Origin of the sequence: Egibacter rhizosphaerae (genome assembly GCF_004322855.1) — a bacterium.
Lineage (GTDB): Bacteria > Actinomycetota > Nitriliruptoria > Euzebyales > Egibacteraceae > Egibacter > Egibacter rhizosphaerae.
In genome coordinates this window covers 511,709-569,379 of record NZ_CP036402.1, presented here as the reverse complement: position 1 = coordinate 569,379, position 57,671 = coordinate 511,709, and the positions used below count along the sequence as shown (strand labels likewise).

The following is a 57,671-nucleotide window of genomic DNA, read 5'->3' as shown; positions in this document are numbered from 1 at the left end:
AGGGGACTGGGAACCCGAGGGCGAAGTGACGATGATCGTGCCGTTCGCCGCGGGCGGCGGCAGCGACCTCCTCGGTCGAGCGATCGTCGAGGCCTTCGAGGAGCTCGAGCCCGACCTCGACTTCGTCGTCGAGAACCTCACCGGAGGCTCCGGGGCCGTCGGGTACGCCTCGTTCCTCGAGCAGGAGGGCGATCCGCACTACCTCCTCGCCGCGGAGGTCATGCGATCCATGTTGCCCTTCGTCGAGGAGGTGCCATTCGACTACGACACCTGGACCGATGTCGGCATGTTCGCGGAGGACGTGGGCTACATCGTCGTCGACGCGGACTCCGAGTGGGACGACATCGAGGAGTTCATCGAGGACGCCGAGGAGGCGACGGAGGCCGGCGAACCGCTCCGCGTGGGTGTCCCCGCCGCAGCGGGTGTGGACGAGCTCACGGTTTTCCAGTTGGCGCAGGAGGCCGGCGTCGAGTTCGAGCGTCCGGTTTACGACGGCACGGGCGAGACGAACCCCGCGCTGCTTGCGGGCGACATCGATGCGACCGTCGTCAACCCGAGCGACGGCCGTGACGAGCTCGAGGCCGGGGAGTTCCGCGCCCTAGTGGGCTTCGGAACCGACCGATTGGATGAGGAACTCTTCGAGGACGTTCCAGTCGCCCCTGAGCAAGACTGGGAGGTCACGGCAACGAAGTACCGGGGGCTCATCGCGCCCCCTGGCATTCCCGAGGAAGCGGAGCAGTACTGGGTCGACCTCTTCGAGCAGTTCCCGGAAACCGAGGCGTACGACAACTACATGTCGGAGGCTCTGCTCGCGGAGAACATGCAGCTCGGCGGCGACTGGCGGCAGTGGCTCGAGGACGAGTGGCACCCCGCGGTGTTCGACGACTTGGAGGAGATGACCGGTGACGACTAACGCCTGGTTGCCTTCTCCGAGAAGGACGGACGACGTGAGTCCGTGAGCGCCGAGGGGTGGGTGCCCGGGTCCCGTGACCCGGGCACTCACCCCGATCTCGTCCTAACCACGACCTCACGCGGCACACACGAGGTGGAACATGTCAGAGGCTTCGCAGCGCCCAGGGTTCGGCCAACGGCTACGCCGCTACGCGAACGTCCCGGACGCGCTCTTCGGGTCGGGCTTCGTGGCGCTGGGCACGTGGATGGCGCAGCACTCGCTCGTCCAATGGGGGGTCGTGACCGAGGACGGTCGCCTCGAACCGGGTGGAATGCCGTTCCTTGCCGGCTCCCTGCTCGCCGTTCTCGGGCTCGGCGTGATCCTGACCTCGCTGAGGCCCGGGGGGAAGCCACGGACGGATGAGGCAGCGGAGGCGAGGAACGAGCCTGCGCCCGCCGACAAGGTGGCAGTCGCCTCGGGCACCGCGCACGGGCGTGCCCTCGAGGGGCGCGATGGGGAGGCGAGCGCCGAGGAGCACGAGGTCGAAGTCGCGAGCCAGCACCTGGACAGCGGCGCCGATGCGGACACGCATACCGACCGTCCGACTCGCGCGCTCGCCGTGTTCGGGATCACCGTCGCCGCCGTCGTGGTGGCGGAGTGGATGGGTCTCCTGCCGGCGCTCGGTCTGATGATGGTCGCGATGCTCGTGTTCATGGAGCGCGTGGCCCCCTGGGTGGCGGTCGTCATCGCGGTGGTCGTGAGCATCGTCGCCCATCTCATCTTCGTGGAGTTCCTCAACGTCCCGCTGCCCGAGCCGCCGTTCCTGTGAGGCGACGCCAGCGCCCGCACCGCCGCGTCGCGTCGGCCTGCCAGCGTTGCGTGTAGCGAGGGGAGATCCGCACCGTGGACACGCTCACGCTCGTCATCGAGGGGTTTCAGACCGCCGTCTCCCCCGAGAACCTGCTCTTCTGCCTTCTCGGGGTCATGCTCGGCACGGTCATCGGCATGATGCCGGGGCTCGGCTCGGCGACCGGTGTTGCGATCCTGCTGCCCGCGACCGTCGCGCTCGAGCCCGTGACGGCGCTCATCATGCTGGCCGGGATCTACTACGGCTGCCAGTACGGCGCCACGATCAGCGCCGTCCTGATCGCGACGCCGGGCGACCCGGCGTCGGTCGTCACGATGTTCGACGGCTACCCGATGGCGCAGGCAGGGAAGGCGGCGAAGGCGCTCGCGGCCGCGGCGATCGCGTCGTTCATCGCCGGCACGATCAGCATTGTGTTGCTGATGGCGGCCGCACCGGCCTTCTTGACCATCGCGCTGCAGTTCGGCGCCCCGGAGATGACCTCGCTCATCCTGTTGGGGATGCTGAGCGTCGCCGGCTTCACGGCGAAGAATCCCTTCAAGGGATTGAGCATGGGGGCGCTCGGCTTGGCGATCGCCACGGTCGGGATCGACTCCCAGTCCGGTGTGGGGCGGTTCACCTTCGATCAGATCGAACTGTTCGGTGGGTTCGGCTTCATCGAGATCGTCATCGGCCTGTTCGCGATCGCGGAGGTGATGCGCCAGGTCGGCCGCGGGGGCGCGCGGCCGATCAAGACCCGGTTCCGCGACATGAAGCTCACCCGTCAGGAGTTCGCCGAGACCGCGAAGCCGGCGATCCGGCAGGGCTTCCTCGGGTTCTTCATCGGCGCGTTGCCGGGCGCCGGCGCGACGCTCGCGGCCTTCTTCGGCTACGAGACGGAGCGCCGTCTCTCGAAGCGCCCCGAGCGGTTCGGACGGGGGGAGATCTCGGGGGTCGCCGGGCCGGAGGGCGCGAACAACGCGGCGACGAACGGCGCCTTCGTGCCCACCCTCACCCTGGGGATCCCCGGCTCCGGGACGACCGCGATCCTGCTGGGCGCCTTCCTCATCTTCGGACTCCGGCCCGGGCCGCTGTTGATGGTCGAACAGCCCGACCTCGCCTGGGGCCTGATGGCGTCGTTCTGGATCGGGAACCTCTTCCTGCTCGCCCTCAACCTCCCGCTCGCGCCCGCCTTCGCGTCGATCCTCCGCATCCCCTACAAGTACCTGTTCCCGGTCATCGTGATGTTGGCGCTGCTGGGCGCCTTCGCGATCGAGAACCGCATGTGGGGGGTTTGGATCGCCTGCGCGTTCGGGCTGCTCGGCTATCTGATGAACCGCTACGGCTTCCCGCCGGCGCCACTGATTCTCGGCCTCGTGCTCGGCCCCGAGATGGAGAGTCAGCTCTCCCGGAGTCTGTCGATCAGCTGGGGTGACCCGATGATCTTCCTCGCGCGGCCGATCTCGGCGGTGTTGCTCGCGCTCGGCTTCGTGCTCCTGCTCGCGCCGACGGTCACGCGGGTGATCCGCAGCCGGGTCAGGTGGCGTGCCGGCGAAAACGTACCCGTGGGGCGGTGACTGAGCCCATGTCCCGAACGGGTCGATGGTTCGATCGCGTAGGAGGTCGACGGTGAATCCGGTGGTGGCCGAGGGCGGACTCTCCGCCCTCTCACTCGGAACGATGACGTTCGGCGAGCAAGTCGACGAGGCGGAAGCCGCACGCATGGTGGCCTCGGCACGGGAGGCCGGGATCACCATGTTCGACACCGCCGACGCTTACCGCGCCGGGCGTTCGGAGGAGATCCTCGGCAAGTGCCTGGTGGGCATCCGTGACGAGGTGCTCGTCGCCTCGAAGGTCGGTCTGCAGGCCTCGAACGACCCCGAGGACCGGGGCCTGCGGCCGGAGCGCATCCGGCGACGGATCCGCGCCAGTCTGGCGCGGCTCGGTACCGACTATCTCGACGTCTACTGTCTACACGCCCCGGATCGCATAGTGCCGCTCGAGGAGTCGCTCGGAGCGTTGACCGAACTCGTCGACGAGGGGCTCGTCCGCTGGGCTGGGGTCTCGAACCACGCCGCGTGGCAGATCGCGGAAATGCGCTGCCTGAGCACATGGCGCGGAGACGCCCGGATCGAGCTGTCCCAGGTCTTGTACAACGTGCTCGCCCGACGCCTCGAGGACGAGTACGCGGAGTACGCGACGACCACCGGCCTCGCGAGCGTGGTGTACAACCCGCTCGCCGGCGGCCTCCTCACGGGGAAGCACACCCGGGACGAGGTCCCGGCTGAGGGGCGATTCAGCGGATCGCGCTACCGGGAGCGCTACTGGAACGACACCCAGTTCGACGGTGTTGCCCGACTACACGAGATCGCCGCGGCGGCGGGCCTGTCGTTGACCGAACTCGCGATCCGATGGCTGCGGTCGCGGACGGTGGTCGATTCGGTGCTCGTGGGCGCGTCGAGCGTCGAACAGCTGGAGGGGAACCTCGCGGCCGGCGCCGCCGGCCCACTGCCAGCCGATGTCGTCGACGCGTGCGACGAGGTCTGGCAGACCGTCGGCGGTGCGGCGCCTGGGTACAACCGATGACCGCCTCGCCCAGCGCCACCCCGCACCCCTGGGATCTGCACGGGCGCGCCGCCCTCGTCACCGGGGGCGCGCAAGGGCTGGGACGCGGGATCGCCGACGCGCTCGCCGGCGCGGGCGTGCACGTGGTGGTCACGGCCCGCCGTCGCGAGCGGGTCGAGGAGGCGGCCGAGCAGATTCGGGCCGCGGGAGGCGCGGCGACACCGCTGCCTTGGGACCTCTCGATGCCCGCGGAAGCCCCCGCCCTCGTGGACGCCGCGGCGTCCGCGGCCGGCGTCGAGGCAGTGGACACGCTCGTCCACGCGGCGGGCATCCAGGTCCGCAAGCCGGTCGACAGCCTCACCCTCGAGGAGTTCGACGAGGTTCACACCGTGCACCTCCGCTCGGCCTTCACCCTGAGCCAAACCGTCGGGGCCCGATTGCGCGAGCGCGGCCTCCCCGGGTCGGTGGTGTTGATGGGCTCGCTGACCAGCCACCTCGGAATCCCGCATACCGCGGCGTACGGGAGCGCGAAGTCCGGCGTGCTGGGCCTCGCGCGCAGCCTCGCGGTCGAGTGGGCGGCTCACGATATCCGTTGCAACGTGATCGTTCCCGGATACTTCCACACGGAGCTGACCGACGGACTGTTCCAGGACCCTGACCGGCGCGACTGGGTCGAGAGCCGGATCCCGATGGGCCGGCTCGGGCGCGCCGACGATCTCGGGGGCCTCGCGCTGCTGCTGGCCTCCGATGCGGGGAGCTACATCACCGGACAGGCGATCGCGGTCGACGGCGGATGGCTCGCGGCGTGATCGGCGGCTGGTCGCGGAATGCCCACCGGTCGAGCGCGAGAGTGCGTGTACCGGGTGCCGGCGTCGCGAGCGGAACGGAGACAGCTTGATGGAGGCGTTCGGAAAGCTCGCGCCCGAGGCGTGGAACCTCGGCCGACGTGACGTGGCGGAACCGCGGCCGAGTGCAGGGGACGCGCTCGTCCGTGTCGCTGCCTGCGGGATCTGCGGGAGCGATCTTCATGCCGCCGCGTCCGACCCGGGGTTCGAATGGATCTCGCCCCCGGTGACGCTGGGGCACGAGTTCGCGGGTGTCGTCGAGGCCGTCGGTCCGGAGGCCTCGGGCATCGAGGCCGGCCAACACGTGGTCGCGACCTCCATCCAAGGCTGTCTGCGGTGTGACACGTGTCGAGCGGGCACGACGAACCTCTGCGCCGATCGTCGGATCGTGGGGCTCAGCTACGACGGGGGGCTCGCCGAGCTGACGGTGCTGCCGGCTGCCCAGCTGGTACCGCTGCCGGCGGACCTGCCCCTGCGCACGGCCGCCTTGGTGGAGCCGCTGTCGGTCGCCGTACGGGCGACGCGCGTGCACACGCGGATCGTGCCGGGTGACCGTGTGGTGGTCAGCGGCCCGGGACCGATCGGGCTGTTCTCGGCACAACTGGCTGCTCGCGCCGGGGCGGAGGTCGTGGTTCTCGGGGTCGAGCAGGATCGCTCCCGCCGCCTCGCGCTCGCGGAACGCTTCGGCCTCCGGACGGCGACCGTCGGCGAGGGGATCGATACGAGGGTCAGCGAGGCGCTTGACGGGCCCCCGGACGGCTGGATCGAGGCGTCGGGAGCTGGGGCGGCGCTGCTGGACGCACTCTCGACGGTCCGGAGGGGCGGGGCCCTGACGCTCGTCGCCCTCTACGGCGGCGAGGTCGCGGTCAACCCGACTTTCGCGGTACGCCGCGAGCTGACGTTCAGTTGTAGCTATGCCTCGGTGCGGGAGGACTACGTGCGCGCGGTCAATCTCTTGCGACGCGGCGCGATCGAGATCGACGGCCTCGCTGATCCGTTCCCTCTGGGGCGGGCGCACGACGCGTTCGAAGCGGCGCGCTCGGGAGAGGTCGTCAAGCCGTTGGTCGTCGTTGATGACGCCCTCGCTCGGGGGCAGCCGGTGGACACGAACACCACCGCGCCACTGGCCTGACCCGCAGCGGTAGGTGATCTATAGTGAACGGTTGCCATCATGTTGGACGGACGGACCCAGCGCGTCGGCCTCGTTGTCACGGCACCTGGCATCGTGACGGAGCCGCGTTGAGGCTCGCCGGACACGCGGGCCTATTCGCGCCCTCCCCCCATCCGACCGCGGAGCTCGCTCGCGACGCCTCTGAGCTGCGCGACCACGCGTTCCACCTGCGTGGCGGTGGCCAGGGATTGCACGAGGGTGAAGCTGATCGCGGCCTTTCCTCCTTGGTAGCCGGGCGCGTCGACGACGGTGGCGGCGCAGAAGATCTCGTCGGCGGTTTCGCCTTCGTCGAAGGCCACCCCACGAGCACGGACCTGGCCGAGCTCGCCGAGCAGAGCTTCGACCTCGGCGATGGACTTGGGCGTCAGCCGCGACAAGCCCCCGCTCGCCTCGACGCGTGCCCGCACCCCTTCATCGCTCAATTCGGCGAGGAGCGCCTTGCCGACAGCGGTGCAGTTCGCGGGGAGCGAGCGCCCGATCTCCGACTGGAGGCGCACGGGCCGCGAGCCGTGCCTGCGTGCGAGATAGATCACGTTGAGGCCATCGAGGATCGCGAGCTGCACGGTTTCCTCGATGTGGTCGCCGAACTGGTCGCAGACGTCGTAGAACTCCTGGACGAGATCGATGCTGGAGAGGTAGGCGGTGCCGTACTCGACGAGCTTCGGCCCGAGGGCGTAGCCGCTCCGTGTTCGACGCAGAACCCCGGCGTCCGCGAGCACGTTGCAGACGTTGAACACGGAGCTCTTGGGGGCACCGAGCTCGCGGGCGAGGCTGGACGAGCCGAGGGGGCCGCCCTGATGACGGGTCAGCACGTCCAGGATCGCTGCGGCACGCTCCACGGCGGGAGCGGGGGACCGGTGCTCCTTGGTGCTCATCGTCGACGTCCAGCGGGATGTCGGAAACGGCGGCCGGTGAACCGGGGCCGGTCCCGGCGGTGCTGCCCGGTCGAATCCCGAACGTTCATTCTAGTGACAGCGATTCGCCCATGTGGATCAGCGGCCACCGACTGACGAGGACTGACGAGGGAGGACGCATGCGTCTCGTCCGCCACGGCGAACCCGGCCGGGAACGACCCGGCGTGCTGCTCGACGACGACACCATCGTGGACGTGGGCGCACGTCTGGGGGATCCCGGGACGGCGCTGCTCACCGCGGGGGGGCTCGCTGACGTGCGCGCCCTCGTCGAGTCGCGAGCCGATCTTCCGCGGCTCGAGCGCTCGGAAGCCCGCCTGGGGCCCCCGATCCCACGGCCGCCGAAGGTCATCGGGATCGGTCTGAACTATGCCGACCATGCCCGGGAAAGCGGGATGCAGACGCCGCCGGAGCCGATCGCGTTCGGGAAGGCGCCCAACGCGCTCACTGGTCCCACCGACGTGGTCTGGCTGCCTCCGGACTCGGACCGGTGCGACTGGGAGGTGGAGCTGGGCGTCGTCATCGGGCAGCACGCGCGTCGTCTCCCGGACGAGGCCGCCGCGTACGAGGCGATCGCCGGCTGGTGCATCTCCAACGACCTCACCGAGCGCGCTCACCAGTTCGAGCACGGGGGGCAGTGGATCAAGGGGAAGTCGCACGAGACGTTCAATCCTCTCGGCCCGTGGCTCGTGACCAAGGAGGAGCTCCGGGGGGATCTGCGGTTGACCACCCGGGTCTCCGGCGACCTGGTCCAGGACGGTACGACCGCGGACATGATCTTCCCACCGACCGAGCTGGTCAGGTACCTCAGCTGGTTCATGACCCTGGAGCCGGGCGACCTCGTGTCGACCGGCACCCCCGCGGGGGTCGGGATGGGCCAGAATCCCCCGCGCTTCCTTCGCGACGGCGACGTCCTCGAGACGGCGATCACCGGCCTCGGTGAGCAACGCAACCTTTGCCACGAGATTCAGCTGCCGGCAGGCGAGACGAACCCGCTCCAACAGCCCGCGACGACGAGGTGACGATGGCCGCGCTATGGAGAGTCCACACCCCGCAAGGTGAACGTCTCGCACGGGGACCGGCGGCGTCGGGTCCGAAGGAGCTCCTCGCGCCCGACCTGGGCGTCGACGACCTCCTGCGGGGCGAGGCGAGTCTCGCCGGACTCGACGAGCTCCCGGCCCACGGGACGCTGACCTCGGACGCCTCGGTGCTCGCTCCGCTGGGCGGACAGGACGTCTGGGCCGCGGGGGTGACCTACCTCCGCTCTCGCGATGCGCGCCTCGAGGAGTCCGACCAGCTCGACGCGTACGATCGGGTCTACGACGCCGAACGGCCCGAGATTTTCTTCAAGGCCGCCGCCGACCGCGTGCGTGGGCCGGGAGAACCGGTCGGGGTCCGGTCCGACTCGGAGTGGGACGTTCCCGAGCCCGAGCTCGGGGTCGTTGCCGACGCAACCGGCTCGATCGTCGCCTACGTGATCGGGAACGACGTCTCCTCGCGCAGTATCGAGGGGGAGAACCCGCTTTACCTGCCCCAAGCGAAGGTCTACACGGGGAGCTGTGCGATCGGCCCGTGCTTGGTGCCCCTTGCCGAAGCTCCCCCGTGGTACGAGCTGGAGATCTCGTTGCGCGTCAACCGCGACGGACGGGCCGTATTCGACGACACGGTGCAAGTCCGCGAGCTGAAGCGCTCACCGCAGGAGCTCGTCTCGTGGCTGTTCGCGGGGATGGACTTCCCGGTCGGCGTGGTGCTGCTCACGGGCACCGCCATCGTTCCGCCGAGCGGCTTCACCCTGAGCCCCGGCGACGAGGTGCGGATCGCGATCCACGGGCTCGGTGCGCTCGAGAACCCCGTCGAGCAGGTCGGGACCACCAGGGAGCGGGTGCGTCCATGAGGATCACCAGCGTCACTCCGGAGGACATCCGGTTCCCGACTTCCCGCAACCTCGACGGCTCCGATGCGATGAACCCCGCGCCCGACTACTCGCTCACCTACGTCGTGCTCGGGACCGACGAGGGGACCGAAGGCCACGGGTTCACCTTCACCATCGGCCGCGGCAACGAGCTCTGCGTCGCCGCGGTCAACTCCCTCGCCCACCTCGTCCTGGATCTCGACGTCGACGAGGCGTTCGCCGAGCCGGCCGCCACCTGGCGCCGGATCGTCGGTGACAGCCAGCTGCGGTGGCTCGGACCCGAGAAGGGGGTGATCCACCTCGCCGGCGCCGCGCTCGTGAACGCGCTGTGGGACCTCCGGGCACGCCAGCTCGGCAAGCCGCTGTGGAAGCTCCTCTCCGACCTCAGCCCCGAGCAGCTCGTCGACTGCGTCGATTTCCGCCATCTTCAGGACGTCCTGGATCGTGACGCGGCCCTCGACCTGCTCCGCAAGGCCGAGCCCGCTCGTGCGGAACGGGAGCGGGAGCTCCAGCGTTCGGGCATCCCTGCGTACACGACGTCGGCCGGATGGCTCGGCTATCCCGAGGAGGAGGTACGCCGGCGGGTCAGGGCTGGCCTCGAGGAGGGGTGGCGGCACTTCAAGCTCAAGGTCGGCAGGGAGCTCGAGGACGACCGCCGCCGCGTCGCCACCGTTCGAGAGGAGATCGGACCGGACGGGGTGCTGATGCTCGATGCCAACCAGGTCTGGGAGGTTCCGGTCGCAATCGAGTGGGTGAACGCCGTCGCGGACTTCTCGCCTCTCTGGATCGAGGAGCCGACGAGCCCCGACGACGTGCGCGGCCACGCCCGGATCGCCGAGGGCATCGCCCCGGTCGGCGTGGCGACCGGTGAGCATGTCCACAACCGGGTCATGTTCAAGCAGTTCCTCGAGGCCGGCGCCATGGCGTACTGCCAGCTCGACGCGTGCCGACTCGGTGGCGTGAACGAGGCGATCGCGGTCATCCTGCTCGCCCGACGGTTCGACGTTCCGATCTGTCCGCACGCGGGGGGTGTGGGCCTGAGCGAGTACGTCCAGCACCTCGCCATGTTCGACCACGTCGCGGTTTCGGGAGCCCGCGACGACCGTCTCGTCGAGTACGTGGACCACCTGCACGAGCACTTCGTCGATCCCGTTCGGGTGGAGGGCGCACGCTACCTGCCACCGGCGCGCGCGGGGTACAGCGCCGAGCTGGACGCCGCATCCCGTCGCGCGTACCGCTTTCCCGAGGGGAGCGCATGGAGGGCCCGGTGACCCGGCACAGTCTCCCACCCTGTGGACTGATGGTCTAGATTCAGACCATAGGTCGCCCTCCGATCGGCCGACGCTCGAAGGGAAGGTTCGCCGAACGGGAGGGCGCGGTTCGAATCGCTGGTCGTCACCGCGTCGAGAGAGGGGATCGAGATGTCAGCAGACCGAGCGTCCGCGGAGCGTCCGCGCTCTCACGAGGTGACGACCGGTGCTCGGCGTGCGCCGGCCCGCGCGATGCTGCGGGCCGTGGGGATGACCGACGAGGATCTCGGGCGTCCGCAGGTCGGTGTGGCCTCGTCGTGGAACGAGGTGACGCCGTGCAACCTCTCGTTGCGCCGCTTGGCCGACGCGGCGAAGGCCGGTGTCCGCGGGGCGGGCGGCTTCCCCATGGAGTTCGGCACGATCTCCGTGTCCGACGCGATCAGCATGGGGCACGAGGGAATGCGGGCATCGCTGGTCTCGCGGGAGGTCATCGCCGACTCCGTCGAGACGGTGATGCACGCGGAGCGCATGGACGCGATGGTCACCCTCGCGGGGTGCGACAAGTCGCTGCCCGGGATGGTGATGGCCGCATGCCGCCTCGACGTGCCCGCGGTCTTCGTCTACGCCGGCGCGACGTTCCCGGGCTCCCTGGACGGTGACGAGCTGGACATCAAGGACGTGTTCGAGGCCGTCGGCGCCCATGCGGCCGGGTCGATCGACGACGACCGGTTGGCGGCGGTGGAGCGGTCGGCGTGCCCGGGTGAGGGCGCGTGCGGTGGGATGTACACCGCCAACACGATGGCGTCCGCGATCGAGGCGCTCGGGTTGAGCCTGCCCGGCTCGGCCTCCCCCCCGGCGCCGGACCCTCGGCGCGACACCGCAGCCGCCTCGTCGGGTGAGGCCATCCTCACGCTCCTCGAGCAGGGGTGGCGGACCCGGGACATCGTCACTCGGCAGGCTCTGGAGAACGCCATCGCCGTGGTGATGGCGATCGGGGGGTCGACGAACGCGGTGCTCCACCTGCTCGCGATCGCCGAGGAGGCCCGAGTCGAGCTGCGGCTCGAGGATTTCGACCGGGTCGGGCGACAAGTGCCCCACCTCGTCGACAGCCGGCCGAGCGGTCGTTTCCTGATGACCGACCTCGACCGGGTCGGCGGCGTCCCCGTCGTGATGCAGGAGCTGCTCGAGAACGACTTGCTCCACGGCGACGCGATGACCGTCACGGGCCGAACGGTCGCGGAGAACCTCGAGGAGGCGTCCCCCCCGAGACCTGATGGTGAGGTCGTGCGGGACCTCAACACGCCGCTGCACGATGACGGTGGGTTGGCGATCCTGCGCGGCTCACTGGCGCCGGGGGGCGCCGTCGTGAAGGTCGCCGGCCTTCCGGGCGACGCGCAACTCGAACGGGAGGTGTTCGTGGGCACCGCGCGCGTCTTCGACGGCGAGCAGGACGCGATGACGTACACGCTCGAGGGCCGCCTCGAACCGGGTGACGTCGTCGTGATCCGCTACGAGGGCCCCCGCGGAGGACCGGGCATGCCCGAGATGCTCGCAGTGACCGGGGCGATCAAGGGGGTTGGCCGGGGATCCGACGTCGCGTTGCTGACCGACGGGCGCTTCTCCGGCGCGACGCACGGGCTGTCGATCGGCCACGTCGCCCCCGAGGCCGTCGACGGCGGTCCGATTGCGCTCGTACGAGACGGGGACACCGTGGAGATCGACGTCCCCGGACGGCGATTGGATCTCCGGATGGACGAGGCGACGCTCGAACAGCGACGCCGGGAGCTCAAGCACCCCGAAGCGCGCTACACGACGGGCGTGCTCGCGAAGTATGCGGCGTTGGTGGGGAGCGCGGAGCGCGGCGCCATCACCACGGCGGGTCCGTGATGGCCGCCCAAGGAACGACCGAAGGACGTGTGGATGCAGGAGTCATCGGGTGAGTTGCAGCTCAGCCCCGTAACCCGCCGCCGGGCGTACCAGGAGGTGGTCGCGCAGATCCAGCGCGAGATCCTCGCCGGGCGGTTGCGGTCGGGGGATCGGTTGCCCGGGGAACGTCAGCTGGCGGAGCGTCTCGGCGTGAGTCGGGCGTCGGTCCGCGAAGCCCTCAGGGTGCTCGAGGCGCTCGACCTCGTCCGGTCCCGCACGGGCACCGGCCCGGACTCGGGGAGCATCATCGTGCAGCAAGCCGGTGGAGGCCCGAGCAGGGACCTCGAGGCCGGTGGGAGCCTGGGCGGCGTCCTCTTGATGCACACCGCCCTCGAGCACTTCGCGCTCGAGGAGATGGTCGAGGCTCGGGTGGCCCTCGAGGCGCTCAGCGTCCGGCGCGCGGCCACGGAGACGACCGCCGACCACCTCGAGGTGCTCGAGGACCTCGTCGTCGCGATGGAGGCGCCCGGGGTCGATCCCGAGCCGTTCATGCGGCTCGACACGGACTATCACCTCGCGCTGGCCGGGGCCTGTGGAAACCGCGTCGTCGCCTACGTGATGCGGTCCCTCCGTTCGGCGATCGACCACTGGATGCACCGGATGTTCGAGCACAACGAGAACTGGTCCGAGTTGCGAGCCGAGGTCGCCGCGGAGCACCGCTCGATTCTCGAGTTGGTCCGGGTGGGTGACGGGGACACGGCCGCCTACGAGGTCGAGGCGCACGTCCGGAAGGCGCACGAGCGGCTCAAGGCATGACCAGCCGCAGGCCTGCCGGGTCTTCGTCGTTGTCGATGACGGCCACGGGTGGGAATGCGGCCGCCGGCAGATTCGCGCCTCGGGGATGGCGCGCCGCGACCGTGGTGACGGCCGATCGTGCGGCGGAACTCGATGTCGACGTCGTGGTGGTCGCCCCCCACCCGAAGCTTGCCGGCGGAGGAGGGCCCCCGCGCGCGTCGCTGCCCTCGTTCGCGAACACGCCCCCTTGCCTGGCCGCCTGACGACGCGTACCGTTCCGGATTAAGGTCTGACCATAAGTCCATTGTTATGGCCTGGGTGTAGTGGTGGTGGTTGCGGGTGGGTGCCCGCGGAGCCGGAAGCGTCACCCGCGGGAGCGGATCAAGGAGCACGGCCGATGACTACGATCGAGGATCCGACCAGGGCGCTGGAGCCGGCTCATCGCCGCCTGCGCATCGGCGACGTTTGGCTGGCGGCGTCGAGCGGCATGACGTTCGGTGTCGAGGACCCGGCCACCGGCGACGTGATCGCCGAGGTCGCCGACGGCGGCGAGGCCGACGCGCGCGCCGCCCTCGCCGCCGCGGAGCAGGTGCGAGCGGTCTGGGAGCGCACCGCGCCGCGGGCGCGGAGCGAGCTGCTCTACCGCGTCTACGAAGTGCTGCTCGAGCGACGCGACGAGCTCGCGGCGCTCATGACCGCGGAGATGGGCAAGCCGCTCGCCGATTCGCGTGGTGAGATCGGATACGCCGCCGAGTTCTTTCGGTGGTTCGCGGAGGAGGCGGTGCGGCTCGAGGGCCGCTATTCGACCGCCCCCAGCGGGGACTTCCGCATCGTGACCGTTCCGAAGCCGGTCGGTCCGAGCGTCCTCGTCACGCCGTGGAACTTCCCGATGGCCATGGGGGCGCGCAAGATCGCCCCGGCGCTCGCCGCTGGTTGCCCCACCGTGACGAAACCGGCCCGGCAGACGCCGCTCTCGATGCTCGCGCTGGCACGCATCCTCGAGGAATGCGGGGCGCCGGCCGGGACCGTGAACATCGTGACGACGACAAGCTCCGGACCCGTCGTGGGTGCGCTGCTCGCCGACGACCGCACGCGCAAGCTCTCGTTCACCGGCTCGACGGAGGTCGGACGCGGCCTGCTCGAGAAGGCGGCGCCGAACATTCTGCGGACGTCCATGGAGCTCGGGGGCAACGCCCCCTTCATCGTGTGTGACGACGCGGACCTCGACCCCGCGGTCGAAGGCGCCATGCTCGCCAAGATGCGGAACATGGGCGAGGCGTGCACGGCCGCGAACCGGTTCTATGCCAGCACCGCCATCGCCGACGAGTTCGCCGAGCGGCTCGCCGAGCGGATGCGCGCCTTGACCGTCGGCCACGGCCTCGAGGACGGGGTCGACGTGGGGCCGTTGATCGATGAGCCAGCGGTCGCCAAGGTCGAAGACCTCGTCGAGGACGCGACCCGCCGCGGCGCCGAGGTTCTCACCGGGGGGGAACGGCCCTCCGAGCGTGGCTACTTCTACGCGCCCACGGTCCTGTCGCGTGTCCCGGCGGACGCCGAGCTCGCCAGCACGGAGATCTTCGGCCCGGTCGCCCCCGTCGGCACGTTCGACTCGGATGACGAGGTGATCGCCCGGGCGAACGACACCGAGCACGGCCTTGTTGCCTATGTCTACACCCAGGACATCGACCGCGCCCTGCGTTTCGCCGAGGAGCTCGAGACTGGGATGCTCGGCATCAACCGTGGCCTCGTGTCCGACCCCGCGGCTCCGTTCGGGGGCGTGAAGCACTCCGGGCTCGGACGCGAGGGCTCGCATGAGGGCCTGGACGAGTACGTGGAGTACACCTACGCGGCGGTGTCCCGGCGATGAGCGAGTCGGGCGTGCGTTGGGTCGAGGTCGACGAACACGTCGGCCTGGTCACCGACATCCTGACCGGGCTCGGCGCGCCGGAGGAGGCTGCGCGATGGCAGGCCCAGGTCCTGCTCGAGGGCGATCTCCGGGGCCACCCTTCGCATGGTCTCCGCCGTATCGAGGTCCTCGCCGGTCGGATCCGCCGCGGTCTCGCCGTGCCCGACGCGAAACCCCGTCTCGAGTGGCGCACGCCGGCCGCGCTGGCCGTCGATGGCCAGCGGGGGCTCGGGCCCCCGACAGCCGCTCGAGCGGTCGACGCGCTCCTGGAACGGCTCGTCGACACCGGCGTCGCAGTGGCCGCCATCCGCGACACCAACCACCTCGGGATGCTCGCGCCGTACGTCGAGCGTCTCGCGGCCGACGGCGTGGTGGGCCTCGCCACGACGACGAGCGAAGCCCTCGTTCACCCGTGGGGGGGAATCCCGGCGATGGTCGGTACGAACCCCCTGGCGGTTGCTGTGCCCTCAGAGGAGGAGCCGGTCGTGCTCGACATGGCGACGGGCGAAGTCTCGATGGGCAAGGTGCTCGACCACGAGGCACGGGGTGAGCCGTTGCCCCAAGGATCGGTGGTCGATGCGCGCGGCGTCCCGACGTCCGACCCGGCGGAGGCGGTGAAAGGCGCGATCAGTCCCTTCGGGGGCGCGAAGGGGTACGCGCTCGCGGTGACGTTGGAGGTGCTTGTCGCCTCGCTCACCGGTACGGCACTCGGACGCGACGTACGCGGGACTCTCGACGCGACCGATCACTGCAACAAAGGCGACGTGCTGCTCGCGATCGATCCGGCCGCGTTCGGTCAGGACGACCGCGGACCACTTCAGCGCTTCGTGGAGGAGCTGCGCTCGTGCCCGGTGGCCCCGGGGCACGAACGGGTGACCGTCCCAGGGGACCGTGCGCGGGAGCGGCGCCGCGCCTGCCTCGGACAGGGAGCAGTGCCGATCGCCGAGGTGACGTGGGAACGAGCCGTGGCGTGGGCCACGGAGGTCGGCGCCTCTCCGGGGGTGCCACGAGGAGAGGAGCCCTGACGTGCTCGAAACGGTCCGCAGTCCCCGACAGGTGATCGTCGGCGAGGGCACCGCCGAGCACGTTCCCGCGCTGTGCGTGCAACTTGGTCGGCGGGTGCTCGTTGTCACCGACCGCGTCCTCGTCGAGCAGCCGTCCGTGCAGCACGTCCTCGGTGCGGTCGAGGAGGTCGCCGAACACGTCTCGGTGTTCTCGGAGGCCACCGCCGAGGTGCCGCTCGCCGACGTCGATGCCGCGGTGGCCGTCGCGGAGGACGCGCGTGCGGACGTCGTGCTCGCCCTGGGGGGCGGCAGCGTCATCGATCTCGCCAAGATCGTCGCGTGCGTGCAGACCCACGGCGGAGAACCCGCCGACTACTACGGCGAGTGCCGGGTCCCCGGGCCGGTGACCCCGCTCGTCGCCGTCCCGACCACGTCGGGCACCGGATCGGAGGTCTCGCCCGTCTCGGTCCTCACCGACCCCAACCTCGAACTCAAGGTCGGAGTGTCGAGCCCACACCTCGTGGCGGAGTTCGCTGTCGCCGACCCGGAGCTCACCGTGAGCTGCCCGCCGTCGGTGACCGCCCACGCGGGAGCCGATGCCTTCTGCCACTGCGTCGAGGCGTTCACTGCACGAGCCCGCCCACGGAAGAGCAAGGATCTGGTCGACGGCGTCTTCCTCGGTCGGAACGACGTTGCCGACGACTTCGCCGTGCGGGGTGTTCGCCTCATCGCCGAAAGCCTGCGCCCCGCGGTGCGCGACGGGAGCGATCTCCGAGCGCGGTCGGCGATGTCCCAGGCGGCGATCTGGGGTGGGCTCGCCTTCTCACACGCTGGAACGGCCTGTCCCCATGCCCTCCAGTACCCCCTCGGCAGCGCGACGCAGACGCCCCACGGCTTGGGGGTGGGGTTGCTGCTTCCCTACGTCCTCTCGGCGGTACGTGACACCGTCGCCGACCGGCTCGCCGCACTCGCCGGCGTGGTCGGCCTCGACGCGGCCAGCCGATCCGAGAACGAGGCAGCCACCGCCTTCATCGAGTGGGTCGGGGAGCTCATGGACGACATCGGCATCCCGAGTTCGCTGGCTGAGCTCGGCGTCGCACGCGAGGACGTGCGCACGCTCGCCGAGAAGGCCTCCGGCGTGCACCGCTTGTTGCAGAACCACCCGGGGGCGACCGATGGTGACACCCTCGAGGCGATCCTGGACGCGGCATGGCTGGGCGATCGGGAGCGGGCGGGGGTCGCAGCGCGCTGAACTGCCGCCCGTCGGCGCCGACACGTTCGGCGATCAAGGCGGGGCCACGTCGGTGGCACCGTCCAAGGGAGCACTCCACGCGTTCTCCGTCGTGCCGGGACCCCCGGGCCTCCCGCCGGGCTGGTGGGCGTTCACGGCGGCGCGTGCCCGGCGGTGACCTGAAAGGCCCGAAGGGCCGTCGGACTTTGACGGTATCGCGGTGACGTCGGCGTGCTTCTGATCCTCCCTACTCGTGTGGTCGAGGCTCATGCGTGCGCCGCGGGCGCGTCTCCGCTGATGATCCAAGGCATTCGGGGGTTGGGCCTTGACATGTGTACTGACCACCGCCAAGGTCTGACCACATCGGGTCCGCAGGTCGGACCCGAGTTTGGTTCCGCTGGGGCCGCTGGACGTGCAAGCCCGCTCTGAACGCACAGGGGTGACGGAACGACGCCACCCGGGAGCGCGAGGCGGGAGCCGAGCACCGAAAGAGGGAGAGGCAATGAGCCGACTGCTGAGTCGCCTGATCTTGCTCATCGGCGCGCTCGGAGCGCTGACGCTGGTCATCGCCGCGTGTGCGCCTGAGGAGTCCGACGATGTCCGGGCCGAGGAAGACCCTGGCGTCGACGAGGAGTCCGCCGAGGATGAGGATCTCGACGACGCCGATGACAACGACGCTTACGATGACGACGACCCTGACAAAGCCACGGATGATAACGAACTCACCATCTTAACTGCGGATGGCCTCTTACGCCATGGTCATAACGCATAAACTCGGCCCGCCTCCTATAACGGTGGGAGACCAGAATTGGAGGGTTGGCAACCCGTGGTCGCGCATCGGCGCGGCGGGGCTGAAAGCACCTCGCCCGGCTCAATACGTCGTAACAGGAGGACAAAAGGGATGCGTCCATTCCAGGGTCTCAGCTTGTTTCGCCTCGTCGCCGTCCTGGCGCTCTTCGCGCTCGTGCTGGCCGCCTGCGACGTAGACGACGGGCAGGAAGATCTCGCCGAGGAGGAGGACGAGGACGAGGTAGCCGCGGAAGACGGCGACGTAGACGAGGACGAGGGCGAGGACATAGACGACGCCGACGAGGGCGAGACGGTCGAGGCTGACGGACCTCCGGAGCCATTGGAGGACTTTCCCCGCCGCCCCATCGAGATGACCGTGGCGTACCCCCCGGGGGAGGGCAGGACGTACTCGCCCGAACCATCGCCGCTGTCGGTGAGGAGGTCACCGACGTCGACTTCCGTGTGGTGAACCGCGAAGGTTCTGGCGGGCTCGTGGGAAACACGTGGGCTGCGCAGGAGGCGTCGGAAGACGGCTATGACGTCCTCGTGAGCGTGAACCCCTTCCTGTTCTTCGACATCCTCATAAACGACGGCGACTTCACCCCAGACGACTTCGAACCCCTCGTGTGGGTCGGCTTCGACCCGATCCTCCACATCGTTCGAGCCGATTCCGAGATTGGGGAGTGGGACTACGAGGAGATCCTCGAGCACGCGGAAGACAACTCCTCCGACATCGACGTGGGGGTCATCCCCGACAACGCCTTCCAGTTCGCGACCATAGCCATCGAGGACGAGCGCGAGGTCCAGTTCAACCACGTCGCCTTTGACGGGGGCGCTCCGGGGGTCGAGGCGCTTCTCGGGGGCCACATCGACATGACGAATGCGTTCCATGCAGAAGTCGATCAGTATCTCGAGAGCGGGGAGTTGCGGGCGGTCGCCACGACCGAGCCGTACGAGCCACTGCCGGATGTCCCCGCATTCAGTGAGTTCGGCGCCGACCTCGCCCATCAGACCTTTGGGGCGGCACGATTCGTCGCGCTGCCGGATGAAGTCGATGAGGAGGTCAGCGACTACCTCCACGATCTGTTCCTCTACATACTGAGCACCGATGAGGCGGAGGAAGCGTTCGATGACGCAGGTCTCGTCCTCGAGCCGGCGCCCCAAGCCGAGACGGTCGAGGTGTACGACGAAGCGTGGGAGACGCTGAGCGACATGGTCGAGGAGATGGAGTAGCGGCCAACCGGCAGGACGGTTCAATGACTAAGCAAGCGAAGGGTCGTCCGGATTCGCACGATCTCGAGGACGAGTCTGCGAACGCCGCAAGTACCCCTCAGCCGAACCAGAACGGTCTTACGGTGGACTCACCCGCTGCGGCCCGCACCCGCGCGCTGCTGAGTGGCGCGCTGACCGTGGCTACCGGTGTCCTGTTCGTCATGGCGTTGGGCTTCCCGGAGGGATCCCGGGCGTACGCTGCCGCGACTTTGGGTGTGCTGAGTCTCCTGCTGCTCGGGTCGACAGGGCAATCCGTTCTCGAGTTCCGACGAGTATCGCAACAATCGAAGCGGTCTTCGGGGAGGGCGTACTTCCGCTCGGTGTCACCACCGTTCGCGGTGGTCTCGTTCCTGGCGACGTGGGTCATCTACCCGATGATCCTGATGGGGATGGGTTTCATCACGTCGACGGCCATCGCGATCGGGGTGTCATCGTTGGCCTTCGCGCGACGCCTACGAGGAGCCGTCACGAGCATCCTGGTGGCCGTACCGCTGGCGGTGTCGTTGTTCGTGGTGCTGCAGGTGCTCCTCAACGTGGGGGTGCCCCGCGCGCAGATTGACCGGCTCATCGAGAACTGGGCGTACGGCCTACTGTTGGGATAACGGTGCTCGAGGGCGTTCTCTTCGCATTGCAGCCGGCGAGCCTGGCGGCCGCCCTCGCGGGCGTGCTCCTGGGGTTAGTGTTCGGCGCCATTCCCGGCCTTACCGCCACGCTTGGCGTGGCCCTCCTGGTGCCGGTCACCTTCATCATGGAGCCCGCGCTCGGCATGATCATGCTGAGCGGGGTCTACGCGGGCGCCATATACGCGGGCACCATCACGGGCATCTTGCTGCGGATTCCCGGCACCCCCGCCTCCATCCCGAGCACGTGGGAGGGCTACGCCCTCAGGGAGAAGGGGGACGCAGAACTCGCCCTTGGGACCGCGGCGGTGAGTTCAGGGATCGGGGGCCTGCTCTCCGGGATCGTGCTATTCACCGCCACCCCGCCGCTTGCGCGCTTCGCGCTGCAGTTCGGCCCGGCGGAGTACGCAGCGATCTGCGTCTTTGGACTTGTGGTCGTGGGCACGATGTTCGATCGTTCTCTGTTGCGTGCGGGTGTCGCCACGTTCGTAGGGCTGAGCATGGGGGTTGTCGGGCTCGATCCGATCAGCGGTTACTCGCGGTTCGGCTTTGGTCAGCCCGACCTCGCGGGAGGCTTGTCCCTCGTGCCTGTCCTCATCGGCGTGTTCTGCATGCCCGAAGCCTTCCGCCTGGCTCGGCGGGCCGTCGAGGAACACCGTGCGGGACGCCCGATGCGACCCCCGATGAACCGGGGCAGGCTCCCTACCTTCAAGCTCTTCCGCCAGAACGGGTGGAACCTCGGACGCTCCTCGGCGATCGGGATCGCCATGGGGACGCTGCCCGCCGTGGGCCCGGAAACGACCCCCTTCGTGAGCTACAGTGCCAGCCGACGTTTCGCCAAGCACCCGGAACAGTACGGTCACGGCTCCCTCGAGGGGCTCATGGCCACGGAAAGCTCGAATAGCGCGAACGTAGGCGGGTCGCTGATCCCCTTGTTGGCGCTTGGCATCCCGGGGAGTGCCGTCGCCGCCGTGTTCGTCGGTGCGCTCACGTTGCATGGCCTTCGACCAGGCCCGTTGTTGTTCACGAGCGAGCCTGGGATCATGTACGCGCTCTTTACCGGCTTCCTGGTAGTCAACCTGTTCATGCTCTTGCTCGGCGTGTTCTTTGTCCGCCAGTTCGCAGTCGTTCTACGCATACCGCCCCATGTTCTCGCAGTAGGCGTTGCCCTCTTCTCCTCGATCGGCGCCTATGCCATCCACACGAGCCTCTTCGACGTGTGGATCATGCTCGGCGCCGCGCTCCTCGCCGCGGCACTGTCTTCCTTGCGGATCCCAGTCGCGCCGCTCGTGCTCGCACTCATCCTGGGTCCACTGCTCGAGGACAATCTCCGCAGATCGCTCCAGTTGTCGCAGGGTGACTGGATGATCTTCCTCCAGCGCCCCATCTCGCTCGCGTTTCTCATCTTCACCGTCGTAGCGTTCACCCTGTCGAGGAGGACGCGGCGCCTCCCCGGCGAGGTCGCAGGGGCGGAAAGTGGGACAGGTCGGCACGGGAGTCGCAATGAGCCGCCCGAGCAGCCATCGAGGTGAGGAGTAGCTACGCATGGATAATGACGGCAACGCAGCTATACCCGGAGCCGCGTACGATCTCTTTGACGAGCCTAACTTCGCCCACGTGGTCACGCTCTTCGCCGACGGAATGCCACACGTCACGCCCATGTGGCAGGAGCGGCAGGGTGACTCCGTGCTACTCAACACGAACCAGGGGCGATTGAAGACCCGCAACATCGCACGCGACCCCCGGGTTTCACTGAGCGTCCAGGACCGCAAGGATCCGTTCCGCTACGTGCAGGTGCGCGGACTAGCGGAGTTGAAGCCCGAGGGGGGGCAAGAGGACATCGATAGGCTGTCGATCAAGTACGTGGGCGAGCCGTTTCGCCCCCTCAAGGAGGGCGAGGTGCGGGTGTCCATCGTGATCCGGCCCAGCCGGGTGCAGTACGCGCCAACGCGTTAGACCTACGGGCCCAACGGACGACGAGGAGATGCGATGCAGTGGAGGCTACACCACGTGAACCTGCCGGCTCCCGACGTGGCGAGGTCCGCCGAGTTCTTCGGCAAGATCTTCGACCACGAGCCGGAGAGCTTTCCCGTGGCTGACGAGGACGACCGCGGCTCGTTCGACTACACCGAGCAGGGGCTGGCACTCATGCGTGCCCCTGACCGCGGTGGTGAGATGCATATTTGCCGGCCATCAGCGACTGTCGCCCGGGACAACGGGTGGCATATCAATCCCCTCGTCTCCGGCCACATAGCCTTAGAGGTCGATGACATCGAGGAGGTAAAACGCCAACTCGTCGAGATGGGTGAGTACTACGTGGACGCGGGTCCTTGGGCGATGCAGGGCTACCAACAGATATACTTCCACGACCCTGGCATGAACGTCATCGAAGTCAATCAACGCACCGACTGAGCGCACGTTGCCCCGAACCGGCCTCGGCTTAAAGGGGCGTACGCTGAGTAGCCGCGATTCGAGCGCCCCCACCACCCCGGCGCGGTCAACACGTATGAGTGGATGGTGGGCCTGGGGGGCGGTCGCGGCACTTTACGGCTACGGCTTCTTCCAGCGTGTCGCGCCGTCAGTGCTCGTCGACGAGTTGAGAACGTCTCTGCTGGTGGGCACCGCAGCGGTGGGTGGCCTGAGCGCCCTCTTCTATGTGAGCATGGCTCTGGCCCAGGTCCCCGCAGGCACATTGCTCGACAGGTTCGGTGCGCGGCGTGTGCTGACAGCAGGGTCCGTCCTGGCGGCCTTGGGCTCCGTCGCGTTCGCGGCGGCACCGAATATGAGCGCAGCGAGTGCAGGGCGAATCCTACTCGGTCTCGCCGCGAGCGTCGGGTTCCTGGGGTGCATGGTGGTGGCTACCCGGGTGCTGCCCCCTCACCGCTTCGGACTCGCCATCGGCCTGGCCGCGTCCATTGGCATGCTCGGCGCCATGGTCGGTCAAGCGCCCCTGCGCCTGGCGGTGGACGCGCTCGGCTGGCGAGAGGCGATGGCGGCGGTAACTCTCGTTCCGCTCCTGCTGGCGATCGCGTGCCTGATGCTGATCCCGAGGAATCGGAGCTCGCAGGAGGTCCAAGCCGATTCGCCAGCCGCATCCGGGGAACGGCTCGATTTACGTTCGATGCTCAAGAGACGTTCGATCTGGGTGTGCGGGATCGTGTCCGCGACGCTCGTACTACCTGTGAACGTGTACGCCGGTCTCTGGGCAGTTCCTTTCCTCCAGGAGGTGCGGAACTTCCCGGCGAGCCTCGCCGCCCTTGCTGCTTCGTGCATGTTGATCGGGTTCGGGATCGGAAGCCCGACCGCGGGCTGGCTGGCCACGAGGACCGGCCGGCCAAGGGCCCTGCTCGTCGGGGCGTTTGCGGTGATGTATTGTATCTTCGTCATGCTCGTGTATGGACCGCCTCTTTCGCGATCTTTCGTGTATCTGCTAATGGTGATCGCGGGGGCGGCCTCTGGCGCGATGGTGCTGGGCTTCGGGCTGGCTTCCCGCGGCGTGCCCGAGGATCGTCGTGGCCTGGCGTTCGGGATGGCCAACCTCGTGGTGCTCGGGTTCAGCGCTTTGGGGCAGCAAGCCAGCGGGTACGTGCTCGAGGTGGTTGCTCACCAAGACCTCATGGGGCCCCACGGCACCTATGGTTCCGCGCTGTTGCTGGTTGTCGGAGCGGGGGTTGTTGGATTGGTGCTGACACGGTTACTGCCTAGCACGGGGTAAGACCGAGGCCGCCTGAGCCTTGCCTCTTGTGGCTTGGCCACTCGCCTTCTAAGCTCACGCTGCCGGGCGGGAGCACCGGCACAACCACCACCCGGGGCAGCAACGCATGAGCCACCCTGATCCTGAGGTCGCCGAGAACGACCTGGTGGACACCCACCACCATCTGTGGCGCTGCGAGGATGTCATAACACGAGGCTGGACGGCTTCTGAGCCCCGGCTCCACCAAGACTTCGGCCTCACCCAGTACGAGCCGTTCGCCCGCGAGTGGGGGATCGCGCAGAGCGTGGCCGTGCAAGCCGCTGACGAACTGACGGAGAACTCTCGGTTGCTGGCCGACGTGGCAGACCCGCACTCGAGTCCCCGGCGGGTGGTCGGCTGGCTCCCCTTGGAGAAGCCGGACCAGACCGCGACCGTGCTCGCCGATTACGGGGGCGCCGACCTCGTCGGCGTGCGCCACCTTGTCAACTTCGAGCCGGATTCGCGCTGGCTGGGGCGGGACAGCGTCAAGGAAAGCTTGCGCGAGGTCGCCCGCCACGACCTCGTGTTCGAGGTGGTTCCCGTATCGGCGGACCACTTCGAACTCACCATGCAGCTGATCCGTGACATCCCCGACCTGCGCGTCGTAGTCGACCACCTCGGCAACCCGCCCCTGCAGAGTGGGGCAAACCCGACGTGGACGAGCGGGATGCGCGAGTTCGCTGAGTCAGGCGCGGTCGACGTGAAGGTCTCGGTCGGCCACGCGCTTCTGCGCCAGGGCACCGAGCTCGACAAGTGGGAACTCGAGCGGTGCGTCGAAGGTGTCGTGGAGATGTTCGGCGCCGAGCGCCTTCTGTGGGCCTCCAACTGGCCCGTCGTGACGCTGCACCCGCAGTGGCGGTCGTGGCTGTCGCGGACCCTCGCGGCGATCGACGGGCTCGGCGAGGACGACGCCCATCAGGTACGCGCCGCCAACGCCCGCAGGGTCTACCGGCTCTGACCCGCGCGGCTCGAGGTGCGCCCGTTTCGCTCGCTTTCCATCCCGTGCCTGCTCACGGAGTTCCACCACCGCCAGGCCGAGAAGGAGGGCCGGACGAAGCGATACGACTCCAGTTCGACCTCGCCGCCGTCGGTGCGGCGCACCCCGCGGCCGCTCGACGGGCACGCGCCGACCGCCGAGGGCCACCGAGCCCTGCTCGGTGCCGTGGCGATACGCCGAGCGGTCGGGGTCGTGCCGGTGCTTCTCGCCGGCGAGCTCGGCGACCTCGGCCTCCATGAGCTCGCTCATGACCTCTAGGCCGATCGCGGTCGAGGCCGCCAGCAGCCCCTCGCGCATGTGCTCGGGCGTTCTCGTTCGAGGTGCCCGTCGACGCGGCCGGCCAGCTGCTCGGGCAAGCCCTGCTCAGCTGCTCGGGCAAGCCCTGCTCAGCGCTGGAGGCGAGCTGCAACCCCGAGCCTGCCAAACGGCCAGCTCGGGGCGGAGGACCGCCACCTCAACTTCTACGACTCGCGGGAGTACGCCCTGAACCGATTGGGGGTGAGCTGCGTGCAAGTGGCGTAGTCGCTCGTGATTGGGTGCTCGTCGTCGCCGGCCGGTGAGAGTCCGGTCCGGGTAGCTGCCAGGGGCCCGGTAGCAGGCTGGCGGCTCGGCTTGGAAACGGGTCGGGTCGGAGTCCAGCGTCGAAAGCCCCGTTGGGGGAGCGACTGAGCGGTCCGCAGCATGACGCGAAGCCTGCCGCGCCGTGAACGTTGCCCGCATGTGTGCGGGGATTGAGGGAGTGCCGAGCCCGGTCCCTCAGGGCGAAGGCCATGGAAGCCGTGAAGAGCCTGGATGCGCAGCGGTGAGGAACTCCTCGGCGTAGAGGGCGTGGAGCGTTCAGAGGGTGACGACGGGAACTGGGGAGGCCCTCCCCGGCCCGGTCGGCTGCGGAGTGCGACCGGAGCGCGTGGCCCTATAACCAGCGAAGGCTGGGAAGTGGGCGGTGTGCCGGGTGGGCGTCGGAGGCGGTCGTAGTACTGCTGGAGTCGGGCGGACAACAGAACCGCCGGTGAGGGAAGGGCCGCTGCTTCATCGATGCGTCGCGGTGTGGGGAAGGGCGGTCGAGGAGCGGATCTGCGACCAGTCGCTGCTGCGACTCGTGCGCGCGATGCTGCGCGCCGGGGTGATGGAGCACGGCGCGGTCGCCCATCCGGTGACCGGCGCCCCGCAGGGCGGGGTGATCTCCCCGCTGTTGGCCAACGTGTACCTGCACCGGCTGGACCGGGAATGGCGCACCGGCCGCGACGGGGTGCTGGTCCGCTATGTTGACGATCTCGTGGTGGTCTGCAACAGCCAACGGCAGGCCGAACGAGCGCTGCGCGTGCTCGAAGAGCGCCTCGCCGCACTGGGACTGCAGACCAAGGCGGCCAAGACCCGCATCGTGCACCTGCAAGAAGGCGGGGAAGGCATCGACTTCCTCGGCTTCCACTTGCGCATGGTGCGGGGCCGCTCGCCGCGCAGCCGTCACGTGGTGTTCCTCGCACGCTGGCCCTCACGCAAGGCGATGCAACATGCCCGCGACCGGCTGCGGTTTCTCACCGCACGGGCCCGGCTGGCCGCGCCCCACGACCAAGTGGTGGCCGAGATCAACCGGTTCCTGCGCGGGTGGGCGGGGTACTTCCGCTACGGCAACTCCGCCTACTACCTTGACCGCATCCGATCCTTCGCGGTCCAACGACTCGCCCGCTACGTCGGCTACCGCCACCAGGCGGCTATCGCTACGGCTGGCACCGCGTGGTGCACGCCTCACCGGACTGCATGGGCATCATCGGCCTCAACGGCATCGTCGTCGCGCCCAGGGCCCACAAGCCCTGGCGGGAGAAGCCGAACGCCACCTGGTGAACGACGTCGGTGAGCCGTGTGCGGGAGAACCGCACGCACGGTTCGACGGGGAGGGGTTGGAACGGACGCGCCCCGCGCATGGCGGTGTGAAGCCGAAGCCGACGCAGGAAACCGCCCGGCCCGTACGCTGCCCGCCTACCCTCGGGACTCCCGCGCACCGCGCCAGCCCCTCACCCAGCCAACCTCGCGAGGCGTTCCTTGGCGGCCTGCTCGCTGGGCGCGGTGTAGACCGGCCGCAGGTCGCGAGCCATGGCGTCCCAGTCCGCTCGGGACGCCAGTCGGAAGGTGTTGCGGATCAGGTGCACCTTATGCCGACGTCGGCATAATCGGCATTACGCCGACCTTCGGATTATGCCGACTTCGGTCGGCGGGGGCGGTCGAGCGCTGCGTGAGGGCGCTTTTCGTGCGGTGGGGGTCGGCATAATCTCGTCGGGCCGGCGGATGCTCGCTTCTTCATCGAGTGGAGAGGGGCGAGCATGTCGAGCTTGCTTGGGGTCCGGTTCTCGGGCCCGTTGGAGTCGTACTCGAGCGGGTTCGCCGACGAGTTGTCCCGCCAGGGCTACAACCCGGTCGCGGGGCTGAAGGGTCAGCTGTTCCTGGCCGCGCATGTGAGCCGCTGGCTTGCCGATCGTGACTTGGCACCGGCGGCGCTGGGGTCGTCGGGGGTGGCCGAGGAGTTCTTCGCTGACCGTCGGGCGATGGGCTACACCAACTACCGGACGGTCAAGGCGTTGGGGCCGCTGCTGGCGTATCTACGCGGCCTCGGGGTGGTGGGGCCGGCGCCCGTGGCCGAGGTTACCCCAGCCGAGGCGCTGTTGGAGCGCTACCGCGCCTATCTGACCAGCGAACGCGGACTGGCGTCGGCGACCGCACGGGGCTACGTCGACGCGGTGCGCTCGTTCGTCGCCGGGCGGGTCATCGACGGCGAGGGCGATCTCGCAGGGCTCACGGCGGGCGAGGTGACCGCGTTCGTGGTCGCGACCTGCCCGGGCCAGACCCAGGGGTCGGCCCGGATGACGGTTACGGCGCTGCGGTCGCTGCTTGCGTATCTCCACGTGGCAGGGCTCTTGGAGGAGTCGGTGGTCGCCGCGGTGCCCTCGGCGGCGTCGTGGCGGCTGTCCGGCGTGCCCAAGGGTCTCGAGCCTGGCAAGGTGGCCCGGCTACTGGCCTCCTGCGACCGGCGCACCCGCACCGGACGGCGGGACTTCGCGGTGCTGATGCTGCTGGCCCGGCTGGGGCTGCGGGCCGGTGAGGTCGCCGCCCTCGAGCTCGATGACATCGACTGGCGCGCGGGCGAGCTGACCGTTCGCGGCAAGGGCGACCGCCATGAGCGCCTCCCGCTGCCCAACGACGTTGGCCGAGCACTGGTGGGCTACCTGCGACGCGGACGGCCGACCACCGCAACGGGGCGAGAGGTGTTCGCGCGTGTGCGGGCCCCGCTCGGGCCGATGACCACTCGGGCGGTCACCCACGTGGTCTTCGCCGCCGGCAAGCGCGCCGGGCTCGGCACGGTCCACGCCCATCGGCTGCGCCACACCGCCGCGACGCAGCTGCTCGCCGCTGGAGCAGGGCTAGTCGAGATCGGCCAGCTGCTGCGTCACCGCTCGCAGCTTTCCACGACGATCTACGCCAAGGTCGACACCGAGGCGCTGCGCACCCTGGCCCGCCCGTGGCCGGGAGGTGTCGCATGAGCCCGCTGGCCGCGGCGCTGGCCGACTACCTCGCGGTTCGTCGGGTGATGGGCTACAAGCTCGAACGGGCCGGCAAGCTGCTCGCCCAGTTCGTCTGCTACCTCGACGCCGCCGACATCACCACGGTCACCGTCGACCATGCCCTGGCGTGGGCGACGCTGCCAGCCGACGGCAGCGTGAACTGGTGGGCGCATCGGCTCTCGGTCGTGCGCGGGTTCGCGACCTACCTGGCCACCATCGACCCCACGACCGAGGTCCCACCCTCCGACCTGCTGGCCTATCGAAAGCGCCGTGCGACCCCGTTCCTGTACTCCAACGACGACATCGCGGCGCTGCTCGCCGCCACCCAGACGCTCTCGGGCCCGCTGCGACGGTCCACCTACCAGACCCTGCTCGGGCTGCTAGTGGTCACCGGTATGCGCATCGGCGAGGCCATCGGCCTCGACCGCAGCGACGTCGATGCCCGCGCCGGGCTGCTGATGGTGCGCTCGACCAAGTTCGGCAAGGACCGCCAGCTCCCGCTGCACGCCTCGACGACACAGGCGCTGACCCGCTACCTGACCTACCGGGACCGGCTCTTCCCCCAGCCGGAGACGACGGCGGTGTTCATCTCCACTGCCGGGACCAGGCTGCGCTACTGCAACGTCCACTGGACCTTCCAAAAGCTCATCGACCACGCCGGACTCGAACCACGCTCGTCCTCGTGCCGGCCGAGGATCCATGACCTGCGACACTCCTTTGCCGTCCACACCATGCTCGAGGCCTACCGCAGCGCCGCTGACGTGCAGGCCCACCTGCCGCTGCTGTCGACCTATCTCGGCCACGTCCACCCGGCCAACACCTACTGGTATCTCTCCGCCGCCCCCGAGCTGCTCGCACTCGCCGGACAGCGTCTCGAAGACCTGGAGGGCGGCCGATGAGCGCGCTCGCGCCGACCCTGCAGGCGTTCTTCACCGACCGGCTGATCCGACAGCGCCACGCCAGCGCCAACAACGTCGGCGCCTACCGCGACGCATGCAAGCTGCTGCTCAGCTTCGTCTCCGAGCGGACCGGCAAACAGCCCTGCCACCTCGACATCGGCGATCTCGACGCCGAGACGATCGCGGCCTTCCTCGACCACCTCGAACACGACCGTGGCAACAGCATCTCGACCCGCAACGCCCGGCTGGCCGCGATCCGGTCGCTGTTCCGGTTCGCCGCACTGCGCCATCCCGAGCACGCCGCCGACATCGAACGGGTGCTGGCCATCCCACCCAAACGCCTCGAGCGTGCCCTGATCGACTACCTCACCGACACAGAGATCGACGCGCTGCTCGCCGCCCCCGACCCGACGACCTGGACCGGCCGGCGCGACCACACCCTACTCACCCTCGCGATCCAAACCGGCCTTCGACTCTCCGAACTGATCGGGCTGCGATGCGGCGATCTCTACACAGGAACAGGCGCGCATGTTGCCTGTCACGGCAAGGGACGCAAGGACCGCATCACCCCGATCACCCCATCAACCGTCGCCGTGGTCACCGGCTGGCTCGCCGAACGCGACGGGCACCCCGACCAGCCGCTCTTTCCCTCCCGACGTGGCACTCCGCTGTCTCGCGACGCGATCGAGCGGCGCCTTGCGATCTACACCACCCGCGCCGCCCAGGACGGCTGCCACACGCTGCACGACAAGAAGGTCAGCGCCCACGTGCTGCGCCACACCGCCGCGATGCGACTGCTCCACGCGGGCATCGACACGTCGGTGATCGCGCTCTGGCTCGGCCACGAGAACGTCGAGACGACCCAGATCTACCTCCACGCCGACCTCGCGCTCAAAGAACGCGCCATCGCTCGAACAACGCCCCCCAACACCACACCCGGCCGATACCGACCTCCCGACACGGTCCTCGGGTTCCTCGACACCCTGTGATTATGCCGACCCCGCGTGCGCGAGAACCGCCGCTACGCCGCCATCAGCATCAGACCACCCCACCAGGTCGGCATAATCCGAAGATCGGCGTAATGCAGCACACACGTTTGGATGACCGCCAGCGGCCAGGTCGCCTCGATCGCTGCGGGCAGCCCTTTGAGGCCGTCGCAGACGACGATGCACACGTCCGCGGTGCCGCGGTTCTTTGCTTGTCGAGGGGTTCGCCGGCGGCGAGGTGTTCGCGGATGGCGGCGGCGAGGCGACCTCGTCGCCGCCGAGGTTGATGCGGACGCGGGCGAGATCGAGCAAGCGGCTGGTGCGAGTGGCGTTGCGGAACGAATAGGCGCGGGCGCCGGTGAGCTCGCGGACCAGGCGTGGCGTGCCCGGCAGCTGGCGCGAGCACCTCCGCAGCCGCCTCGCGCACCGGGAACGCCCAGGTGCGCGGCGTCCGACGTTGCGCAGCCCACCTCCGCCCAACGGACATCGGCTATCCGTCGTCGGTGCGCGGTGGCGCTGGTAGACGGGAGGGGCGGTGTCCGGGTGTTGGGGGGGCAGTCGATCGCCGTGCATACCGGTGTGCGGCGCGCACCACGAGGGCCCACGAGCACCTCGACGAACACCAAGCCGGCCGACCGTACTGCGCCATCCCACGACCGCTGGCTTGGATCGGATGACGGCACATGTTCGAGACGGGCTTGACGGACGTTTAGGTTGCGTTACCATCCGAGACGCGTAGTTGGCTGGTGCATCTGGAAGCACACGTGGCGGGATTGCTGCCTGTTCGGCGAGTAACGCGGAGAGCTATGACGCGGCCCAGCGATGTTAGCGCTAACGGGTTCGAGCATGCCGGCGAGGATCCGCCGCCAGCGGCGTCCCAGTACGTCATCGGTGTCGACTACGGGACCCTTTCAGGCCGAGCGGTGGTGGTCCGCGTCTCGGACGGCGCAGAGCTGGGTTCAGCGGTCCACGAGTACCCCCACGGGGTGATTGACGCGACGCTGGCCAGCAGCGGTGAGCCGCTTCCCCCCGAGTGGGCGCTGCAGGTGCCCGCCGACTACATTGACGTGCTCCGGTACGCCGTCCCCGAGGCCGTCTCCGCCAGCGGGATCGATCCCGAGCAGGTCATCGGCATCGGCACCGACTTCACCGCGTGCACAATCCTGCCGACCACCGCCGAGGGCACCCCGCTGTGCGAGCTGGACGCCTTCACTCATCGGCCGCACGCCTACATCAAGCTGTGGAAGCACCACGCCGCCCAACCGCACGCGGACCGCATCAACACGCTGGCGCACGAGCGCCGCGAGCCCTGGATCGCGCGCTACGGGGGCAAGCTCTCCTCAGAGTGGGCGTTCGCGAAGGGACTGCAGCTGTTCGAGGAGGACCGTGAGCTCTACGAGGTGATGGACCACTTCGTCGAGGCTGCGGACTGGATCGTGTGGCAGCTCACCGGGGAGTACCGGCGCAACGCGTGCACCGCCGGCTACAAGGCCGTTCGTCAGGACGGTCGGTACCCCTCCGAGGACTTCCTGGCGGCGCTCGCCCCAGGGTTCGAGGGCTTCGTGCATGACAAGATCGAGCGACCCATCGCCGAACTGGGCGAGCGGGTCGGCTCGCTCACGGCCGAGGCAGCCGCCTGGACCGGCCTGCCCGAGGGGATCGCGGTGTGCGCCGGCAACGTCGATGCGCACGTGACCGCGCCGGCAGCACGAGCCGTCGAACCGGGGCAGATGGTCGCCATCATGGGGACCTCGACGTGCCACGTGATGTCGAGCGACGTACTCGCCGGCGATGTTCCGGGCATGTGCGGCGTGGTCGAGGGCGGGATCGTGCCTGGCTTGTACGGCTACGAGGCCGGACAGAGCGGGGTGGGCGACATCTTCGCCTGGTTCGTCGATCACGGCACGCCCGCCTACGTCGCCGAGGAGGCCGAGCGCGCAGGTCTCGGGGTGCACGAGTTGCTGACCGAACAGGCCTCGGGGCTCGCGGTGGGTGAGTCGGGGCTCGTCGCGCTGGACTGGCACTCGGGCAACCGCTCCGTGCTGGTCGACCACGAGCTCTCCGGGCTGGTGGTCGGCACGACGCTGGCGACCCGCCCGCACGAGGTCTACCGCGCGCTGCTCGAGGCCACCGCGTTCGGGACCCGCCGCATCATCCAGGCTTTTGAGGACTCCGGCGTTGCCGTGCGCGAGCTGGTCGTGGCCGGCGGGCTACTCAAGAACGCGCTGCTGATGCAGATCTATGCGGATGTCACGGGCAAGACGCTGAGTCTGATCGGGTCCGAGCAGGGGCCGGCGCTCGGCGCGGCGATGCATGCCGCGGTCGCGGCCGGCGCCCATCCCGACATCCACGCCGCGGCGCACGCGATGGGGTCGCGCAGCGACGCCGTGTACACCCCGGACGCGGCGGCGCACGAGGCGTATAAGGAGCTCTACGCGGAGTACGAGCTGCTGCACGACCACTTCGGACAGGACGGCAACGATGTGATGCGCCGGCTCAAGGCCCGCCGTCGCGCGGTGGTGGACGCATGAAGGCCGACCAGGTCCCCCCCGTGACGCTCGCCGAGCTGCGCTCCGAGCTCGTGCACCGTCACCGCCAGCTCGTGGACTACCGCTTGGTGGTGTGGACAGCCGGCAACGCATCGGTCCGGGTGCCCGACAGCGAGTTGTTCCTGATCAAGGCCAGCGGCGTGGATTATGACGCGCTAACACCGTCGTCGATGGTGCTGTGCCACCTCGACGGTTCGCTCGCCGAGGAGTCCGAACTCTCCCCCTCGTCCGACACTGCGGCGCATGCCTACGTCTACCGACACATGCCCGAGGTCGGGGGGGTCGTGCACACCCACTCCAACTACGCCTGTGCGTTCGCTGCGGTCGGTGAGCCGATCCCGTGCGTGCTTACGGGCATCGCGGACGAGTTCGGCGGCGAGATCCCGGTCGGGCCGTTCGCCCGGATCGGTGACGACGCGATCGGCCAAGGGATCGTCGCCACGCTCAGCGGACACCGTTCGCGGGCGGTGCTGATGGCCAACCACGGCGTGTTCACGATCGGTGAGGACGCCAAAGCGGCGGTGAAGGCCGCCGTGCTCTGTGAGGACTCGGCGCGCTCGGTGTTGCTCGCACGGGGGCTGGGAGCGCCCCGTGTGATCGCCCAAGACGACGTCGACGCCCTCTACGAGCGCTACCAGAACGTGTACGGACAACGGTGACCAACACGAGGGCCAGCACGACCATCGCGCCCGCCGGGCTCGATCTATGCGCAGGGGAGATCCAAGGAGCTAGAGATGAGGATGAGGATGAGCACCACGATCAGGACGCTCGTCGGAGCGCTGACGCTCGCGTTGGCCCTGGCGGCATGCGGAACCGAGGAGGTCGCCAACGGCGACGAGGGAGCCGACGGGGAGGGTGGTCTGGTCGGTGTCGCCATGCCGACCGAGACCTCCGAGCGCTGGATCGCCGATGGCGCTGCGACGGAGGCAGGGCTCGAGGAGGCGGGCTACGAGGTCGAGCTGCAGTTTGCCGGCGACGACATCCCGACCCAGCAGGACCAGATCGACCAGATGATCACGCAGGGCGTGGAGGCGCTGATCATCGCGGCGATCGACGGGACGGCGCTGTCCGGGCAGCTCGACGCTGCCGCGGCGGAGGGCATCCCTGTGGTCTCCTACGACCGGCTGATCCGTGACAACGAGAACGTCGACTTCTATGTCACCTTCGACAACTACAACGTCGGGGTGCAGCAGGCGACCGCGCTGCTGGTCGGTTTGGGCCTGCTCGACGAGGACGGGAACGAAGGCGACGCCGAGGGCCCGATAAACGTCGAGCTGTTCGCTGGCTCGCTGGACGACAACAACGCTCACTTCTTCTGGGACGGAGCGATGGACACGCTCGAGCCCTACTTCGACGACGGCACCCTCGAGGTGCCGTCAGGCCAGATGGACATCGAACAGGCCGCCACGCTGCGCTGGAGCCAGGAAGAAGCCCAGAGCCGCATGGACGACCTGTTGACCGCCCACTACAGCGACGATACCGAGTTGGACGGCGTGCTCTCCGCGTTCGACGGGCTCTCACGCGGGATCATCACCGCGCTGGAGAACGCTGGCTTCCCCGACACGATCGAGGAGGGCATGCCCATCATCACCGGTCAGGACGCCGAGATCGCCTCGGTCACGTTGATCGACCAAGGCGTGCAGGACTCAACCATCTTCAAGGACACCCGTCTGTTGGCTGAGCAGGGTGTGACCGCCGTACAGGCCTTCCTCGAGGGTGACGAGCCGGAGCCGAACGACACCGAGACCTACGACAACGGTGTAAAGGTGGTCCCGTCCTACCTGCTCGACTCGACGATCATCTACGACCACAACATCGAGCAGGAGCTCGTCGAGACGGGGTACTACACCGCGGACGAGGTCGAAGCCGGCCAGTAGCCCGACCGCGCGGGTACGTGCCGTGCGGCTCGGTGGGCAAGCTCGCTCGCCGGGCCGCACGGCCCGAACGACCTCCGGACGTCACCGGCAGAGGAGCAGCACCCATGACATGCCCTGTGTCAAGCCGCTGGTCGAGATTGTTCGGCTGGGGCCAGCAACTTGAGGGCGCCTCGGTGCTGGGCGGGCTCGTAGGAGGTGCCGTCTTGCCAGCAGCGTCGGAGGACACGCAGCCAGGCGCGGGCGAGGATGCGGGTGGCGTGTTGGTGGGTTTTACCGGCGGCGCGGTGGCGGTCGTAGATGGTTGCGGCCCAGGGGCTGGCTCTGCGGCTGTCAAGCACCCAAGGCGGTGGTCCGACAGGCACCAGGGGTGCATCAGCAGTCCCGTGACCACTGATATCGGGATGCACCAGTGAGCGGTGACATCCTTCAGATGCGCTCCATCAGCAAGCGCTTCCCGGGCGTCAAGGCACTCGACGGTGTGTCGCTGAACGTCCGTAGCGAGGAGATCCACGCGATCTGCGGAGAGAACGGGGCCGGCAAGTCCACCCTGATGAAGGTGCTCTCTGGTGTGCATCCGGCCGGCACTTACGAGGGGGAGATCCACTTCGACGGCCATCCCGTGAGCTTCCACTCGATCAACGAGAGCGAAGCCAGCGGGATCGTGATCATCCACCAGGAACTGGCGCTGGTCCCGGAGCTGTCGGTCGCGGAGAACATCTTCCTGGGCAACGAGCGCTCCCGTGGCTCGTTCATCGACTGGCACAAGACCAACGCTGGGGCCGCTGAGCTGATGGCGCGCGTCGGGCTACGCGAGGAACCCACCACCTTGGTCTCCCACCTCGGTGTGGGTCAGCAGCAACTGCTCGAGATCGCCAAGGCACTGTCCAAGGACGTGCGCCTCCTCATCCTCGACGAGCCGACGGCGGCGCTCAACGAGCAGGACTCCGAACACCTGCTGGACCTGCTCCGCGGGCTCCAGGCACGGGGCATAACGTGCATCATGATCTCGCACAAGCTCAACGAGATCGCCGAGATCGCCGAGTCCACCACGGTCATCCGGGACGGACGCACCGTGGAGACGTTGGACATGTCCACCCCGGACGCCACCCAGGATCGCATCATCCGTGGCATGGTCGGCCGGGACCTGGGCGACCGATTCCCCAAGCGCGACGTCGAGCCGGTTGACGAGGTGTTCCGCATCCGGGACTGGACCGTCATGCACCCCACCCAGGCGGAGCGCAAGGTCGTCGACGGTGCCGAGCTCTACGTCCGTGCCGGCGAGGTCGTGGGCCTCGCCGGGCTGATGGGTGCGGGCCGTACCGAACTGGCGATGAGCGTGTTCGGTCGCAGCTACGGGCGCACGGTCTCCGGCACCGTGTCCATGCACGGACGCGAGGTGCCGACGACGACCGTTAGCGAGGCGATCGAGAACGGCATCGCCTACGTCACCGAGGACCGCAAGCGCTACGGGCTGAACCTCATCGACGACATCCGCGGCAACATCTCGGCCGCCGGGATTCGACAGGTCGCGACACGAGGCTGGGTCAACGCGAACGAGGAGATCGTGGTCGCCGAGCGCTACCGGCGTGAGCTCGCGATCAAGACGCCGACGGTACTCACACCCACCCAGCAGCTCTCAGGCGGCAACCAGCAGAAGGTCGTGCTCAGCAAGTGGCTCTACACCGGACCGGACATGCTCATCCTCGACGAGCCCACCCGCGGCATCGATGTCGGTGCCAAGCAGGAGATCTACAGCATCATCAACGGTCTCGCACGCTCCGGGAAGTCCGTGCTGTTCATCTCCTCGGAGCTCCCGGAGCTGCTGGGGATGTGTGATCGCATCTACACGCTCTCCGCCGGTCGCGTCACGGGTGAGGTGCCGCGCGACGAGGCGAGCCAGGAGCGGCTGATGGAGCTCATGACCCAGGAGAAGGACGAGACTTCATGACCGAAACCGCGAACCTCAAGGAGCTCCTGACGCGCAACCTGCGTCAGAGCGGGATCTTCGTCGCCTTCGTCGCGATCGTGCTCCTGTTCACGATCCTGACCGACGGCGTGCTCCTGAGCTCTGGGAACCTCTCCAATGTCGTCCTGCAGTTCTCCTACATCCTGATCCTAGCCATCGGCATGGTTATCGTGATCATCGGTGGACACATCGACCTGTCGGTGGGATCGGTGGTGGCCCTGACCGGTGCGGTGTCGGCCGTCGTGGTCATCCAACAAGGCATGCCGTTCTGGGCCGGTGTGCTGGCAGCCATCGCGACGGGGCTGCTGGTCGGGGCCTGGCAGGGCTTCTGGGTCGCGGTCGTGGGCGTCCCCGCGTTCATCGTCACGCTTGCGGGCATGCTGCTCTTCCGCGGCATGACCCTGCTGGTGCTCGGCAACATCTCGCTTTCGCCGTTCCCCGCCGAGTACACGGTGATAGCCAGCGGCTTCCTCGACGGCTTCCTCGGCGGCACCGAGGTGGATGTGTTCACGGTGCTGATCGGAGTGCTCGTCGCCGTGGGCTACGCGATCAGCGCGTTTCGCAAGCGCAGAGGCATGATCCGCTACGACCAGACGGTGGAAGCGACCTCGCTGTTCCTCCTGCGTATCGGCCTGGTGAGCCTCGTCGTGATCGCGTTCGCCTGGCGTCTGGCGGAAAGCCGGGGGTTGCCGGTCGTGCTCATCATCCTGGCCGTGCTCATCCTCGGCTACACCCTGGTGACCAAGAAGACCATCTTCGGACGTCACGTCTACGCGATCGGCGGCAACCAACACGCAGCCGAACTCTCCGGCGTCAAGGTGCGCAAGATCAACTTCTGGATCTTCGTGAACATGGGATTCCTCGCCTCCATCGCGGGCATCGTGTTCTCGTCACGCTCCAACGGTGCACAACCGGGTGCCGGGGAGATGTTCGAGCTGGATGCGATCGCGGCGGCCTTCATCGGTGGTGCGTCGGTCAAGGGCGGCGTCGGTACCGTCATCGGTGCCGTCGTCGGGGGGCTGATAATGGGTGTCATGGCCAACGGCATGCAGCTGATGGGCATCGACCAGGCCCTCCAGTCGGTGGTCCGAGGTCTCGTGCTGTTGCTGGCCGTCGCCTTCGACGTCTACAACAAGCGGCGTGCGACGGCGAAGGGGTGAGGGGCTGGGCGGACGCCGGAAACGGATCAACTGGGCGACGAGCATCGGCGGACATCATGAACACGATCATGTGGCACCCGTGAGCCCGAACGAGTCGGGGCGACCGGAGTCGGGGACAGGAGCGAACAAGATGCTCGACGAACCGGCGGCCAACGAGACCGATGTCGCCCCGTCGTCCCGCCCGAAGTCGCGGGGTCGCCGCACCGCGGTGATGGAGGACGTCGCCAGCCTCGCCGGTGTCTCGCCGATGACCGTCTCCCGGGTCATCAACGATCGTGGCGGCGTCCGCGCGGAGACCAGGGGCCGGGTGCTGGCCGCGATGCGTGAGCTCGACTACCGGCCGAACATCGCGGCGCGCGCACTGGTCACCGGACGCGCCCGGACTTTGGGCGTGGTCAGCTTCGACACGACCCTCTACGGCCCTGCGTCGACGTTGGACGGCATCGACCTTGCCGCACGTGGCGCCGGGTACTTCGTGAACGTCGCATCGATGCGCAGCCTGGACGCTGACGCGATGCGTGAATCCGTCGAGCGCCTGCGCGAGCAGGGCGTCGACGGGATCGTGCTTATCGCGCCCCAGACATGGACGGTGGACGCGCTGAAGACCTTGGCGGTCGACCTGCCCATAGTGGCCGTGGAAGGCGGCACGGGCGCCGGCGCGCCCGTGGTCGCCGTCGACCAGTACGTCGGCGCTGCGCGTGTGACCCAGCACCTGCTCTCACTGGGCCACGAGACGGTGTGGCACGTGGCCGGCCCGCAGGATTGGCTCGAGGCACGCAGCCGGCTCCATGCGTGGCAGGAGACCTTGCTCGACGCCGACCGTGACGTCCCCGAGCAACTGGTCGGTGACTGGAGCCCGCGGTCGGGCTACGAGCACGGGCGCGCGCTCGCGCAACGCAAGGACGTCACCGCGGTGTTCGTCGGCAACGACCAGATGGCGTTGGGTGTGCTGCGCGCGATGAGCGAGGCGGGGGTCCACGTGCCCGGTGACATAAGCGTCGCCGGGTTCGATGACGTACCCGAAGCGGCATACTTCTCCCCGCCGCTGACGACCGTACGGCAGGATTTCGCGGAGGTGGGGCGGCACAGCCTGCGACTGCTGCTGCGCCAACTCGAAGCACGGGACCGTCCGGTCGATCACGTGGTCATCGAACCGGACCTAATCCTGCGCGACAGCACGGCACCGCCGTGAAACCGGGAGAGCTCACCGAGCGGGCGGGGCGGGTCCCGCCGGCCCCACGTCCCGCGCTCAACCGATCCGCGATGACATGTGAGAGGCGTGAACAGATGCAGCCACTGAGCCAGCACGAGCACGAGGTTTGGTTCCTGACCGGGAGCCAGTCGCTGTACGGCCCTGAGATGCTCGACCAGGTCGCCGAGCAGTCCCGTCGCATCTGCGAGATGGTCGACGAGGTGATGGCGGCCTCGATCCGGGTGGTGTGGAAGCCGGTGCTGACGACCAGCGATGGGATCCGCCGCCAACTCTTGGACGCCAACGCGGAGGACGCCTGCATCGGGGTCATCGCCTGGATGCACACCTTCTCACCCGCGCGGATGTGGATCGCCGGACTCGACCAGCTGCGCAAGCCACTGCTGCACCTGCACACGCAGGCGAACGAGGCGCTGCCCTGGTCCACGATCGACATGGACTTCATGAACCTCAACCAGGCTGCGCACGGCGACCGCGAGTTCGCCCATGTCGAGTCGCGGCTGGGGCTGGCCCGCAAGATCGTCGCCGGTCACGTCGCCGAACCAACGACCGCAGCGCGGATCGAGGCGTGGGGACGGGCCGCCATCGGCCATCACACGGCGCGGACCCTCAAGGTCGCCCGGTTCGGTGACAACATGCGTGGCGTCGCCGTCACCGAGGGCGATAAGGTCAGCGCGCAGATCCAGCTCGGCGCGTCGGTGGAGGCCTATGGCGTGAACGCCCTCGTCGAAGCGGTCGGAGAGGTGAGCGACACCGATGTGGACGCGCTCGTCGCCAAGTACGAGGACACCTACCGGGTCGCCGACGAGCTTCGCGCCGGTGGGTCGCGCCACGCGTCGTTGCGCTACGGAGCGCGCCAGGAGCTCGCCCTGCGCTTCTTCCTCGACACCGGCAGCTTCAGCGCGTTCACGACGAACTTCGAGGACCTAGGTGGGCTACGGCAGCTGCCCGGGCTCGCGGTGCAGCGGCTGATGGCCGACGGCTACGGCTTCGGCGGCGAGGGTGACTGGAAGACCTCGGTACTGCTGCGGATCATGAAGGCGATGTCGGTCGGTCGCTTCGGCGGCACGTCGTTCATGGAGGACTACACCTACCACCTCGTCCCCGGTGAGCAGGTCATCCTCGGTGCGCACATGCTCGAGGTGTGTCCGAGCCTGACCAACACCACCCCGCACCTGGAGATCCACCCGCTGAGCATCGGTGACCGCGAGGACCCAGTGCGTCTGGTGTTCGATGCCGACCCCGCCGAGGCGTTCGTGGTGGGCCTGGCGGACCTCGGCGACCGATTCCGGCTCACCGCGAACGAGATCGAGGTCGTGCCCCCGGCCGAGCCGCTGCCGAAGCTGCCCGTCGCTCGCGCCGTGTGGCGACCGCAGCCCGACCTAGCCACCTCGGCGGAGTCGTGGCTGCGCGCCGGAGCGCCCCACCACACGGTGCTCAGCTCTGCGGTGGGCACCGAGGCGCTGTGCGACCTCGCGGAGATGCTCGAGACCGAGCTGGTGCTCATCGATGCGTCGTCGACAGCCCGCGGTGTGCAGCAGGAGCTGCGTTGGAACCACGCCTACCACCGGTTGGGTGCCGGCGCCTGATTCGGACGCGTGCGCGCTCAACCCTTGTCGACGCGTGGCGCCGTGGGGTGCACCACGACCTTGCCCCCGTCGCGCGAGCTGGCCATGGCCAGTGCTTCGGCCACCTCGTCGAGCCCGAAGCGGTGGGTGACGATCGAACGCACGTCGATGTGGCCGTGTTGGACCAGCTCGATCGCTCGCGGGTACGGCTCCAGCATGCGGCGCGTGAGAACGAGCGTGAGCCCTTTGCGCCGAGCCAAGGAGGCGCGGAACGTGGTGCGATCGCCGTCGGGGATGCCCACCAGGACCACGCGGGCGCCTGGCCGTACCGCCCGTATCGTGGACTCGACCGCGTCCTCGGCGTCGGTGACCTCGAAGCCGACGTCGAACCCGCGGCCACCGGTCCACGTGTCCACCACCTCCTCGAGTCCGTCCGTGCCGGCCAGCACGTCGTCGGCCCCGAGCCGCCGCGCAGCTTCGCGACGGTGCTCGAGCGGTTCGATCGCCAGCACGCACGCGGCGCCGGCGATGCGGGCGAGCTGCACCAACAGCAGCCCGATGGGGCCGCAGCCGACCACAACTACCCGATCGTCGAGCGCCAGGTGGCCCAGATCGAGCGCATGGATCGCGACCCCCAAGGGCTCGAGCATCACGCCGTCGTCGACGCTCAAGGCATCCGGCAGGGGGTGCAGCAGCTCCCCGGGCCAGGTCAGCAGTTCGCGTAGCCCTCCGTCGGTCCCGCCGTGCCCGGCGAACCGGATCGTGGGGCACAGGTTGACGTCGCCCTCGCGGCATGAAGCACAGGCACGACAGGGATCGCCGGATCGATCGCCACCCGCTCGCCGTCGCGGTCACCACCGACGAGCGTGCCGGCCAACTCGTGGCCGATCACCAACGGTTCATCGAGGCGCGCGTCGCCGATGCCACCTTCGGTGAACCAGTGGAGGTCGGACCCGCAGATCCCCACGGAATCGACCCGGACCAGCTCGTCGCCCGGCCCTGCCACCGGCATCGGGCCATCGGCGAGACGGACGTCACCGGCGCCGTGCAGTCGTGCGATCCTCACGCTGTTCCCTGCCCGTTCTGGGAGACGACGTACCGCGGTCCCGACCCGAAAGCCGACGCTATCGCCGCCGCCTCCGGAACGCAGGGCGGGTCGCATCCCAGCACCTGACGTTGCCCGATCGCGACGGGGGCAAGCTAGTTGTCGCCGGTAGCCTGCCGCCGACCGTGATCACCATGGTTGGAACTCCTTCCACTTCGCGCGGAGGTCCGCGCCGAGCTTCGCGCGGAAGACCCGCCACTCGGGGTCACCCGCGCGTCGGATCCACACACGCTGGCAGCCGGGAGGCTCAGCCGAACAGCAGGTCAAGGCCGTCGATCGCGGCCCGCTGCGCGCCACGGCGATCCCCATCGGTCACAATCTGCAGTATCCGCAAGCCGCTGTTCGCCTCCCCGCCCGTGCCGCCCCGGTAACGATCGCGACTCGCTCCTGCGCAGCATCCAGAGACCCCTTCTCCGCATGTGGTCCATTCTTCAGACCATAAGCTCGGGGAGTCTCGACGGGGCGCACAGCGGCCGCAAGAGGCGGGTTCGTCGCCGTGCCTTGTCGCCCCATCGCGGGTGCTCTACCCTCATGGAGTGTTGGCCAGGCCATACGTCCATTCGAAGCCAGCAGCGAGGAGCCCTGTATCAGGATCGGATGCCCCTCACCATGGCGTGAGAAGCGTGGATCGAGCGCAGACCCGCTCGAGCACCGTCCGTGCGCGGGAAGAGCCGGGCATCGCCTCGACCATTATGGGGGCGCCAATGACCATGACCGAAGGCACCGGCCACGATGGGCGGCTCACCGCCGCGGTCGTCGGCACGGGGAATATTGGCAGCGATCTGCTGGTAAAGCTCCTGCGCAGCGCATGGGTTGAGCCGCGGTACATGGTGGGGATCGATCCGACCTCGGAGGGGCTGGCTCGCGCCGAACGGGAAGGCGTCGAAGCCTCGGCCGGGGGCGTCGACTGGCTCCTGACGCGGCCCGACCCCCCGGATCTCGTCTTCGAGGCCACCTCGGCGTCGGCGCATGCCGCGAACGCGCCGAGATACGCGGAGGCGGGGATCACGGCGGTCGACCTCACCCCGGCGGCGGCCGGGCCCGCGGTCGTCCCCGTCGTCAACCTGGGTGCCTACACCTCCGCGCCGAACGTCAACATGATCACCTGCGGTGGACAGGCCACGATCCCGATCGTCGCGGCCGTGGCCTCCGTCGTCAGCGTTCCCTACACCGAGATCGTCGCCTCGATCGCGTCGCGCTCGGCGGGGCCGGGAACCCGGGCGAATATCGACGAGTTCACGACGACCACCGGCCAGGGGCTCGAGTCGATCGGGGGCGCCGAGCGCGGCAAGGCGATCATCGTCCTCAACCCGGCGGAGCCTCCGCTCATCATGCGGGACACCGTGTTCTGCGCCTTGCCTGAGGGGACGGACCGCGACGCCGTGGCTTCCGCGATCGAGGACATGGTCCAGCGCGTCGCGGAGTACGTGCCCGGGTACCGGCTCGTGGCGCCTCCGCAGTTCGATGATCCCCGTCCGGAATGGGGCGGTCTCGCCCGTGTCGCCGCCTTCCTCGAAGTGGAGGGCTACGGCGACCATCTCCCGCCGTATGCCGGCAACCTCGACATCATGACCGCGGCCGCCGTCCGGGTGGGCGAGGACCTCGCACGACACCGTCAGGGGGTGACCGCATGACGCAGCCCCAGGTGCGCGACGTGCGCATCACCGACTCGACCCTGCGCGACGGCAGTCACGCGATGTCCCACCAGTTCACCGCCGACCAGGTACGTCGGGTCGCTCGGGGGCTCGACGACGCAGGCGTCCCGGTGATCGAGGTCAGCCATGGGGACGGGCTGGGAGGCTCGTCCTTCAACTATGGGTTCAGCCGGGAGCCCGAGGCCGCGCTCGTCCAAGCGGCCGTCGAAGCCGTCGACCAGGCCCGCATCGCCGCGTTGCTCCTACCCGGGGTCGGGTCCGCAGGGGAACTGCGGGTGGTCGCCGATCTCGGCGTGTCCGTGGCCCGCGTCGCGACGCATTGCACCGAGGCCGACATCTCGCTGCAGCACTTCGAGCTCGCCCGCGACCTAGGCATGGAGACCGTCGGGTTTCTCATGCTCAGCCACATGACGGATCCGGAAGAGCTCGCAAAACAGGCTCGGATCATGGTCGACGGCGGCTGCCAGTCCGTCTACGTCGTCGACTCGGCGGGCGCGCTGCTGCCGGAGGGCGTGCGTGATCGTGTGTCCGCGCTCCGAGCGGAAATCGGCACCGAAGCCGAGGTGGGTGTGCACGCACACAACAACCTCGGGATGGGGGTCGCGAACTCGATCGCGGCGGTGGACGTCGGCGCGGTCCAAGTGGACGGGGCCTGTCGGTCGCTCGGTGCCGGTGCCGGTAACGCTCCCACCGAGGTCGTTGCCGCGGTTCTCGACCGTCGGGACGTATCGACGGGGGTCGACCTCCCTGCGGTGATGGGGGTGGCCGAGGACGTGGTCCGGCCGATCATGCACCGGGAACCGGTCTGTGATCGAAATGCCATCGTCATGGGTCACTCCGGCGTGTACTCGAGCTTTCTACTGCACGCCGAGTGTGCCGCGGAGCGCTATGGCGTCCCCGCTCATGCAATCCTCCAAGAGGTCGGCCGCCGCCGGTACGTTGGAGGCCAAGAGGACATGATCATCGATATCGCTGTGGAACTGTCAGGGGGACGTTGAGCACCGCGCTCACCCCGAACCCGGCCCGATCCATCCGAGGGTGGCAGCCTGGCTCGGTGAGAGCGGGCAAGGGAGATGACATGCAAGAGCCGTCGTCGGAGCTACACCTACGACCGGTCGAGCGCCGCCGCGCCTACCAGGAGGTCGTGGCGCAGATCCAACAGGAGATCCTCGCCGGCCGGTTGCGGTCCGGGGATCGGCTGCCTGGCGAGCGCCAGCTCTCGGAGATGCTCGGCGTCAGCCGTTCGTCTGTCCGAGAGGCGCTGCGAGTGCTCGAAACGCTCGACATCGTGCGCGCACGCACCGGCACCGGACCCGAATCGGGGAGCATCATCGTTGGTGAGGCGGGTGGGACGATGGGCGGGGTGCTTCTCATGCACGCCGCGCTGGACCACTTCTCACTCGAGGACGTCGTCAACGTGCGCGTCGCTCTCGAGGGACAGGCGGTCCGAGCAGCGGCACAGCTGCGTGACGACGAACAGCTCGCGAGCCTCGAGAAGCTCGTCCACCGAATGGAGTCCGGGGACCTCGGTCCCGAGGAGTTTCTCGAGCTCGACAGCTCGTTCCACGTCGTGATTGCGCAAGCGTCGGGCAATCGCCTCACGGGGTATGTGATGCAGTCGCTGCGGCAGCTGATCGAACACTGGCTCGGCCAGCTCCTGCTGCCGCACCCGGGATGGCCCGAATTGCGCACGGCACTGGCTTCCGAGCACCGCGAGGTGTTCGAGGCGATCCGGGACGGGGACGGGGAACGGGGTGCCGAGATCCTTACCGAGCACATCCGGAAGGCGTACGAACGCGTGAAGCGCTGAGGTCCGTCCTCTCGAGCAGCGCACCGCACCGCGGCCCGCATTCGTGCGGGACGGGGGCCGCGACGCTGCGCCACCGCTGCCATTGCTACGGTCGGCGGCCCCTTCCGCCCTGGCCCGTTCTCCTGTGGCCTGACCTTATAACCACATGGCTTCGTGTCGAGGATGTGGCAGGATGGCGTCTATGGTCATACCAAATGGGGTAGCCGACCTCTTCGCGGAACTCGTGGACATCGTCGGCGCCGACGGCGTGCACGTGGGGACCTTCAACCGTGCGCTGTACCGCAGCGATGCCGGGCCGCTGAATGCCGAGCCGCTCGGGGTGTGCCTTCCCGGCAAGTCGGAAGAGGTCGAGCGAGTCGTGGGCGCTTGCGCGCGCCGAGGTGTCGCAATGACTCCTCGGGGGGCGGGCACGGGCTTGGCGGGTGGCACGGTGCCCCTGCACCGGACGCTCGTGGTCTCCCTCGCGCGGATGGACCGGGTGACCGAGCTCGATGTCGAGGCGGGGACGGCCCTGATCGAACCGGGGGTCGTGAACTCCGATCTGGATGCGATGGTCGCTCCTCACGGCTTGCGGTTCGCCCCTGACCCGTCGAGCCAGGTCGCGTGCACCCTCGGGGGCAACGTCGCCACGAACGCCGGGGGAGCGCACTGCCTCGCGTACGGGGTCACGAGCGCACACGTCCTCGAGCTTGACCTCGTCGACGTGCACGGCCGCCGCCACCGGCTGGATGGGCCCGCGCACGAGCACGACGGCTACGACCTTCGCGGGGTGACCGTCGGGAGCGAGGGGACCATCGGGTTCGTCACGTCGGCCCGCTTGCGGCTCCAGCCCTCGCCCGACGCGATCCGGACCGTGCTCGCGGCGTTCCCCTCGGTGCGCACTGCGGCCGAATCGGTTGCCGACATCGTCGCGGAGGGGGCGGGGCCAGCGGCGCTGGAGCTCATGGACAAGGAGGCGGTTCGTTGTGTCGAGCCGTACGCCCGTGCCGGCTACCCCCTCGACGCGGGTGCGGTGCTCCTCGCCGAGTTCGAAGGCCCGGAGGGTGCGGTGGAGCACGGCCTCGGGATCGCGCTCGCCGCCGTCGCCAGGCACGGCAGCGCCGACCCCACGATCGCCAGGACCGAGGACGAGCGGGCGAGGCTGTGGAAGGGCCGCAAGGCGATCGGGGGTGCGGTGGCGGGGGTCGCACCGGATTACTACCTGCACGATGTCGTCGTCCCCCGCTCGAGGCTCGCGGACGTCCTCGAGGAGGTCGGCCGGATCGCCACCGACGAGCAGGTGACGATCGTCAACGCCGTCCACGCCGGTGACGGCAACCTGCACCCGATCATCGCCTTCGACCGGCGCGACCGGGAGGAGGTCGCGCGCACCCTTCGAGCCGGCGAGCGGATCGTGGAGGTCGCGATCGCCAACGGTGGAGTCGTCTCCGGCGAGCACGGGATCGGTCTCGAGAAGCAGGCGTTCCTGTGTGAGGACGGGATCATGACGGCCGAGGATCGCGCGTTTCAGGCACGCCTTCGCGACGCGCTCGACGATCTCGGTCTCGCGAACCCCGGGAAGGTGCTGCCGGCTCCCGCCACGTGCGCCGAGGCGCAGCACACCCTCGTCCCCGAAGGGGCGTGGATATGACCGAGTCCCCGGCGACACCCGTTGAACGTCTGCCGACGAGCGAGGACGAGGTCGTCGAGGCGGTGCGCGAGCTCACCGCCCGGGCTGCCTGCGACGTCGTCGGAGCAGGCACGCTCGTCGGTGCGCGGACCGAATCCGACCCGGCGGTCTCCACACGCAACCTGACCGGTGTCGTTGACCACCGCCCGTCCGATCTCGTGGTCCGGGTTCGGCCGGGGACGCCGTGGCGGGAACTCGATGGGGTCCTCGCCGATGTGGGGCAGGAGTGCCCGATCGAGGGGCCTGCCACGACGGTCGGTGGGCAAGTCGCAAGCGGGCTCACCGGGCTCCGAAGGCTCGGCGCAGGCCACCTGCGCAACTGGGTGCTCGGCACCCGATTCGTCTCCGCAGAGGGCGAGATCGTTCGCAGCGGGGGCGGCACGGTGAAGAACGTCACCGGCTATGACGTGACGCGGCTGCTCGTCGGGTCGTGGGGCACCCTCGGCATCCTCACCGAGATCACCCTCACCGTTCGGCCGAGACCTGCTGCGGCGCGCTGGTACCGCGTCGCCGGTCGGCTCGACGCCGCCGCGCGGCGTGAGCTACGTACCGCGGCTTCGGTCCTGCGCGATGCCGGCGACACCTATGTTCGCCTGGAGGGGCATCCCTCCGATTGCGACCGTGACGCGGAGCGGGGAGGACTCCTCGAGGCGCCGGCGCCGGAGGTGCCTTCAGCCGTGCGGATCGCGGTGCCGCCCCCGGAGGTCGAGGCGGTCGTGGGGCAGCTCACGGGTCGCTACCTCGTCGAGGAGGGCCTCGGCATCATCCACGCCGACGCGTCGGCCACCGAGGTCCCCACCCTCACCCGCCTTGTCCGCGAGCGGTCCGGACGCGTCCTGTGCCTTGAGGCCGCCGGAGCCGAGCCGCTGTTCGCGGCCTTCGAGGGACCCCGCCCGCTCGACGCTGCGGTGAAACAGGCGCTCGATCCCGTTGGCGTGCTCGCGCCCTGGAGATTCCAGCGATGACCTTCGATGCGGACAAGCTTGCCCAGTGCGTCGGTTGCGGAATGTGCCTCTCGGCGTGCCCGACCTACGCCGTCACGGGGCTCGAGCAGCACAACCCACGAGGTCGGCTCGTGGGGATGCGTCTCGTCCACGACGGGGAACTGTCGACGCTCGACCCCGACTACGTCGACAGCATGGAAGGCTGCGTGCAGTGCCGGGCATGCGAGCCAGCGTGCCCCTCGCTCGTGGAGTTCGGCGCGCTCATGGAGACCGCACGGACCGATATCGAGGCTGCTCGTGCGCACGCCCCTTCGAGGGGCGGTGGGCGCCTGCGATCATCACTGGTGCGCTGGGGCCTCGGGTTGCTGCGGAGGCCGGTACTCCTGCGCCTTGGCACTATCCTGCTCTCGCTCGCCCAGCTGACGCGTGCCGACCGTCTACTCCCGCGTCGGTTGCGACTCGCGAGGAGGGTCCGGCTCCGTGAGCTCGCTGGGCGTCTGCCGGCGCGCCAACGGGCCGATGCGTGGCTGTTCCGGGGCTGCGTGATGGACGTGTGGTTCCGGGGCGCGCACGGGGCCACGCTGCGGCTGCTGGAGCGTTCGGGCTACCGGGTCGACGCCGCCCGGCGTGGCGCTTGCTGCGGGGCGCTCGACCTGCACCAGGGGTTCGAGGACCGGGCGGCGCGCTCGGCCGCGGAGGTGATCGCCGCGCACCGGGGCACCTCAGGACCGGTCGTCGTTGACAGCGCCGGTTGCGGCGCGGCCATGAAGGAGTACGGACGGCTGCTCGGCACGGAGGAAGCGCGAGTGTTCGCCGACCGCGTCCGGGACATGAGCGAACTCGTGGACCCGAACACCTTGCCGGCGGGAGTCCTCCGCGAACCGGTCGCCTACCAGCACGCCTGCCATCTCCGCAACGTCCAGCACGTCGAGAGTGCGCCGGTCGCCCTGCTCGACCGCGTGCTGGGGCCGGGTCAGCTGCGCAGGACAGCCGATGGGGAACGATGTTGCGGGGCCGGGGGTGCCTACAACGCGCTTCGCCCCGACCTCGCCGAGCCGATCGGCGCTCGCAAGCGGGACGCCGTGACGGCCACGGGGGCCACACGCGTCACGTCCGGTAACCCCGGCTGCCTGCTGCAGCTCGCCCAACACGGCCTTCCAGTGGTCCATATCGCGGAGGTGCTTTGGGAGGCGGTCGAGACCGCCGAGCGATAGGGCGGCGGTTGCACCGGGAGAGCGCAGGGTGCGGCGTCCGCGGTCCAGGCCGCACGGTGCTCGACGCCGATTGCCGGGCCGTCGCTTGGGACCCGCGCGGGCACGGTGCGGCCAGCCGCTGGCAAGGAGCTGTTCGGCTGCGGTGGACGTTTGCGCAGCCTGGACGGCAAGATCTGCTGCCCTGCTCGGCCGACATCCCGCCCGTCGTCGACTTCGCTCTGGACTACGAGCAGCTGCGCGGTCATACCGTGAGCGGCGCCTTCTCGGTTTGGTGATGCTTACACGCGTTCGAAGATGGCGGCGATGCCTTGCCCCCCGCCGATGCACATCGTGACGAGTGCGTACCGACCCTGAACACGCTCTAGCTCGTAGAGCGCTTTGACGGTCAGGACCGCGCCGGTGGCGCCGACCGGATGGCCGATCGAGATGCCGCTGCCGTTGGGATTGGTTCGTTCCGGGGGGAGTTTCAGATCGCGCATCACCGCGAGCGCCTGTGCGGCGAACGCCTCGTTCAGCTCGATGACGTCCAGATCGTTGGCGACCAGTCCCGTGTCGTCGAGCACGCGCTGCACCGCCGGCACTGGCCCGATGCCCATGACGTTTGGCTCGACGCCTGCGTGGGCGTATCCCAGTAGTCGGCCGAGCGGGCGGGCGGCCCCAAGGGCCTCGGCGGTTCTCTCATTGGCGAGGACGAGGGCCGCGGCGCCGTCGTTAATCCCCGCAGCGTTTCCGGCGGTCACGCTGCCGCCCTCGCGGAACGCTGGCGGTAGCTTGCCAAGCCGATCGACGTCGGTGTCTGGACGGATGTGCTCGTCCGCGGTCACCGTCGCGTTCGCCTTGTCGCTGCGCACCTCGATCGGGAGGATTTGCTCGTCGAAGCGGCCATCGTCGCGGGCGCGAGCGGCCCGCTGGTGGCTTTCGACTGCGAGGGCGTCTTGGTCTTCGCGGGAGATGTTCCAGCGCTCGGCGACGTTTTCGGCGGTGATACCCATGTGGCAGTCGTCGAAGGGATCGGTGAGGCCGCCGAGCATCGCGTCGACGAGCAACCCGTCGCCCATGCGCGCGCCCCAGCGCGCGTGGGGCACCCAGTAGGGCGCGCGGCTCATACACTCCGCGCCGCCGGCGACCGCCACCGACGCGTCCCCGAGCGTGATGCTCTGCGCGGCGGAGACGATCGCCTGCAGGCCGCTGCCGCACAACCGGTTCACCGTGAGTGCCGGCGCCTCGATCGGCACGCCCCCGTGCACGCTCGCGACTCGAGCGAGATACATGTCGCGGGTCTCGGTGTTGATGACGTGACCGAAGACCACGTGCTCGACCGCGTCTGACTCGACGCTGGCTCGCCGGACCGCCTCGCGGACAACCGCGGCAGCAAGCTCGCTCGGAGGGGTCTCCCGGAACGCGCCGCCGTACTTGCCCACTGCCGTGCGGGTCCCGCTCAGGACGAGAACGTCGCTGATCGCACCCACCTCGTGTCCTTCCTCGTGTGGTTCGAAACGGTCAGCAGCTCAAGCCGTCGGATCGTCCTGCGTGTCGCGCAGGCCGGCGAGGCCGAGGGCGTAGGTGAGCGCCGGCTCGTGATCGTATGCCCGGTACATCTGCAGCTTCTCAGCCTCAAGCGACCCCTCAGCATGCAGGGCGAGCACCGCTTGGTAGCCACCGTAAAGGTCCGTGGTGAGATCCCGCGCAAGGTTCATCACGGCCATGCGGTCGGCCGCCGGCCAAGCTGCCGCGAGGTACTTCTCGAGGATCGGCCGGATCTCCGGCGCCTGCCAGTCAACCGCGGAGGGGCCGGTCACGAGCAGGCCCCCGGCGAGGTCCTGCACGACTTCGAACGCGTAGTGAATGTCCCGGGCGAACGTCCACTTGGCGAGGTTGGTGGTGAACACGTCCGGGTACGCGATCCCACTTTCTTCGTCACCGCGCTGGGCGGCGAGCTGGATCAGGCCCCGCGCGGTCTCGGCGTAGCCGGCGAGCCAGGTCAACTTGTCGCGGACATGGCCCGCGCGGCCTATCCCGTTGGCCTCGGCGACCGCGATCGCCGTGCCGACGAGCGCGTCGAGCAGGGGCAACTTGTAGCTGACGGCAGTGAAGCGGTGGTACTCAACGAACGTGAGGGCTGTTGCGCCGCCCGCTTCTGCCTCGCCGTGGAGGAAGACGCGATCCCAGGGGACCAGGACGTCGTCGAAGACCGTCAGCGTCTCAATCATTTTGTGGCGGGAGCTCACGGGCCGATCGAACGACGAGAAGTCGCCATGGAGGAAGTCCGCCGCATACAGCGTGAGCCCCGGGGTGTCCACGGGGACCGCGAAGGCGACCGCCCAATCCTCCTCGCCGGGGCGCATCCGGCGGCTGGGTAGCACGAGTAGCTCGTCCACGTAGGGTGAGCAAGAGGTGTGGCTCTTGGCGCCTCGCACCACGATCCCCTCGTCGCGCGTCTCGACAACACGCAGGTTCAGGTCCGGGTCGGCCTGCTCGGAAGGGCCTTTCGAGCGGTCCCCTTTCACGTCGGTCTGGGCCACCGCAAGGGACAAGTCGCCGTCGCGGCAGTGCCGATGGAACTCGTGGACGCGGGCTTGACCCTCATCGAGCCCGTATCGTTCGAGAACTCGCATCAGGGCGAACAAGGCGTCGGTGCCGATCTCCTTGATGAGCAGCACGAGCGTGTCGCCCTCGCGGGTGGCGGCCTCGACGAGCGCAGAACGAGCGGCGAGATCATCAGTGGTGCGGGGCACCTGGAAGTAGGCGGAGTATGGCTGGTCCCCGTCATGTCGGATCGCCAGGTCGCTGTGGGAGGCTCGCTCCGCGAGAGCGAAATCCAGGGACGCGTGACGCGCCGCCAGACCGAGCTCGGGGTGCGCGACGACATCCTCAACCGTCTCGCCGCGATACCGGACGCGACGGTCGTCCCGCAGTCCTTTCAAGTACTGATCCGCAGTCCGAAGCCCCATTGCACAGCTCCTTCTCTCAATTCAGGACCCGTGACCGTCCGGTGGGTTTCCGTCGCATCACTGACGACGGACCACGCTGCGCGGCCCGCTGGTTCTTCCGTGCCTGTCAGGCCGCAAGCCACCCTCCGTCGATGTGTACCGTCGTCCCGGTGATGTACGAGGCGAGGTCGCTCACCAGGAACAGGGCCGTGGGCACTAGCTCCTCGGGTGTGCCGAAGCGGCCGATGGGAATCCGCGCCAGCAGTTGGTCCCGCCACTCAGGGTCCTGGCGGACGTACGAAGTCATATCTGTCTCGAAGTAGCCGGGCGCGACCGCGTTCACACGTATGCCACGGTGCGCCCACTCGAGGGAGAGGGAGCGGGTGAGTGCCTCGATGCCCCCCTTGCTCGCCCCGTAGGCCGCGAGCCGAGGCATCCCGACGGTGCCGTGGATCGACGAGATAAGGAGCACGCTGCCCCCAGCAGGCGGCATCTGTTGCGCAGCCGACCGAGCGCAGAGGAACGCCCCACCGAGGTTGCTGTCGATGATGCGTTGCCACTCGGCTATCTCAAGGGTCTCGGCTCGCTCGACCGTCGGACTGATGCCCGCAGCGTGCACGAGCGCGTCGATCCGCCCGAGGCGGTGGGTGATGTCGCCGGCGACCGCGGCGACGGCGGTGGCGTCGCTGACATCCGCGGGCAGGCACTCGACCGAGGCGCCTTCGGCCTCCACGCGTTTCGCCGTCTCGCTCAGGCCGTCGGGGCGCCGCGCAGTCAGCGCGAGCGTCGCGCCCGCCCGAGCGAGGCCGTGTGCAATCGCGGCGCCGAGGCCCCGGCTCGCACCGGTGACCCACGTCACCTTGCCCGCGAGCGCGGATTCGAGCATGGACGCGCCGCTCACGGCGCGGTCCGTTCGCCAGCCTGGCTCAGCTGGCGCAGGACCGAGGCGAACAGCTCTAGCACGTCGGGAATCGAGTGACCGCGCGGGGGGCTGGGGATCGGGAACACGCTGATCTGACTGATCGGCATCGCGCTCACGCGCTCGAGCTGCCGGCCGACCTCGTCAGGGTCGCCGACCAACGCGATCAGCTCCCCCGCTTCGTCGGGGATCTGCGCGACGAGCGGCTCCACGACCGCGGGGTCGTGGGTGAAGCCAGCGGCCTTGATCTCGTCCTCCAAGCCGTCAGGCAGCAGCTCGGCCAGGTCGGGCCAACGGGCGGCTCCGTGAACCGAGACATAGTGTTGGACCCGGTGGCGGGCGAGTTCGCGTGCGACCTGCGGATCGGGATGGATGCAAAGATCGAGCCTCGCAACCGAGTACAGGTCGCTCCACGTGCGACCAGAGGCGTCGAGCCCCCGCTGCACGTGCTCGAAGACGTAATCCAGCATGGCCGGGCGGCAGAGGCCCTCCACGATCACACCCTCGGCCCTGCGACCAGCAACGCTGAGGGTTCGCCGCGAGTTGGAGGCGACGAAGATCGGGATGTGCGGCCGAGCGGCGAAATCCAAGTGCCCGTCGAAAGAGACCGTCTCCCCCTCGTACGTCGCCTCACCGTCGCGCCACAGCGCGCGGATCACGTCGATGGCCTCGGAGATGCGGATGGCGGGGCGCTCTCGCGGGATCCGCATCTCTCGCAGGCCGGAGACACCCGCGCCGAGCCCGAGCACACCACGGCCCCCGCCCAGCTCATCGGCGGTGGCCATGGCGAGCGCGGTGAGGGCGGGATGTCGCGCGAATGGGTCGGTAACGAATGTGCCGTAACGCAACCGGTCGCTGTACAGCGCCGTGCGGGTCAACATGCTGTACACGTCCCGGTAGAAGCGATAGTCGGCCCACCACAGGAAGTCGCCGCCCAGCGCGTCGACCCGGTGGATCACGTCCCGCGTGCCCTCGGGATCGAACATCCCGGCGAGCTCAACCCCTATGTCGGCCTGCATCTGTCACGCTCCCCTCCACGATGGGCGGGCCCCGCACGGGTCACTCGACCCGTGCGCGTAGCTCGCGCTTGAGCACCTTCCCCGACGGGTTGCGCGGCAGCGCATCGACGGTGAGGAACTGTTTGGGCACCTTGAAGCCGGCGAGCTGCTCGCGACAGAACGCCTCCAGCGCCGCCTGGTCCAGTTCGACACCGTCCGCAGGGGCCACGAACGCGACGGGGGCTTCGCCCCACGTTTCGTCGGATCGTGCGACGACTGCGGCCTCGAGCACGTCGGGGTGTGCGTACAACACCCGCTCGATCTCGACGGAGGCGATGTTTTCGCCGCCGGACTTGATCATGTCCTTCTTGCGATCGACGATTGTGATGTCACCGTCCTCGTCCCGGATCGCCATGTCCCCGGTGTGGAACCAGCCGTTGCGAAAGCTCTTGGACGTGGCCTCAGGGTCGCGCCAGTAGCCCAGACAGAGCTTGGGTCCGCGCACCAGGAGTTCACCCACCTCGCCGGCGGGCACGTCACGGTCCTCGTCGTCGACGACGCGCACTTCCATCGTGGCGGTCTCGGTGCCGACCGATCCGAGCTTCTCCTCGAGGCGGCGCGGGGGGAGGAACGTGTCGCTGGTCACCGTCTCGGTCATGCCGAATCCGTCGAAGAAGTGGGAGTGGGGAAAGGCGGCCGGGATCCGCTCGAGCAGCGATGCGGGCATCTTCTCAGAACCGTCGATGATGACCCGCAGACTCGACCGATCGTGCTGCTCGAAGGTTGCCTCAGCCAGCAGCCGGTTCATCATCGACGGCGCGAGGAAGGTGCAGGTGACGCGCTCGGCTTCGATGGTTTTCAGCACCTGCACCGGGTCGAACTGCGGCAGGATCACGATCCGCCCGCCCTGCAGTAGCACCCCCACACCGGGCAGGTCGAGTGTGCCAACGTGGTACAGCGGTCCCGAGGCCAAGAAGACCTCGTCGGCGTGGAGACCGAACTCCACGATCTGGTTCAGGCATTTCCACCACACCGCGCCGTGATGGATCATTACGCCCTTGGGGTGTCCGGTGGTACCCGACGTGTACATGATGCGCTGTAGATCGAACTCTCCGCGCGGTGCCAGCGGGACCTCCGGCCCGGGGGTGGCCAGTTCTTCGTATTCCTCGGACGGGACCTGCATGACTTGCACGCCGAGCGGGGTACGGCCCTCCAGCCGCGCGAGTTGAGGGGCTTCCCCGAACAGGACACGCAAGCCGCTGTGCTCGACGATGTAGGCGAGTTCGGGGCCGGCGAGGCGAAAGTTGATAGGGACGAACACCCCACCCAGCCGAAGGACGCCGAAGAAGACTTCCAGGAACTCCTTGCGGTTCGTCAGCACAGCGCCGACACGATCGCCGGCTCCGACGCCCTGCTTCGTGAGCCACGCGGCCACGGCGTGCACGCGCTGGGCAAGTTCGCGGTAGGTGAGACGCTCGTGCCCCTCGACGAGGGCCACGCGATCGGGGAAGCGCTGGACCGCGCGGTCCAGCACGACCGCGAAGTTGTAGGCGCGACCCCCGCGGAGTGCGGCCTCGACTTCTGAAGGCGGGTTCGGTGTCGTCTGCTCCGTCATGTTTGCTGGGGTGATCAGATGCCGAGGTGTTCGTCGAACCATTCGACGACGGTGCCCATGTGCACGTCGGCGCCACGCATGTAGCCGTCCCAGTGGCTGTACTTCGACGGATACAAGTAGAGCTTCTTGGGCTCGTGAGCCCGCTCGTATGCGCTGATGGACTCGGTTTCCGGGGTGATGCGGTCGTTCTGGGCGTGGGTGAGCAGCATGGCGCGTGGCGAGATGCGGTCCACGTAGAACTCCGGGGCGTACTGGATCCAGTACTCGGCGGTGTCCATCGTCACGTAGGGCTCCCACCGATCGACGGTCTTCCAGCCGTTCTCGAAGTTCGCCCGTGTCTCGTCATCCGGCACGAAGATGTCGAAGGCGGTTACGATCTCGGAAGGCTTGCCCTCGAAGCGACGCTGGCGGTCCGCGGCGACCCGGTCGAGAAACTCGTACCACTCGGCGGTGTGCCGCTGCACTCGAAGCCAACGGCGGCCGTTGGTGACGGGAAGGTTCGCCGCGACACATTTGATGCGTTGATCGTGAGCCGCAGCGTAGAGTACGTGGCCGCCGCCGTAGGAGGCACCCCACGCGCCGAGCCGATGCCGGTCTACCTGCGGTTGTGTTTCGAGGAAGGACAAGCCGTTAAGGACGTCTTCGACCTGCTTGAGTGCATGGACTTGCCCTCGGGGCTCGCCCTCACTCTCGCCGAGGAAGCGGTAGTCGAAGGTTAGGGCAACGTAGCCCGCGTTCATGAAGGTTTCGGCGATCGAGGGGAGCAGGAACTCCTTGGGGAAGGTGAAGCCGTTCGCGGTCACGACCCCGGGACGCCGCTCTCCCTCCTCGAGATCGTCGGGGATCCAGAGGACGCCCTTTACTGTCAGGCCCTCGGACTTGAACTCCACCGGTCGCTGCATGGCTGTCTCCTCCTCCGCCCCGACATCAACGTCCACACTCGACTCACGACCGAACGGTCGGTCGGTGATCGGCTACGATACGCAGCAGCACTACGACCCGTCAACCGTCTGCAGTGGCGCGACGGCCTCGCACCGCGCGAACGCGGCGTCCCTTCGGGCGTCGGGCGCGTGGGCGACGAGCTAGCTCAGTGCAGGTGACGGTGGAGGGGCCGACGATTGGGAGGGAGCATGGCGGAGCGCGCACCGAGATCAGCTGACGGCCAGGCCCGGTGGGTTGCCATTACCCGCGAGGCAGCGTCCTTGATCGACGCGCAGGGCTACCACCAGACCACGATGGAGGACATCGCGCACGCGGTCGGGGTCCGCAAGCCGACCCTGTACCACTACTTCAAGAGTAAGGAGGAGATCCTCTTTTGGATCCACGAAGACTTCATCAACCTCCTGCTCGAGCGCGCGGAGCAGCACGCTTCGCGACTCTCCGACGAGCCGTCCGAGGAGCTGCGTGAGGTCATCGCCGACATCATCGGGCTCATGGCGACGCATCGGGGCAGCGTTCGGGTGTTCTTCGAGCACCATCGCGAGCTCACCGATGAGTACCGGGGCACGCTCGAGGCCAAGCGGGATCGCTACCAGGCCTACGTCGAGGACGTCGTCCGTCGAGGCGTGAAGCGGGGCGAGTTCCGCGAAGTGGACCCGCGACTGACGAGCTTGGCGCTTTTTGGGATGTGCAACTGGGCCTATCAGTGGTTCCGGCCCGACGGCGGGCTGGCGACCGAGGAAATCGCAGATCGGTTCTGGGGCCTGCTCCTCGAGGGGTTGCGAGCCGGTAATCCCGCGTCGTCGACGCCGACACCACAGACAGCGCCCAGTTCGACGTAGGAGGATGGGTTCGCCCCCAGGTCACCTGCCGGGCTCCGGTCTCGCGTACCCCTTGACGGGCTTACTCGCCCCGCCGTAGTCTCGACCGACTAGTCGGTAGTCACTCGCGCGGGTATGAGCCCAGGCGCGGGTGGGGGAGGAGGGGCTTCATGGTGCGACCCGCTGCGTTCGCGTACACGAGGCCGGACCAGTTGACTTCCGCGCTCCGGAGTCTGGAAGACGGTGGTCGGGTCTTGGCCGGTGGACAGGGACTCTTGCAGGCCCTAAAGCTTCGAGCTGATACCGCTGACCACCTTGTGGACGTCAAGGGCCTTGGCGAGTTGCGTGGCATCGACGACGGCGCCGACGGCGGCTTGCGGATTGGGGCGCTGACGACCATCTCCGAACTGACGGTGGACGAGCGCGTGAGCGCCCGTGTGCCTGGGTTTGCGGAGGCCGCGAAACTCCTCGGGGACCAACAGGTTCGCAACCGGGCGACCGTCGGCGGTGCCCTGTGCTTGGCGGATCCACGCGGCAACCTTGCACCGATGCTGATCGCGCTCGGTGCGACGGTGGTGGTTCGCTCCAGCAGCGATGAGCGGGAGATCCCCGTGGAAACCCTGTTCGCGGGGTTCCGGCGCACCACGCTGTCTGCTGACGAACTTGTCACGGAGCTCCGA

The 57,671-nt window shown here is 68.7% G+C and carries 51 protein-coding genes and 3 pseudogenes (2 of these 54 running past the window's edge); 42 read left to right on the top strand and 12 right to left on the bottom strand.

The genetic code is table 11. The features are described 5' to 3' along the window. The 6 genes from ER308_RS02615 to ER308_RS02590 form a co-directional block, all read left to right on the top strand. On the top strand, positions 1-913 hold the 3' portion of the coding sequence (locus tag ER308_RS02615; RefSeq protein ID WP_131153564.1) for a tripartite tricarboxylate transporter substrate binding protein. The gene continues 218 nt to the left of window position 1, outside the view; the window shows 913 of its 1,131 coding nt (coding positions 219-1,131); its start codon lies off the left edge, out of view; it ends in the stop codon at positions 911-913. 139 nt (positions 914-1,052) lie between these two features. Then, positions 1,053-1,721: a tripartite tricarboxylate transporter TctB family protein gene (locus tag ER308_RS02610; RefSeq protein WP_131153563.1), complete on the top strand. Its 669-nt coding sequence runs from the start codon at positions 1,053-1,055 to the stop codon at positions 1,719-1,721. Positions 1,722-1,795: 74 nt separating this feature from the next. Beyond that, positions 1,796-3,313: a tripartite tricarboxylate transporter permease gene (locus ER308_RS02605; protein ID WP_131153562.1), complete on the top strand. Its 1,518-nt coding sequence runs from the start codon at positions 1,796-1,798 to the stop codon at positions 3,311-3,313. 52 nt (positions 3,314-3,365) lie between these two features. Continuing rightward, positions 3,366-4,322, top strand: coding sequence for an aldo/keto reductase (locus tag ER308_RS02600; protein ID WP_205745860.1), 957 nt, complete (start codon positions 3,366-3,368; stop codon positions 4,320-4,322). Next, positions 4,319-5,110 (top strand): SDR family NAD(P)-dependent oxidoreductase, encoded by a 792-nt coding sequence (locus tag ER308_RS02595; protein ID WP_131153560.1) that lies wholly within the window; start codon positions 4,319-4,321, stop codon positions 5,108-5,110. The genes ER308_RS02600 and ER308_RS02595 overlap by 4 nt, the downstream gene beginning before the upstream one ends. A gap of 88 nt (positions 5,111-5,198) precedes the next feature. Beyond that, the gene (locus ER308_RS02590; RefSeq protein ID WP_165491763.1) at positions 5,199-6,278 is read left to right on the top strand and encodes a zinc-dependent alcohol dehydrogenase; all 1,080 of its coding nucleotides are present in this window, start codon (positions 5,199-5,201) and stop codon (positions 6,276-6,278) included. A 131-nt stretch (positions 6,279-6,409) separates the two neighbouring features. On the opposite strand, the gene ER308_RS02585 is transcribed toward ER308_RS02590, so the two are convergent. Continuing rightward, positions 6,410-7,192 (bottom strand): IclR family transcriptional regulator, encoded by a 783-nt coding sequence (locus ER308_RS02585; protein ID WP_131153558.1) that lies wholly within the window; start codon positions 7,190-7,192, stop codon positions 6,410-6,412. Positions 7,193-7,350: 158 nt separating this feature from the next. Here ER308_RS02585 and ER308_RS02580 point away from each other — a divergent pair, with 158 nt between their 5' ends. From ER308_RS02580 to ER308_RS02505, 17 genes are all read left to right on the top strand, one after another. Continuing rightward, entirely contained in the window at positions 7,351-8,250 is a 900-nt protein-coding gene (locus ER308_RS02580; protein ID WP_131153557.1) for a fumarylacetoacetate hydrolase family protein, read from the top strand. A gap of 2 nt (positions 8,251-8,252) precedes the next feature. Beyond that, on the top strand, positions 8,253-9,122 hold the full coding sequence (locus ER308_RS02575) for a fumarylacetoacetate hydrolase family protein (RefSeq protein ID WP_131153556.1): 870 nt from the start codon (positions 8,253-8,255) through the stop codon (positions 9,120-9,122). After that, positions 9,119-10,411, top strand: a complete 1,293-nt coding sequence (locus ER308_RS02570) for an enolase C-terminal domain-like protein (RefSeq protein WP_131153555.1) — start codon at positions 9,119-9,121, stop codon at positions 10,409-10,411. The genes ER308_RS02575 and ER308_RS02570 overlap by 4 nt, the downstream gene beginning before the upstream one ends. 150 nt (positions 10,412-10,561) lie before the next feature. Beyond that, entirely contained in the window at positions 10,562-12,277 is a 1,716-nt protein-coding gene (gene ilvD, locus ER308_RS02565; RefSeq protein WP_131153554.1) for a dihydroxy-acid dehydratase, read from the top strand. Positions 12,278-12,310: 33 nt separating this feature from the next. Beyond that, positions 12,311-13,072: a FadR/GntR family transcriptional regulator gene (locus tag ER308_RS02560; RefSeq protein ID WP_131153553.1), complete on the top strand. Its 762-nt coding sequence runs from the start codon at positions 12,311-12,313 to the stop codon at positions 13,070-13,072. Positions 13,073-13,448: 376 nt separating this feature from the next. Next, positions 13,449-14,918, top strand: coding sequence for an NAD-dependent succinate-semialdehyde dehydrogenase (locus ER308_RS02555; RefSeq protein ID WP_131153552.1), 1,470 nt, complete (start codon positions 13,449-13,451; stop codon positions 14,916-14,918). Then, complete coding sequence (locus ER308_RS02550; protein ID WP_131153551.1) at positions 14,915-15,982, top strand: Ldh family oxidoreductase; 1,068 nt, start codon at positions 14,915-14,917, stop codon at positions 15,980-15,982. Before ER308_RS02555 ends, ER308_RS02550 begins: the two co-directional genes overlap by 4 nt. A 1-nt stretch (position 15,983) precedes the next feature. Beyond that, positions 15,984-17,213 (top strand): iron-containing alcohol dehydrogenase, encoded by a 1,230-nt coding sequence (locus tag ER308_RS02545; protein WP_131153550.1) that lies wholly within the window; start codon positions 15,984-15,986, stop codon positions 17,211-17,213. Positions 17,214-17,694: 481 nt separating this feature from the next. Then, positions 17,695-17,964, top strand: a complete 270-nt coding sequence (locus ER308_RS02540) for a hypothetical protein (protein ID WP_131153549.1) — start codon at positions 17,695-17,697, stop codon at positions 17,962-17,964. Positions 17,965-18,117: 153 nt separating this feature from the next. Continuing rightward, positions 18,118-18,450, top strand: a complete 333-nt coding sequence (locus tag ER308_RS21300; RefSeq protein ID WP_165491762.1) for a hypothetical protein — start codon at positions 18,118-18,120, stop codon at positions 18,448-18,450. Continuing rightward, positions 18,444-19,214, top strand: coding sequence for a tripartite tricarboxylate transporter substrate-binding protein (locus ER308_RS02535; protein WP_165491761.1), 771 nt, complete (start codon positions 18,444-18,446; stop codon positions 19,212-19,214). Before ER308_RS21300 ends, ER308_RS02535 begins: the two co-directional genes overlap by 7 nt. A 122-nt stretch (positions 19,215-19,336) precedes the next feature. Beyond that, the gene (locus ER308_RS02530) at positions 19,337-19,855 is read left to right on the top strand and encodes a hypothetical protein (protein WP_131153547.1); all 519 of its coding nucleotides are present in this window, start codon (positions 19,337-19,339) and stop codon (positions 19,853-19,855) included. A gap of 2 nt (positions 19,856-19,857) precedes the next feature. Continuing rightward, complete coding sequence (locus ER308_RS02525; RefSeq protein ID WP_165491760.1) at positions 19,858-21,405, top strand: tripartite tricarboxylate transporter permease; 1,548 nt, start codon at positions 19,858-19,860, stop codon at positions 21,403-21,405. Between the two features lie 13 nt (positions 21,406-21,418). Further along, complete coding sequence (locus ER308_RS02520) at positions 21,419-21,829, top strand: PPOX class F420-dependent oxidoreductase (RefSeq protein WP_131153545.1); 411 nt, start codon at positions 21,419-21,421, stop codon at positions 21,827-21,829. A 33-nt stretch (positions 21,830-21,862) separates the two neighbouring features. After that, positions 21,863-22,285 carry a VOC family protein gene (locus ER308_RS02515; protein ID WP_131153544.1) on the top strand — a complete coding sequence of 141 codons (423 nt, stop codon included), beginning with the start codon at positions 21,863-21,865 and terminating at the stop codon, positions 22,283-22,285. 94 nt (positions 22,286-22,379) lie between these two features. Next, positions 22,380-23,588 (top strand): MFS transporter, encoded by a 1,209-nt coding sequence (locus ER308_RS02510; protein ID WP_131153543.1) that lies wholly within the window; start codon positions 22,380-22,382, stop codon positions 23,586-23,588. A gap of 106 nt (positions 23,589-23,694) precedes the next feature. After that, positions 23,695-24,564 carry an amidohydrolase family protein gene (locus tag ER308_RS02505; RefSeq protein ID WP_131153542.1) on the top strand — a complete coding sequence of 290 codons (870 nt, stop codon included), beginning with the start codon at positions 23,695-23,697 and terminating at the stop codon, positions 24,562-24,564. 101 nt (positions 24,565-24,665) lie between these two features. Here the strand turns inward: ER308_RS02505 and ER308_RS22215 are convergent. Next, a pseudogene (locus tag ER308_RS22215) lies at positions 24,666-24,897 on the bottom strand (IS256 family transposase); the annotation flags it as partial. Between the two features lie 751 nt (positions 24,898-25,648). Here ER308_RS22215 and ER308_RS02500 point away from each other — a divergent pair. Next, positions 25,649-26,458, top strand: coding sequence for a reverse transcriptase domain-containing protein (locus ER308_RS02500; protein ID WP_205745859.1), 810 nt, complete (start codon positions 25,649-25,651; stop codon positions 26,456-26,458). Between the two features lie 163 nt (positions 26,459-26,621). On the opposite strand, the pseudogene ER308_RS02495 reads toward ER308_RS02500, so the two are convergent. Then, positions 26,622-26,750: pseudogene (locus ER308_RS02495) on the bottom strand (transposase); the annotation flags it as partial. 171 nt (positions 26,751-26,921) lie between these two features. Here ER308_RS02495 and ER308_RS02490 point away from each other — a divergent pair. Genes ER308_RS02490 through ER308_RS02480 form a run of 3 tightly spaced genes read left to right on the top strand, consistent with a single transcriptional unit; the run spans position 26,922 to position 30,045 of the window. Beyond that, positions 26,922-28,136 carry a tyrosine-type recombinase/integrase gene (locus tag ER308_RS02490; RefSeq protein WP_131153540.1) on the top strand — a complete coding sequence of 405 codons (1,215 nt, stop codon included), beginning with the start codon at positions 26,922-26,924 and terminating at the stop codon, positions 28,134-28,136. Continuing rightward, entirely contained in the window at positions 28,133-29,056 is a 924-nt protein-coding gene (locus ER308_RS02485) for a tyrosine-type recombinase/integrase (protein ID WP_131153539.1), read from the top strand. Before ER308_RS02490 ends, ER308_RS02485 begins: the two co-directional genes overlap by 4 nt. Beyond that, positions 29,053-30,045 carry a tyrosine-type recombinase/integrase gene (locus ER308_RS02480; RefSeq protein ID WP_131153538.1) on the top strand — a complete coding sequence of 331 codons (993 nt, stop codon included), beginning with the start codon at positions 29,053-29,055 and terminating at the stop codon, positions 30,043-30,045. Before ER308_RS02485 ends, ER308_RS02480 begins: the two co-directional genes overlap by 4 nt. Before the next feature lie 92 nt (positions 30,046-30,137). On the opposite strand, the pseudogene ER308_RS02475 reads toward ER308_RS02480, so the two are convergent. Then, positions 30,138-30,248 (bottom strand): annotated as a pseudogene (locus tag ER308_RS02475) (transposase); the annotation flags it as partial. A gap of 600 nt (positions 30,249-30,848) precedes the next feature. Here ER308_RS02475 and araB point away from each other — a divergent pair. From araB to araA, 7 genes are all read left to right on the top strand, one after another. Beyond that, the gene (araB, locus tag ER308_RS02470) at positions 30,849-32,573 is read left to right on the top strand and encodes a ribulokinase (RefSeq protein ID WP_131153537.1); all 1,725 of its coding nucleotides are present in this window, start codon (positions 30,849-30,851) and stop codon (positions 32,571-32,573) included. Beyond that, a complete protein-coding gene (locus ER308_RS02465) occupies positions 32,570-33,250 on the top strand; it encodes an L-ribulose-5-phosphate 4-epimerase (RefSeq protein ID WP_131153536.1) in 681 nt (226 codons plus the stop codon). Before araB ends, ER308_RS02465 begins: the two co-directional genes overlap by 4 nt. A gap of 81 nt (positions 33,251-33,331) precedes the next feature. Then, positions 33,332-34,468, top strand: a complete 1,137-nt coding sequence (gene chvE / locus ER308_RS02460) for a multiple monosaccharide ABC transporter substrate-binding protein (RefSeq protein ID WP_131156862.1) — start codon at positions 33,332-33,334, stop codon at positions 34,466-34,468. A 409-nt stretch (positions 34,469-34,877) separates the two neighbouring features. Then, positions 34,878-36,416 (top strand): multiple monosaccharide ABC transporter ATP-binding protein, encoded by a 1,539-nt coding sequence (gene mmsA / locus ER308_RS02455; RefSeq protein WP_131153535.1) that lies wholly within the window; start codon positions 34,878-34,880, stop codon positions 36,414-36,416. Then, entirely contained in the window at positions 36,413-37,594 is a 1,182-nt protein-coding gene (gene mmsB, locus ER308_RS02450) for a multiple monosaccharide ABC transporter permease (RefSeq protein WP_131153534.1), read from the top strand. Before mmsA ends, mmsB begins: the two co-directional genes overlap by 4 nt. 211 nt (positions 37,595-37,805) lie before the next feature. Continuing rightward, a complete protein-coding gene (locus ER308_RS02445; RefSeq protein WP_131156861.1) occupies positions 37,806-38,786 on the top strand; it encodes a LacI family DNA-binding transcriptional regulator in 981 nt (326 codons plus the stop codon). Positions 38,787-38,881: 95 nt separating this feature from the next. Beyond that, a complete protein-coding gene (araA, locus tag ER308_RS02440) occupies positions 38,882-40,393 on the top strand; it encodes an L-arabinose isomerase (protein ID WP_131153533.1) in 1,512 nt (503 codons plus the stop codon). A 17-nt stretch (positions 40,394-40,410) separates the two neighbouring features. Here the strand turns inward: araA and ER308_RS21935 are convergent, their stop codons facing one another. Continuing rightward, positions 40,411-41,043, bottom strand: coding sequence for a zinc-dependent alcohol dehydrogenase (locus ER308_RS21935; protein ID WP_205745855.1), 633 nt, complete (start codon positions 41,041-41,043; stop codon positions 40,411-40,413). Between the two features lie 38 nt (positions 41,044-41,081). After that, positions 41,082-41,384, bottom strand: a complete 303-nt coding sequence (locus tag ER308_RS23030) for an alcohol dehydrogenase catalytic domain-containing protein (RefSeq protein ID WP_420826236.1) — start codon at positions 41,382-41,384, stop codon at positions 41,082-41,084. Positions 41,385-42,187: 803 nt separating this feature from the next. Between ER308_RS23030 and ER308_RS02430 the strand changes: the two genes are divergently transcribed. The 6 genes from ER308_RS02430 to ER308_RS02405 all read left to right on the top strand — a co-directional run bounded on the left by ER308_RS02430 (position 42,188) and on the right by ER308_RS02405 (position 48,769). Beyond that, complete coding sequence (locus ER308_RS02430; RefSeq protein WP_131156860.1) at positions 42,188-43,111, top strand: acetaldehyde dehydrogenase (acetylating); 924 nt, start codon at positions 42,188-42,190, stop codon at positions 43,109-43,111. Next, on the top strand, positions 43,108-44,130 hold the full coding sequence (gene dmpG / locus ER308_RS02425) for a 4-hydroxy-2-oxovalerate aldolase (protein WP_131153532.1): 1,023 nt from the start codon (positions 43,108-43,110) through the stop codon (positions 44,128-44,130). Before ER308_RS02430 ends, dmpG begins: the two co-directional genes overlap by 4 nt. An 80-nt stretch (positions 44,131-44,210) precedes the next feature. Next, on the top strand, positions 44,211-44,942 hold the full coding sequence (locus ER308_RS02420; protein WP_131153531.1) for a FadR/GntR family transcriptional regulator: 732 nt from the start codon (positions 44,211-44,213) through the stop codon (positions 44,940-44,942). Positions 44,943-45,123: 181 nt separating this feature from the next. Beyond that, positions 45,124-46,572: an FAD-binding oxidoreductase gene (locus ER308_RS02415; protein ID WP_165491758.1), complete on the top strand. Its 1,449-nt coding sequence runs from the start codon at positions 45,124-45,126 to the stop codon at positions 46,570-46,572. Next, on the top strand, positions 46,569-47,576 hold the full coding sequence (locus ER308_RS02410) for an FAD-binding protein (protein ID WP_131153529.1): 1,008 nt from the start codon (positions 46,569-46,571) through the stop codon (positions 47,574-47,576). The genes ER308_RS02415 and ER308_RS02410 overlap by 4 nt, the downstream gene beginning before the upstream one ends. Then, the gene (locus ER308_RS02405; RefSeq protein ID WP_131153528.1) at positions 47,573-48,769 is read left to right on the top strand and encodes a (Fe-S)-binding protein; all 1,197 of its coding nucleotides are present in this window, start codon (positions 47,573-47,575) and stop codon (positions 48,767-48,769) included. Before ER308_RS02410 ends, ER308_RS02405 begins: the two co-directional genes overlap by 4 nt. 278 nt (positions 48,770-49,047) lie before the next feature. Here the strand turns inward: ER308_RS02405 and bktB are convergent, their stop codons facing one another. The 6 genes from bktB to ER308_RS02375 all read right to left on the bottom strand — a co-directional run bounded on the left by bktB (position 49,048) and on the right by ER308_RS02375 (position 56,133). After that, positions 49,048-50,229, bottom strand: a complete 1,182-nt coding sequence (bktB, locus tag ER308_RS02400; RefSeq protein ID WP_131156859.1) for a beta-ketothiolase BktB — start codon at positions 50,227-50,229, stop codon at positions 49,048-49,050. 48 nt (positions 50,230-50,277) lie between these two features. Then, a complete protein-coding gene (locus tag ER308_RS02395) occupies positions 50,278-51,720 on the bottom strand; it encodes a 4-hydroxyphenylacetate 3-hydroxylase N-terminal domain-containing protein (protein ID WP_131153527.1) in 1,443 nt (480 codons plus the stop codon). Positions 51,721-51,826: 106 nt separating this feature from the next. Then, the gene (locus ER308_RS02390) at positions 51,827-52,600 is read right to left on the bottom strand and encodes an SDR family NAD(P)-dependent oxidoreductase (protein WP_205745852.1); all 774 of its coding nucleotides are present in this window, start codon (positions 52,598-52,600) and stop codon (positions 51,827-51,829) included. Then, a complete protein-coding gene (locus ER308_RS02385) occupies positions 52,597-53,637 on the bottom strand; it encodes an LLM class flavin-dependent oxidoreductase (protein ID WP_131153526.1) in 1,041 nt (346 codons plus the stop codon). Before ER308_RS02385 ends, ER308_RS02390 begins: the two co-directional genes overlap by 4 nt. A gap of 40 nt (positions 53,638-53,677) precedes the next feature. Beyond that, positions 53,678-55,231, bottom strand: a complete 1,554-nt coding sequence (locus tag ER308_RS02380; protein WP_131153525.1) for an acyl-CoA synthetase — start codon at positions 55,229-55,231, stop codon at positions 53,678-53,680. 14 nt (positions 55,232-55,245) lie between these two features. After that, positions 55,246-56,133: an alpha/beta hydrolase gene (locus ER308_RS02375; RefSeq protein ID WP_131153524.1), complete on the bottom strand. Its 888-nt coding sequence runs from the start codon at positions 56,131-56,133 to the stop codon at positions 55,246-55,248. Positions 56,134-56,361: 228 nt separating this feature from the next. Here ER308_RS02375 and ER308_RS02370 point away from each other — a divergent pair, with 228 nt between their 5' ends. Beyond that, positions 56,362-57,012 (top strand): TetR/AcrR family transcriptional regulator, encoded by a 651-nt coding sequence (locus ER308_RS02370; protein WP_131153523.1) that lies wholly within the window; start codon positions 56,362-56,364, stop codon positions 57,010-57,012. A 149-nt stretch (positions 57,013-57,161) separates the two neighbouring features. Then, positions 57,162-57,671: the 5' portion of an FAD binding domain-containing protein gene (locus ER308_RS02365; protein WP_131153522.1), read on the top strand. The gene runs 357 nt beyond the window's last position; the window shows 510 of its 867 coding nt (coding positions 1-510); its start codon is at positions 57,162-57,164; its stop codon lies beyond the right edge, outside the window.

Coding starts and splice junctions, on each gene's coding strand:
- ER308_RS02610 (WP_131153563.1), top strand. CDS start 1,053: ATGTCAGAGGCTTCGCAGCGCCCAGGGTTCGGCCAACGGCTACGCCGC.
- ER308_RS02595 (WP_131153560.1), top strand. CDS start 4,319: ATGACCGCCTCGCCCAGCGCCACCCCGCACCCCTGGGATCTGCACGGG.
- ER308_RS02590 (WP_165491763.1), top strand. CDS start 5,199: ATGGAGGCGTTCGGAAAGCTCGCGCCCGAGGCGTGGAACCTCGGCCGA.
- ER308_RS02585 (WP_131153558.1), bottom strand. CDS start 7,192: ATGAGCACCAAGGAGCACCGGTCCCCCGCTCCCGCCGTGGAGCGTGCC.
- ER308_RS02580 (WP_131153557.1), top strand. CDS start 7,351: ATGCGTCTCGTCCGCCACGGCGAACCCGGCCGGGAACGACCCGGCGTG.
- ER308_RS02575 (WP_131153556.1), top strand. CDS start 8,253: ATGGCCGCGCTATGGAGAGTCCACACCCCGCAAGGTGAACGTCTCGCA.
- ER308_RS02570 (WP_131153555.1), top strand. CDS start 9,119: ATGAGGATCACCAGCGTCACTCCGGAGGACATCCGGTTCCCGACTTCC.
- ilvD (WP_131153554.1), top strand. CDS start 10,562: ATGTCAGCAGACCGAGCGTCCGCGGAGCGTCCGCGCTCTCACGAGGTG.
- ER308_RS02560 (WP_131153553.1), top strand. CDS start 12,311: ATGCAGGAGTCATCGGGTGAGTTGCAGCTCAGCCCCGTAACCCGCCGC.
- ER308_RS02555 (WP_131153552.1), top strand. CDS start 13,449: ATGACTACGATCGAGGATCCGACCAGGGCGCTGGAGCCGGCTCATCGC.
- ER308_RS02550 (WP_131153551.1), top strand. CDS start 14,915: ATGAGCGAGTCGGGCGTGCGTTGGGTCGAGGTCGACGAACACGTCGGC.
- ER308_RS02540 (WP_131153549.1), top strand. CDS start 17,695: ATGAGCCGACTGCTGAGTCGCCTGATCTTGCTCATCGGCGCGCTCGGA.
- ER308_RS02520 (WP_131153545.1), top strand. CDS start 21,419: ATGGATAATGACGGCAACGCAGCTATACCCGGAGCCGCGTACGATCTC.
- ER308_RS02515 (WP_131153544.1), top strand. CDS start 21,863: ATGCAGTGGAGGCTACACCACGTGAACCTGCCGGCTCCCGACGTGGCG.
- ER308_RS02510 (WP_131153543.1), top strand. CDS start 22,380: ATGAGTGGATGGTGGGCCTGGGGGGCGGTCGCGGCACTTTACGGCTAC.
- ER308_RS02505 (WP_131153542.1), top strand. CDS start 23,695: ATGAGCCACCCTGATCCTGAGGTCGCCGAGAACGACCTGGTGGACACC.
- ER308_RS02490 (WP_131153540.1), top strand. CDS start 26,922: ATGTCGAGCTTGCTTGGGGTCCGGTTCTCGGGCCCGTTGGAGTCGTAC.
- ER308_RS02485 (WP_131153539.1), top strand. CDS start 28,133: ATGAGCCCGCTGGCCGCGGCGCTGGCCGACTACCTCGCGGTTCGTCGG.
- ER308_RS02480 (WP_131153538.1), top strand. CDS start 29,053: ATGAGCGCGCTCGCGCCGACCCTGCAGGCGTTCTTCACCGACCGGCTG.
- araB (WP_131153537.1), top strand. CDS start 30,849: ATGACGCGGCCCAGCGATGTTAGCGCTAACGGGTTCGAGCATGCCGGC.
- ER308_RS02465 (WP_131153536.1), top strand. CDS start 32,570: ATGAAGGCCGACCAGGTCCCCCCCGTGACGCTCGCCGAGCTGCGCTCC.
- chvE (WP_131156862.1), top strand. CDS start 33,332: ATGAGGATGAGCACCACGATCAGGACGCTCGTCGGAGCGCTGACGCTC.
- mmsB (WP_131153534.1), top strand. CDS start 36,413: ATGACCGAAACCGCGAACCTCAAGGAGCTCCTGACGCGCAACCTGCGT.
- ER308_RS02445 (WP_131156861.1), top strand. CDS start 37,806: ATGGAGGACGTCGCCAGCCTCGCCGGTGTCTCGCCGATGACCGTCTCC.
- araA (WP_131153533.1), top strand. CDS start 38,882: ATGCAGCCACTGAGCCAGCACGAGCACGAGGTTTGGTTCCTGACCGGG.
- ER308_RS23030 (WP_420826236.1), bottom strand. CDS start 41,384: ATGCCGGTGGCAGGGCCGGGCGACGAGCTGGTCCGGGTCGATTCCGTG.
- ER308_RS02430 (WP_131156860.1), top strand. CDS start 42,188: ATGACCGAAGGCACCGGCCACGATGGGCGGCTCACCGCCGCGGTCGTC.
- dmpG (WP_131153532.1), top strand. CDS start 43,108: ATGACGCAGCCCCAGGTGCGCGACGTGCGCATCACCGACTCGACCCTG.
- ER308_RS02420 (WP_131153531.1), top strand. CDS start 44,211: ATGCAAGAGCCGTCGTCGGAGCTACACCTACGACCGGTCGAGCGCCGC.
- ER308_RS02415 (WP_165491758.1), top strand. CDS start 45,124: ATGGTCATACCAAATGGGGTAGCCGACCTCTTCGCGGAACTCGTGGAC.
- ER308_RS02410 (WP_131153529.1), top strand. CDS start 46,569: ATGACCGAGTCCCCGGCGACACCCGTTGAACGTCTGCCGACGAGCGAG.
- ER308_RS02405 (WP_131153528.1), top strand. CDS start 47,573: ATGACCTTCGATGCGGACAAGCTTGCCCAGTGCGTCGGTTGCGGAATG.
- ER308_RS02395 (WP_131153527.1), bottom strand. CDS start 51,720: ATGGGGCTTCGGACTGCGGATCAGTACTTGAAAGGACTGCGGGACGAC.
- ER308_RS02385 (WP_131153526.1), bottom strand. CDS start 53,637: ATGCAGGCCGACATAGGGGTTGAGCTCGCCGGGATGTTCGATCCCGAG.
- ER308_RS02380 (WP_131153525.1), bottom strand. CDS start 55,231: ATGACGGAGCAGACGACACCGAACCCGCCTTCAGAAGTCGAGGCCGCA.
- ER308_RS02375 (WP_131153524.1), bottom strand. CDS start 56,133: ATGCAGCGACCGGTGGAGTTCAAGTCCGAGGGCCTGACAGTAAAGGGC.
- ER308_RS02370 (WP_131153523.1), top strand. CDS start 56,362: ATGGCGGAGCGCGCACCGAGATCAGCTGACGGCCAGGCCCGGTGGGTT.